50 protein-coding genes (1 of these 50 running past the window's edge) are annotated in these 57,671 nt (G+C 67.2%); 23 read left to right on the top strand and 27 right to left on the bottom strand.

Annotated elements, in window-relative coordinates; all coding sequences use genetic code 11:
- Positions 1-201, top strand: the final stretch of a protein-coding gene (locus NS4_RS25510) for a sugar O-acetyltransferase (protein WP_063062032.1). Its footprint begins 357 nt before the window's first position; the window shows 201 of its 558 coding nt (coding positions 358-558); the start codon falls outside the window, past its left edge; the stop codon is at positions 199-201.
- A 138-nt stretch (positions 202-339) separates the two neighbouring features.
- Here NS4_RS25510 and NS4_RS25505 read toward each other — a convergent pair whose 3' ends face one another.
- The 4 genes from NS4_RS25505 to NS4_RS25490 all read right to left on the bottom strand — a co-directional run bounded on the left by NS4_RS25505 (position 340) and on the right by NS4_RS25490 (position 3,948).
- Positions 340-1,308: a helix-turn-helix domain-containing protein gene (locus NS4_RS25505; RefSeq protein ID WP_063062031.1), complete on the bottom strand. Its 969-nt coding sequence runs from the start codon at positions 1,306-1,308 to the stop codon at positions 340-342.
- Positions 1,309-1,406: 98 nt separating this feature from the next.
- On the bottom strand, positions 1,407-2,612 hold the full coding sequence (locus NS4_RS25500) for a cytochrome P450 family protein (protein ID WP_063062030.1): 1,206 nt from the start codon (positions 2,610-2,612) through the stop codon (positions 1,407-1,409).
- Positions 2,613-2,888: 276 nt separating this feature from the next.
- On the bottom strand, positions 2,889-3,212 hold the full coding sequence (locus tag NS4_RS25495) for a branched-chain amino acid transporter permease (RefSeq protein ID WP_063062029.1): 324 nt from the start codon (positions 3,210-3,212) through the stop codon (positions 2,889-2,891).
- Positions 3,205-3,948: an AzlC family ABC transporter permease gene (locus NS4_RS25490; RefSeq protein ID WP_218020406.1), complete on the bottom strand. Its 744-nt coding sequence runs from the start codon at positions 3,946-3,948 to the stop codon at positions 3,205-3,207. Before NS4_RS25490 ends, NS4_RS25495 begins: the two co-directional genes overlap by 8 nt.
- 79 nt (positions 3,949-4,027) lie before the next feature.
- Here NS4_RS25490 and NS4_RS25485 point away from each other — a divergent pair, with 79 nt between their 5' ends.
- Positions 4,028-4,468: an Lrp/AsnC family transcriptional regulator gene (locus NS4_RS25485; protein WP_218020407.1), complete on the top strand. Its 441-nt coding sequence runs from the start codon at positions 4,028-4,030 to the stop codon at positions 4,466-4,468.
- Positions 4,469-4,888: 420 nt separating this feature from the next.
- Here the strand turns inward: NS4_RS25485 and NS4_RS25475 are convergent, their stop codons facing one another.
- From NS4_RS25475 to NS4_RS25465, 3 genes are all read right to left on the bottom strand, one after another.
- Positions 4,889-5,569, bottom strand: a complete 681-nt coding sequence (locus NS4_RS25475; protein ID WP_245665710.1) for a class I SAM-dependent methyltransferase — start codon at positions 5,567-5,569, stop codon at positions 4,889-4,891.
- 232 nt (positions 5,570-5,801) lie between these two features.
- Positions 5,802-8,051 (bottom strand): heavy metal translocating P-type ATPase, encoded by a 2,250-nt coding sequence (locus NS4_RS25470; RefSeq protein WP_063062025.1) that lies wholly within the window; start codon positions 8,049-8,051, stop codon positions 5,802-5,804.
- A 228-nt stretch (positions 8,052-8,279) separates the two neighbouring features.
- Positions 8,280-8,501, bottom strand: a complete 222-nt coding sequence (locus NS4_RS25465) for a heavy-metal-associated domain-containing protein (protein WP_063062024.1) — start codon at positions 8,499-8,501, stop codon at positions 8,280-8,282.
- A gap of 258 nt (positions 8,502-8,759) precedes the next feature.
- On the opposite strand from NS4_RS25465, the gene NS4_RS25460 reads away from it, so the two are divergent.
- The 7 genes from NS4_RS25460 (at position 8,760) to NS4_RS25430 (ending at position 15,986) form a co-directional block, all read left to right on the top strand.
- Complete coding sequence (locus tag NS4_RS25460) at positions 8,760-8,966, top strand: heavy-metal-associated domain-containing protein (protein WP_063062023.1); 207 nt, start codon at positions 8,760-8,762, stop codon at positions 8,964-8,966.
- A 166-nt stretch (positions 8,967-9,132) separates the two neighbouring features.
- A complete protein-coding gene (gene lpqS, locus NS4_RS25455; RefSeq protein ID WP_157106234.1) occupies positions 9,133-9,735 on the top strand; it encodes a putative copper homeostasis (lipo)protein LpqS in 603 nt (200 codons plus the stop codon).
- A gap of 101 nt (positions 9,736-9,836) precedes the next feature.
- Positions 9,837-10,961 (top strand): PLP-dependent cysteine synthase family protein, encoded by a 1,125-nt coding sequence (locus NS4_RS25450; protein WP_084487705.1) that lies wholly within the window; start codon positions 9,837-9,839, stop codon positions 10,959-10,961.
- Positions 10,958-12,334 (top strand): MDR family MFS transporter, encoded by a 1,377-nt coding sequence (locus tag NS4_RS25445; protein ID WP_245665708.1) that lies wholly within the window; start codon positions 10,958-10,960, stop codon positions 12,332-12,334. The genes NS4_RS25450 and NS4_RS25445 overlap by 4 nt, the downstream gene beginning before the upstream one ends.
- A 278-nt stretch (positions 12,335-12,612) precedes the next feature.
- Entirely contained in the window at positions 12,613-14,748 is a 2,136-nt protein-coding gene (locus tag NS4_RS25440) for an MMPL family transporter (RefSeq protein ID WP_084487704.1), read from the top strand.
- Positions 14,749-14,812: 64 nt separating this feature from the next.
- Positions 14,813-15,082 (top strand): metal-sensitive transcriptional regulator, encoded by a 270-nt coding sequence (locus NS4_RS25435; RefSeq protein ID WP_063062049.1) that lies wholly within the window; start codon positions 14,813-14,815, stop codon positions 15,080-15,082.
- Between the two features lie 238 nt (positions 15,083-15,320).
- On the top strand, positions 15,321-15,986 hold the full coding sequence (locus NS4_RS25430; protein WP_063062048.1) for a DUF6461 domain-containing protein: 666 nt from the start codon (positions 15,321-15,323) through the stop codon (positions 15,984-15,986).
- A 112-nt stretch (positions 15,987-16,098) separates the two neighbouring features.
- Here the strand turns inward: NS4_RS25430 and dnaB are convergent, their stop codons facing one another.
- From dnaB to rpsF, 5 genes are all read right to left on the bottom strand, one after another.
- Positions 16,099-17,481 (bottom strand): replicative DNA helicase, encoded by a 1,383-nt coding sequence (dnaB, locus tag NS4_RS25425; protein ID WP_039827429.1) that lies wholly within the window; start codon positions 17,479-17,481, stop codon positions 16,099-16,101.
- A 678-nt stretch (positions 17,482-18,159) separates the two neighbouring features.
- The gene (gene rplI, locus NS4_RS25420; RefSeq protein WP_039827428.1) at positions 18,160-18,615 is read right to left on the bottom strand and encodes a 50S ribosomal protein L9; all 456 of its coding nucleotides are present in this window, start codon (positions 18,613-18,615) and stop codon (positions 18,160-18,162) included.
- A gap of 18 nt (positions 18,616-18,633) precedes the next feature.
- On the bottom strand, positions 18,634-18,885 hold the full coding sequence (gene rpsR, locus NS4_RS25415) for a 30S ribosomal protein S18 (RefSeq protein WP_063062020.1): 252 nt from the start codon (positions 18,883-18,885) through the stop codon (positions 18,634-18,636).
- A gap of 55 nt (positions 18,886-18,940) precedes the next feature.
- Positions 18,941-19,480 carry a single-stranded DNA-binding protein gene (locus NS4_RS25410; protein WP_063062019.1) on the bottom strand — a complete coding sequence of 180 codons (540 nt, stop codon included), beginning with the start codon at positions 19,478-19,480 and terminating at the stop codon, positions 18,941-18,943.
- 95 nt (positions 19,481-19,575) lie between these two features.
- On the bottom strand, positions 19,576-19,863 hold the full coding sequence (rpsF, locus tag NS4_RS25405; protein WP_063042545.1) for a 30S ribosomal protein S6: 288 nt from the start codon (positions 19,861-19,863) through the stop codon (positions 19,576-19,578).
- Between the two features lie 292 nt (positions 19,864-20,155).
- Between rpsF and NS4_RS25400 the strand changes: the two genes are divergently transcribed.
- On the top strand, positions 20,156-21,556 hold the full coding sequence (locus tag NS4_RS25400; protein ID WP_245665706.1) for a glycosyltransferase family protein: 1,401 nt from the start codon (positions 20,156-20,158) through the stop codon (positions 21,554-21,556).
- Positions 21,557-21,737: 181 nt separating this feature from the next.
- Entirely contained in the window at positions 21,738-22,865 is a 1,128-nt protein-coding gene (locus NS4_RS25395; protein ID WP_063062018.1) for an NAD(P)H-dependent flavin oxidoreductase, read from the top strand.
- Between the two features lie 346 nt (positions 22,866-23,211).
- Here NS4_RS25395 and NS4_RS25390 read toward each other — a convergent pair whose 3' ends face one another.
- The gene (locus tag NS4_RS25390) at positions 23,212-24,003 is read right to left on the bottom strand and encodes a winged helix-turn-helix domain-containing protein (protein ID WP_063062017.1); all 792 of its coding nucleotides are present in this window, start codon (positions 24,001-24,003) and stop codon (positions 23,212-23,214) included.
- A gap of 100 nt (positions 24,004-24,103) precedes the next feature.
- On the opposite strand from NS4_RS25390, the gene NS4_RS25385 reads away from it, so the two are divergent.
- Positions 24,104-25,471: an ABC1 kinase family protein gene (locus NS4_RS25385; protein ID WP_245665704.1), complete on the top strand. Its 1,368-nt coding sequence runs from the start codon at positions 24,104-24,106 to the stop codon at positions 25,469-25,471.
- Positions 25,472-25,569: 98 nt separating this feature from the next.
- On the opposite strand, the gene NS4_RS25380 is transcribed toward NS4_RS25385, so the two are convergent.
- Positions 25,570-26,169 carry a GDSL-type esterase/lipase family protein gene (locus tag NS4_RS25380; RefSeq protein ID WP_063062015.1) on the bottom strand — a complete coding sequence of 200 codons (600 nt, stop codon included), beginning with the start codon at positions 26,167-26,169 and terminating at the stop codon, positions 25,570-25,572.
- A gap of 118 nt (positions 26,170-26,287) precedes the next feature.
- On the opposite strand from NS4_RS25380, the gene NS4_RS25375 reads away from it, so the two are divergent.
- Complete coding sequence (locus NS4_RS25375; protein WP_063062014.1) at positions 26,288-28,675, top strand: lysylphosphatidylglycerol synthase transmembrane domain-containing protein; 2,388 nt, start codon at positions 26,288-26,290, stop codon at positions 28,673-28,675.
- Between the two features lie 36 nt (positions 28,676-28,711).
- On the opposite strand, the gene NS4_RS25370 is transcribed toward NS4_RS25375, so the two are convergent.
- Both NS4_RS25370 and fadD5 read right to left on the bottom strand, forming a co-directional pair.
- Positions 28,712-29,305, bottom strand: coding sequence for a cysteine hydrolase family protein (locus NS4_RS25370; protein WP_063062013.1), 594 nt, complete (start codon positions 29,303-29,305; stop codon positions 28,712-28,714).
- Between the two features lie 142 nt (positions 29,306-29,447).
- Positions 29,448-31,016, bottom strand: a complete 1,569-nt coding sequence (fadD5, locus tag NS4_RS25365) for a fatty-acid--CoA ligase FadD5 (RefSeq protein ID WP_063062012.1) — start codon at positions 31,014-31,016, stop codon at positions 29,448-29,450.
- Positions 31,017-31,348: 332 nt separating this feature from the next.
- Between fadD5 and NS4_RS25360 the strand changes: the two genes are divergently transcribed.
- Positions 31,349-32,326: an NAD(P)H-dependent flavin oxidoreductase gene (locus NS4_RS25360; protein ID WP_030524523.1), complete on the top strand. Its 978-nt coding sequence runs from the start codon at positions 31,349-31,351 to the stop codon at positions 32,324-32,326.
- A gap of 134 nt (positions 32,327-32,460) precedes the next feature.
- On the opposite strand, the gene NS4_RS25355 is transcribed toward NS4_RS25360, so the two are convergent.
- Positions 32,461-33,414 (bottom strand): MBL fold metallo-hydrolase, encoded by a 954-nt coding sequence (locus NS4_RS25355; protein ID WP_174552133.1) that lies wholly within the window; start codon positions 33,412-33,414, stop codon positions 32,461-32,463.
- 241 nt (positions 33,415-33,655) lie between these two features.
- On the opposite strand from NS4_RS25355, the gene NS4_RS25350 reads away from it, so the two are divergent.
- On the top strand, positions 33,656-35,644 hold the full coding sequence (locus tag NS4_RS25350) for an acyltransferase domain-containing protein (RefSeq protein ID WP_084487702.1): 1,989 nt from the start codon (positions 33,656-33,658) through the stop codon (positions 35,642-35,644).
- 101 nt (positions 35,645-35,745) lie between these two features.
- On the opposite strand, the gene NS4_RS25345 is transcribed toward NS4_RS25350, so the two are convergent.
- Together NS4_RS25345 and NS4_RS25340 are read right to left on the bottom strand one after the other, a co-directional pair.
- Positions 35,746-36,150: an RNA-binding S4 domain-containing protein gene (locus NS4_RS25345; RefSeq protein ID WP_063062010.1), complete on the bottom strand. Its 405-nt coding sequence runs from the start codon at positions 36,148-36,150 to the stop codon at positions 35,746-35,748.
- 3 nt (positions 36,151-36,153) lie between these two features.
- Positions 36,154-36,732, bottom strand: a complete 579-nt coding sequence (locus tag NS4_RS25340; protein WP_063062009.1) for a C40 family peptidase — start codon at positions 36,730-36,732, stop codon at positions 36,154-36,156.
- 451 nt (positions 36,733-37,183) lie between these two features.
- Here NS4_RS25340 and NS4_RS25335 point away from each other — a divergent pair, with 451 nt between their 5' ends.
- From NS4_RS25335 to NS4_RS25315, 5 genes are all read left to right on the top strand, one after another.
- Positions 37,184-38,371 (top strand): ATP-binding protein, encoded by a 1,188-nt coding sequence (locus NS4_RS25335; protein WP_063062008.1) that lies wholly within the window; start codon positions 37,184-37,186, stop codon positions 38,369-38,371.
- Positions 38,372-38,770: 399 nt separating this feature from the next.
- A complete protein-coding gene (locus NS4_RS25330; protein ID WP_063062007.1) occupies positions 38,771-39,061 on the top strand; it encodes an Rv0250c family protein in 291 nt (96 codons plus the stop codon).
- Between the two features lie 286 nt (positions 39,062-39,347).
- Entirely contained in the window at positions 39,348-40,181 is an 834-nt protein-coding gene (gene sdhC, locus NS4_RS25325) for a succinate dehydrogenase subunit SdhC (RefSeq protein ID WP_063062006.1), read from the top strand.
- Positions 40,182-40,196: 15 nt separating this feature from the next.
- Positions 40,197-42,167 (top strand): fumarate reductase/succinate dehydrogenase flavoprotein subunit, encoded by a 1,971-nt coding sequence (locus tag NS4_RS25320; protein WP_063062005.1) that lies wholly within the window; start codon positions 40,197-40,199, stop codon positions 42,165-42,167.
- 4 nt (positions 42,168-42,171) lie between these two features.
- On the top strand, positions 42,172-42,918 hold the full coding sequence (locus NS4_RS25315) for a succinate dehydrogenase/fumarate reductase iron-sulfur subunit (protein ID WP_063062004.1): 747 nt from the start codon (positions 42,172-42,174) through the stop codon (positions 42,916-42,918).
- Between the two features lie 18 nt (positions 42,919-42,936).
- Here the strand turns inward: NS4_RS25315 and NS4_RS25310 are convergent, their stop codons facing one another.
- Complete coding sequence (locus NS4_RS25310) at positions 42,937-43,134, bottom strand: hypothetical protein (protein WP_063062003.1); 198 nt, start codon at positions 43,132-43,134, stop codon at positions 42,937-42,939.
- Between the two features lie 75 nt (positions 43,135-43,209).
- Positions 43,210-43,446 (bottom strand): DUF397 domain-containing protein, encoded by a 237-nt coding sequence (locus NS4_RS25305; RefSeq protein ID WP_063062002.1) that lies wholly within the window; start codon positions 43,444-43,446, stop codon positions 43,210-43,212.
- A gap of 279 nt (positions 43,447-43,725) precedes the next feature.
- Here NS4_RS25305 and NS4_RS25300 point away from each other — a divergent pair, with 279 nt between their 5' ends.
- Entirely contained in the window at positions 43,726-43,926 is a 201-nt protein-coding gene (locus NS4_RS25300; protein WP_039827478.1) for a hypothetical protein, read from the top strand.
- 100 nt (positions 43,927-44,026) lie between these two features.
- Here the strand turns inward: NS4_RS25300 and NS4_RS25295 are convergent, their stop codons facing one another.
- On the bottom strand, positions 44,027-44,974 hold the full coding sequence (locus NS4_RS25295) for a DNA-3-methyladenine glycosylase family protein (protein ID WP_063062001.1): 948 nt from the start codon (positions 44,972-44,974) through the stop codon (positions 44,027-44,029).
- A 276-nt stretch (positions 44,975-45,250) separates the two neighbouring features.
- Positions 45,251-48,058 carry an FAD-binding and (Fe-S)-binding domain-containing protein gene (locus tag NS4_RS25290; protein ID WP_063062000.1) on the bottom strand — a complete coding sequence of 936 codons (2,808 nt, stop codon included), beginning with the start codon at positions 48,056-48,058 and terminating at the stop codon, positions 45,251-45,253.
- A gap of 254 nt (positions 48,059-48,312) precedes the next feature.
- Here NS4_RS25290 and NS4_RS25285 point away from each other — a divergent pair, with 254 nt between their 5' ends.
- Complete coding sequence (locus NS4_RS25285) at positions 48,313-49,425, top strand: DNA polymerase IV (RefSeq protein ID WP_063061999.1); 1,113 nt, start codon at positions 48,313-48,315, stop codon at positions 49,423-49,425.
- A gap of 74 nt (positions 49,426-49,499) precedes the next feature.
- Positions 49,500-51,380, top strand: a complete 1,881-nt coding sequence (locus NS4_RS25280) for an ABC transporter ATP-binding protein (RefSeq protein ID WP_063061998.1) — start codon at positions 49,500-49,502, stop codon at positions 51,378-51,380.
- A gap of 20 nt (positions 51,381-51,400) precedes the next feature.
- On the opposite strand, the gene NS4_RS25275 is transcribed toward NS4_RS25280, so the two are convergent.
- The 4 genes from NS4_RS25275 to NS4_RS25260 form a co-directional block, all read right to left on the bottom strand.
- Entirely contained in the window at positions 51,401-53,005 is a 1,605-nt protein-coding gene (locus NS4_RS25275) for a molybdopterin-dependent oxidoreductase (protein WP_084487700.1), read from the bottom strand.
- Positions 53,006-53,167: 162 nt separating this feature from the next.
- Complete coding sequence (lon, locus tag NS4_RS25270; protein WP_157106233.1) at positions 53,168-55,573, bottom strand: endopeptidase La; 2,406 nt, start codon at positions 55,571-55,573, stop codon at positions 53,168-53,170.
- 177 nt (positions 55,574-55,750) lie between these two features.
- Positions 55,751-56,563: a toxin glutamine deamidase domain-containing protein gene (locus NS4_RS25265; RefSeq protein ID WP_084487699.1), complete on the bottom strand. Its 813-nt coding sequence runs from the start codon at positions 56,561-56,563 to the stop codon at positions 55,751-55,753.
- A 72-nt stretch (positions 56,564-56,635) separates the two neighbouring features.
- A partial coding sequence (locus NS4_RS25260; protein ID WP_169811813.1) for a thiamine pyrophosphate-binding protein occupies positions 56,636-57,671 on the bottom strand: 1,036 nt, incomplete at its 5' end.

Genomic DNA, 57,671 nt, shown 5'->3' with positions numbered 1-57,671 from the left:
GAACTCCGGCGGGCCGGCTGGGAATCCGCCGCACCCATCACCATCGGCGACAACACCTGGCTGGGCGGCGGCGTCATCGTCTGTCCTGGAGTCACCATCGGCGAGAACTCGGTGATCGGCGCGGGCAGCGTGGTAACCCGCGATATCCCGCCCCGCGTCTTCGCCGCCGGCAACCCCTGCCGCGTCATCCGGGATCTGTAGCAGGCGTCGACCGGACGCTCGGTCCTCCATGGCCACGTTCTCCGGAACCTGCTGTAGCTCCCACTCGGCACCGGTGCCGTTACCCGGTGCTGCGATCGGCCGGTTCGACACCACCGGTACCCGGTCGCGACCGGGTCATTACCTCGGCCGGTCGTCCTCGGATCCATCCTCCAGGGTCCGTTGCGCCACGGCGAACCCACCGGCGCGGCGGCGCTGCCGGAAATCTCTCGGCGTCTCCCCGTATTCGGATTTGAAAGCCGTCGAGAACCCGGTGTTGGTGAACCCGCACCGCGCGGCGATCTCCGCGATGGACTGTTCTCCCGGATGCGCCAGCAGATCGCGTGCGATACGCAACGCTTCGCTGCGCCGCAACTCCCGGTAGGTGATACCGGTCCGGTGCAGTACCGAACCCAACTGACGCGGTGACCAGCCCAACGCACGTGCGACAGCGGGCAACCGTACATCGCCGGACCCGATGTTCTCTCGGACGAATGCCCTGATGGCATCCACGGTCTCGGTCAGGTGGGCCTGCTGTGGCCCCAGGTCACCGGCGAGCATCAGGCACAGCAGTTCGGTGACCCGGTCACAGACGGCGTCGAACTCCGGTGTCGACAGTTCCGACTGTGCGGCAAGGGTGGCGCCGAGCATGCTCTGCACGACGCGGCCGAGACCCGTCGACATATCCAGCGACGTCCGCACTTCGGGGGCGGGCAGCCGGCGCTCCAGCCGCGCACGGGGCAGGAGCAGCGCGTAGGCCGTCGAACCGGGCAACAGCACCCGGCAGACTCGGTCCAGTTCGAGAACGAATCCGCGATGGGCCGCCACCCTGGTGAGCCGGTCCTGCTGCTGGATGAGCCATTCGCCGCGTCTCGGCAACACCATCCAGCAGTAGTCGCTCGGACCGTGCCGGATATGCGAACGGTTGCGGTGCATCAGGTGGTCACCGCGCTGCTGGGAGCGCAGCAAGGTGTAACTCGGGGATTCTTGAACCGTGATCCGAGCCCACCAGTCGGCCGGATCACGGTAGAGGTGGTCCGCCTTCAGGAAATGGTCGGTCACCTCGGTCCATTCCGCCGCGCTCGCGACGGTCAGCTGGGAATACCGCATAGCGGTGGCTCTGCCGGTCTGATACTCATCTCCGCCTATCCGCTCGGGGACGGTCCGACAGAATTCTGACAGCTTCCCGCTGCCGGCTCGACGCTCGCTCAGTCGCGGGATCCGAGCTGCACCGGCACGCGGAGCGGACCATTGGTCATGAACTGCGGCGCGTAGCGGACCTCCGCCGGATCACAGGCGAGGCGCATCCGCGGGAACCGACCGAACAGGGTGGCCAGCGCGATCCGGGACTCCAGCCGGGCCAGGTGTGCGCCGAGGCAGAAGTGCGGACCGCGGCCGAAGCCCAGCTGATCGATATCGTCGCGATCGATATCGAAGACATCGGCATTCGAGTATTTCCGCGGGTCGCGTCCGACTCCCGCGTACCAGCCGACGATCGCCCCCCGGGGGATGTCCACACCGGCGATCCGAACATCCCGCAGGGCATACCGGTTGAACATGGCGCAGGCCGCGTTCCGGTAGCGCAATGTCTCCTCCACGACGTCGGCCCAGCGACCCCCGTCCATGGCCGCCGCGAGCTGATCGGGAAAGGTGTAGAGGGCCACGACCGCGTTTCCGAGCAGGTGCATCGTGGTCTCGTGTCCGGCCACGATGATGATCCACAGCATTTCGACCAGTTCGGCATCGGCGATTCCGTGGTCGGGCTGGGCCTGCACCAGATCCGAGGTGAGGTCGTCCCCCGGGTCGTTGTGCTTGTCCGCGACCAACCCGGTCAGATAGCCGACCATTTCCTGCATGGCGGTCCGGGTCTGCTCACCGGTGCTGGCGTGCGAAATCAGGGTAGACGTCCAGTCCCGGAACTTTCCTCGGTCGCCAACCGGTACGCCGAACAGCTCGCAGATCACCGCGACGGGCAGCGGCATGGTGAAGTGCTCGACGAGATCGACTTCCGGCCGGTCGGCGAATTTGTCGATCAGGTCGTCGGCCAGCTGCTGGATACGCGGTTCGAGTTGGGCGACCCGGGCGGGAGTGAAGGCACGCGCGATGGCCCGGCGCATCCGCATATGATCGGCGCCGTCCTTGTTGAGCAGGTGATCGGCGTCGGTCAGGACCCGTAACGGCCAGTCGGCCGGAACAGTGCCGTCGTGCATCGCGGGACAGTTCTTCGCGCTGTGACTGAACAGAGTGCCGTCACCGGCGAGGATCTCACCGACCGCCTGGTGGCTGACCGCCATCCAGGCCCGGACTCCACCGGGCAGTTCGTAGGGCACGATGGGCCCGGTCCGGATCATCCGGTCGAAAGTGTCGACAACTGGTTCTCCAGCGGTGGGCAGCTGGATGAGTGACTCGGTCATGCAGGACTCCGTGCTGTGATCGGCCTCTGTACGCGCGCGATCGACGCGTGCTCGAAGAGTGTGATCCAGTTGGAAGCAGCCGATCGACTCGAGCGGCAATCTCTGCCGCGCAGCGAAATTCGGCGGTGTGGGATCGAAAGACCCAAAGGTACGGCGAGTCGTTCGGCCGGCCACCGTCTCACCGTGCTCACCGAAGAGCAGCGATTGTTCCTGGAGCGAATACTTTCGGCAGCTCGTGCAGCTGCCGGCGCCTGGGCGTGCCCGCGCCGGACGATCTCAGGTGTGGGCGAGCAGAGTCGTCAGTGCCACATGCAGGGCAGTGCCGGTCAGGACGCTGAGCACGGCATTGCGGCGCCAGAGGTGGAGGGCAAGAGTGGCGACGAGGGCCGGCCCGGTGACGGCGAGTTGGGCGGTGGTGATGTCGCGCAGGGTGTACCCGGCGAGGATCACCATGACACCGACCGGCATGTGCCGGCTCAGGTACTCGACGGTGGTACTGGTCCGCAGTGGGGCCAGCACTGCGAAGGGTAGGGCGCGCAGCGACCAGGTGATCACGGTGCACACCGTGACGGCAGCGATCAGGTATCCGATATCAGGCACGAGTCAGCTCTCTACTGGTGAAGGATCGACGGATCAGCAGGGCGGCGGTGAAAAGCCCCAGCGCGACGGGCAGCATCTGCCCCGGTAGCAGGATCCGGGCGACCAGTGCACAGACCAGCGCGATGACCGGGGCCGGGATATCGCGCTCGGCGCGGTGGGCGTCGACCGCGAGTACGACGAACAGCGCGGTCAGGGCGAAGTCGAGGCCGTCGAGCTGCACCGGCAGCAGCGCCGCGCCGGCAGCGCCCATGGTGGCGCCCGCGACCCAGTAGCCCTGACACAGCACCTGCAGCCAGAGAATGCGGCGGCCGCTCCACTCCCGCGCCGACGCGCCGGTGGTCAGCGCGTAGGCCTCGTCGGTCAGCGCGAAGGTCGCGTACCCCTTGGCCCACCGGCCGCGGACCCGGTGCAGCGGAAAGGACAGCGCATAGAAAACGTGGCGGAAGTTGACCAGGAACGCGGTCAGCGCCACCTGTGCCAAGGGCGTAGCAGCGGTGACCAGCCCGATGAGCAGGAATTCCAGCGAACCGGCATAGACCACTCCGGCGAATACCGGTGCCCACCACCAGGCCAGCTGGGAATGCACCACCAACACCCCGAGAGCCAGGCCGAGCGGGAACAGGGCCAGGCCCACCGAACCGGAGTCGGCCAGCGCTGCCCGGAGATCCGACGGCGTAGCTTCGCGGCCCGGCAGACCCGGAATATCGGAAACTGCGGTCTGCGTCGAACTCTTCACCGGGACATTTTATGTGTTTAACCACGTAATATGGTTTCCGAAGATACCTCCGATCAACGATTGGGAGACATGAATGCAGCTGGATTCTGTTGATCGAGATATTTTGTTCCATCTACGCCGCGACGGTCGCCTGACCAATGTCGAACTGGCCAAACGCGTGGGCCTGACCCCGCCACCCTGCCTGCGCCGGGTGAAGCGGCTGGAGGATGCCGGGATCATCAGCGGCTACCGGGCCCGGATCGATCCGGCCGCGACCGGCCGCGGGTTCGAAGTCGTCGTCGCGGTCGAGATCAGCATCAACGACCTGCAAACCGTCGAGGAATTCGAGAAGGCCATCGCCTCCTACGACGAGGTCGTCGAATTCCACCGTCTCTTCGGCCGCCCCGATTACTTCGTCCGTGTCGCGGTAGCCGACCGCGAGATCTTCGAAACCTTTTTGACCGGCAAGCTCATGGGTCTGCGAGCAGTCGCCCGGGTGGATTCCCACCTGATCATGAAGAAAATCAAGACCGACGACTGAACCGGGCCCGCGGTCGCCGGGCGAGCCGGCTCGCCACCGACTGCCCGGAAGCCAACGCGCTCGTGACCGAGACATGAGGATTGCTCTACGGCAGTGACCGGCCCTTCGCCCCCGACCCCGCGGTGCTGTATTTCAATGGCGGACTCGACGAGTACCCCCTCTCCGACGCCGACCGCCGTGCCATCGAGCGAACCAACGCCACGACCTTGTTCCCGCGTTTCGGGTCCGCGACGGCACTTCCGGCGATGCCGATGCGAGGCAGGGTGCGCAGGAGCATTCGGCAATGGGCTTTCCGAGGCGTCGCTCGAGCGATCAATAGCCGCTGATCCCATGGTGTTCATTGCTGCTCTTCCTGGTAGCCATCGGGCGAGACTGCGCAGTGGTGCAGCCTTTCGCGCACGTCGTGACAGCGCCCGTCGCCTAGGCCCCGGGTGCGGCAGAGGGCGGATACGACTCCTTCTTTTTGCAGGTCAGTACATGAAATTCGACTGCACCTTCGTCGGTGAGTCGTTCCTCGCCGACGACGGTCAAGCCCGCCGCGGCGAGGTGGCCGGTGACTTCCGCGATCGGGCGGAGCCGGAAGCGGTTTTCGGTGAAGGGCATCCGCGCCATCGCCGTCGGGTCGCCGACACCCAGTACCAGGCGCCCCGAGGGACGCAGGACACGGGCCACTTCGGTGAATGCTGTGGTGAGGTCCTCGATGAAGTACACGGTGTTGGTGCTGATCACTGCGTCCACCGTTGCCGAGGTGAGGGGCAGGTCGTGCATGGCGGCGTTGTGCAGTTGCAGCCGGTTGTTGGCGATCTCGTTGCGGTAGTGGCGGCGTGCCTGGTCGATCATGGTGGGTGAGACCTCCACGCCGTGCACGGTGCCGGTGGCGCCGACTCGGTCCAACAGCAGGCCGAGACCGACTCCGCCTCCGAAGCCGATATCGACGACCGTGGCGCCGTGGGCCGGGTCTGCGGCGGCGACGGCCGCCGCCACGGTGGCGCGGTTGCCGCGGTTGAGTATGCGGCCGACGAGCCGTCCGATCATGCCGTCCGGTCGTCCGAGCTGGGTGCCTATCACATCCCACAGGCGTCCTGCTATCGGCGTTTTCACAACACATTCACCTCATTCGACGGGGACCGGACAGGGCCAACATAGCTCGCCTCCGGAGCACATCTCCGGTTCGGCGTTCTTTTCCGGTAGGTCCGTCCGGCACCCGGAGTTGCCGCGGATCCCGGTGCTGCCACTGGGCGTTCGAGTCCTTCATCCAGGGCCGGCGGTCACATTGCCCGGCTACCCCGAGCGTGTGGCTCGGGGTAGCCGAACGGGACCGTCGGGTGGGTTGCTACTGCGCGGTGGAGCGGAATCGACGCAGTCGCAGACTGTTGCTGACCACGAACACCGAGGAGAACGCCATGGCCGCGCCGGCGAGCATCGGGTTGAGCAGGCCGGCCATGGCCAGCGGGATGGCGGCCACGTTGTAGGCGAATGCCCAGAACAGGTTGCCCTTGATGGTTCCGAGGGTGCGGCGGGCGAGGCGGATGGCGTCGGCGGCGGCGCGCAGGTCGCCGCGGACCAGGGTCAGGTCGGCGGCCTCGATGGCGACATCGGTGCCGGTGCCCATGGCCAGGCCGAGGTCGGCTTGGGCCAGTGCGGCGGCGTCGTTGACGCCGTCGCCGACCATCGCCACGATCTTGCCTTCGTTCTGCAGCCTGGTCACGACGGCCACTTTGTCCTGCGGCATGACCTCGGCGATCACTTCGTCGATTCCGACCTGGGCGGCGATCGAGCGGGCGGCGGCTTGGTTGTCGCCGGTCAGCATGATCGGGGTCAAGCCGAGCGCCCGTAGTTGCGAGACCGCTTCGGCGGAGGTGGGTTTCACCGCGTCGGCCACGACCAGCACACCGCGTGCTGCGCCGTCCCAGCCGACCGCGACCGCGGTCCTGCCTTCGGCCTCCGCCGCCCGCATCGCCTGCTCGAGCTCGGTGTCCAGGTGCAGTGACCAGTCCCGCAGCAGCCGGGTCCGGCCGACGACCACCGCATGCCCGTCGACGACACCCTGCACGCCGAGCCCGGCCACGTTGGCGAAGTCTTCGACCGGTGGCAGCTCACCTCCTCGGTCGCGTGCGCCTTTGGCGATGGCCGCGGCGATCGGGTGCTCCGAGGAGTCCTCCAGCGCGCCGGCCAGCTCCAGAACCCGGTCGGCGGATTCGCCGTCGGCGACGACGACATCGAGCAGGGTCATCTTGCCGGTGGTGACAGTGCCGGTCTTGTCCAGCACCACGGTATCGATGCGCCGGGTCGATTCCAGCACCTCCGGTCCCTTGATCAGGACTCCGAGCTGGGCGCCACGGCCGGTGCCGACCATCAGCGCGGTCGGGGTCGCCAGCCCCAGGGCGCACGGGCAGGCGATGATCAGTACCGCCACCGCCGCGGTGAACGCCGCCGCGACCGAACCGCCGGTGCCGAGCCAGAATCCGAGCGTGGCCACTGCGAGGGCGATGACGATCGGTACGAAGATCCCGGAGATCTTGTCGGCCAGCCGCTGCGCCTGCGCTTTTCCGGTTTGGGCGTCTTCTACCAGCTTCGCCATCTGCGCGAGTTGGGTATCCGCACCGATTTTGGCGGCACGCACCACGATCCGGCCACCGACGTTGACGGTGGCACCGACGACCGTGTCGTCGACGCCGACCTCGACCGGCACGGATTCCCCGGTCAGCATGGAGGCGTCCACGGCCGAGGACCCCTCGACCACTACGCCGTCGGTGGCGACCTTCTCCCCGGGGCGCACCACGAATCGGTCGCCGACGGTCAGCGCGTCGACCGGGATGCGCTCCTCGCTGCCGCCGCGCAGCACCGAGACTTCCTTGGCGCCGAGTTCGAGCAGGGCGCGCAGCGCCGCGCCGGCCCGGCGCTTGGAGCGGGCTTCGAAGTAGCGGCCGGCGAGGATGAAGGTGGTGACTCCGGCCGCGGCTTCGAGGTAGATGCTGCCGGTGCCGTCCATTCTGGCGATGGTGAATTCGAACGGGTGGGTCATTCCCGGGGTGCCCGCCGTGCCCCAGAACAGGGCATATACCGACCACCCGAACGCGGCCAGTGTGCCGATGGATACCAGGGTGTCCATGGTGGCGGTGCCGTGGCGCAGGTTGGTCCAGGCCGCCCGGTGGAAGGGCAACGCACCCCACACCACCACCGGCGCGGCCAAGGTGAGCGACAGCCACTGCCAGTTGGCCAACTGCAAGGCCGGGATCATCGCCATGGCGATCACCGGCACGGTCAGTGCCAGCGAGATCAGCAGTCTGCTCCGCAGCGATGCGGTCGGGTCCGCTTCGGTGACCTCCACGGTCTCGGCGGCCGGGGGTTGCGGTAGGGCGGCGGTGTAGCCGGCCTGCTCGACGACACTGATCAGGTCCTGGGGCGCGATATCGCCGGTGTAGTCCACGCGCGCCTTCTCGGTCGCGTAGTTCACCGTGGCGGTGACGCCGTCGAGTTTGTTGAGTTTCTTTTCGATGCGGTTGGCGCAGGATGCGCAGGTCATGCCACCGATCACCAGTTCGACCCGCCCGGGAGGCGATGATTGTGTCACGGTGGTCATGGGGTGCTCCGTTCTGTGATGCTCGAACTCGGTGGTCAGTGACCGTGGCCGGTCTGTTCACCGGGTAGCCGGCCGGTGAGGGGCCCGTCGGGGGTGGCGCGTTCAGCGGGGCGGGCGTCGTGCGGGTCGAGGGTCGGGCCGAATGCCGCGCCGAGGACGACGGCCGTCCCGAAACCGCCGCGAGGCCGAGTGCGAACCCGGCGAACTTGCTGGAGGTACTCATCGGGATCAGTCGGCCAGCTGATAGCCGGCTTCGTCGACAGCTGCCGCGATCGCCTCGCGCTCGACAGGAGCTGTGCTGGCGATCGTGACCAGTCCGCTGGCGAGTTCGACATCGACCGAGGTGACACCGTCGATCCTGCCGACTTCCTCGCGTACCGAGGAGACGCAGTGCCCGCAGGTCATGCCGGTAACCGTGACGGTGGTGGTGGTGGTGGTTGCGGTGCTCATCTGTTTCTCCTTGCTGTTGTAACGGTTTCCCGCCGTCGAACTGAACCGATAATACCCCCCAGGGGTATGAAGTCAAGCCGCTGGATTCGGCGCACCCAGAACTGCGCCCGCCGGTGCAATCCCCTGTCCAGCAAGAAAAATGCCACACCGCTTGTGTACCCAAGGGGGGTACGGTATAGATGGAAGTGCTCCTCCCGCGGCCGGTGACCACGAATCCGGATGGACCCGCGGGCCCTTACTCGATCGACAGGAACTGATATGAGCACCTCGATCATCACCGTCGCGGGAATGACCTGCGGCGGTTGCGCTTCCAAGGTCCGCGCCGAAGTCGGCGCCCTCGACGGTGTCACCGGCGTCGAGGCCGATCCGGCCACCGGCCGTGTCACCGTCGAATCCGGTGACACCGTCGACCCCGATGCCATCAGTAATGCTGTGGAGGCCGCCGGCTATCGAGTCGTCACCTGAAGTACCGGACCCTGGACACAGTCGTAACCCCAGGGCCCGGTCCTCGGCGCACCGCCCGGTCCTCCCCGCCTTATCGGCGCGCCGATAAGGCGCCCTGCGCCCGTTCGTGTCTTCCGTGGTCGGCGCCACCGGCGGACCGGTCACAGGATCGTGAGGGAGAACCGCGATGACAACTACGTTGTGTCGCGACCGTAGCGGTGTCGCGTCGCCGTTCCGGCGCCGCGGCGAGAACAATGAAGACAAGGAGGTGGTGCAGGTGAGCGGGATGTTCGCACATGCCGCTGTAGCGCGCGGACGCGCAGACGGTGTCCGACGCGGCGACGCCGGTGCGCCACCTGGGATGAACGCATCCTCCCGTCTACGACGCACCTCGGTGGCACTGCTGCTGATGGCGGTGCTGCTGGTCGTCCCGATCATGCACTGCACCGTGGACCGGGTCGACGAGCACGCGCACGCCCACAGCTCTGACACGGTGGCCGCGCTGTCGGTCGGTAGCGCGCAGGCCGAGCATCTGCAGACCATGAGTGGTCCCGTCGGTCACGACGGTGATCAGCACATGATTTTCTGTGTCGAGAAGGCGCTGATGCCCTCTGGTGGCGCGACCGTGGCGCCGTTGCTGTGGATGGTGCTGATCGGTGTGGTCGCCGCGGCTACGGTGACGGTGATGTTCGCCGGCGGCGCCCAGGGGATCCGCGGGCCGCCGGGTACCGGTGTACCCGCGTTGACCGGGCAAGCCATTCTCACGAATTTCTGTATCTCCCGACGCTGACAGGTCAGCGCCAGGCCGTCGTGTGCCGTCGGCCGGTGTTCGCTGCCTGCTCACCGTCTCAACCGCCCTGGGTGGCGGTTCGGATACAGAAAGCGACGATCATGAACAACGTCGTGTCCGGCAAGTCCGCTGCGTCTGCGGCTGTGCTCACCCCGCCTGCTCCGGTGCGGGAGTCGAGTTCGCTGGTCGGCAATACCCCGGTTCTGTGGGTGGGTGCGCCGCTGGCGCCCACCGGCCGCGGATTCTGGGCGAAATTGGAGGGGTTCAACCCCGGCGGGATCAAGGATCGACCCGCCCTGCACATGGTCCGGCGCGCGAAACAGCGCGGTGATCTGGCACCGGGGGCCCGCATCATCGAATCCACCAGCGGCACGCTGGGCCTGGGGTTGGCGCTGGCGGGCGCGGTGTTCCATCATCCGGTCACCGTGGTCACCGATCCGGGGCTGGAACCGATCGTGGAGCGCATGCTCGCCTCCTACGGCGCACGCGTCGAGGTGGTGGCCGAGCCGCACCCCACCGGGGGCTGGCAGCAGGCCCGCCGCGACCGTGTCACCGAACTCCTGGCCGCCGAGCCCGGCGCGTGGTGCCCCGACCAGTACAACAACCCCGATAATGTCGACAGCTACGAATTCCTGGGCCTGGAGTTGACGCAACAGCTGGGCGAAGTCGATGTGCTGGTGTGCGCGGTCGGCACCGGCGGTCACTCGGCCGGCGTGGCGCGAGTACTGCGCCGATTCAATCCCGACCTGAAGCTGATCGGCGTGGACACGGTCGCCTCCACGATCTTCGGCCAGCCCGCCGGCCCGCGCGTCATGCGCGGCCTCGGCTCCAGCATCTTCCCCCGCAACGTCGACTACCCCGCCTTCCACGAAGTGCACTGGGTGGCACCGGCAGAAGCGGTCTGGGCCTGCCGCGCACTGGCCGGTACCCATTACGCGACCGGCGGCTGGAGCGTGGGGGCCGTCGCGCTGGTCGCCGGGTGGGCCGCGCGCACCCTCCCTGCCGGCACCCGGATCGCGGCAGTGTTCCCGGATGGTCCAGAACGCTATTTCGACACCGTCTACAACGACGACTATTGCCGCGAGCACGGACTGCTCGATGCCGCCCCGCCGATCGAACCCGAGGTGATCGCGCACCCGGGCCAGCGGGTGGTGGACTCGTGGACGCGCTGCACCACCGTCATCGACCCGCACGCCATGAACCGGGCAGGAGAGGGCGCATCGTGACCGTACCGAGGAGCTTCCGCAGCTTCGATCCGGCCGCGCGGCTGCTGATGATCAACCAGTTCGGCATCAACCTCGGCTTCTACATGCTGATGCCATACCTGGCCGGCTATCTCGCCGGGCCGCTGGGGCTGGCCGCGTGGGCGGTCGGGCTGGTACTCGGTGTCCGTAATTTCTCTCAGCAGGGCATGTTCCTCATCGGCGGCACGCTGGCCGACCGGCTCGGCTACAAACCGTTGATCGTCGCGGGCTGTCTGCTGCGTACCGGTGGCTTCGCGTTGCTGGTGTTCGCGACTTCCCTGCCGTGGCTGCTGGTCGCCTCCGTCGCAACCGGGTTCGCCAGCGCATTGTTCAACCCGGCCGTGCGCGCCTATCTGGCGGCCGATACCGGCGAACGTCGCGTCGAAGCGTTCGCGGTGTTCAACATCTTCTACCAGGCCGGCATACTGGCCGGGCCGCTGGTGGGCCTGACACTGATGTTCCTCGACTTCCGCGTCACCGCCGCGGCCGCAGCGGTGGTGTTCGCGGGCCTGACCGTGGCACAACTGTTCGCCCTCCCGGCCCGCCGCGACCGCAACGCCGCGGAACAGACTTCGGTGCTACAGGATTGGCGCGTGGTCGCGGCCAACCGCCGCTTCCTATGGTTCTCGCTGACGATGATCGGCTCATATGTGCTGTCGTTCCAGGTGTATCTGGCCCTGCCGCTACAGGCCGAGTACCTGGCAGGTATCCACTCCCAGGTGCTGGTCTCGGCGCTGTTCGTGGTCTCCGGAGTCGTCACCGTAGCCGGACAGCTGCGGATCACCGAATGGTTGCGAGCACGCTGGGGAACCGGACGCAGTCTCGCTGTGGGAATGACGCTCCTCGCCGCAGCGTTCCTGCCGCTACTCGCAGTGCCCGGACCCGGGCGATTCGGCGTCGCGGCCGCCGTTGCCGCGCTACTGCTGTCCACGGCAGTGCTCGCGGTCGGCACCGCCGCGGTGTTCCCCTTCGAAATGGACACCGTCGTCTCATTCGCCGGCGGGAAACTGGTCGCCACCCACTACGGCTTCTACAACACGATCGTCGGCATCGGCATCCTGGCCGGCAACCTCGCCACCGGCGCCGTCGTCGGCGCCACCCGAGCCGCCGGCGCGGACTGGGCGGTATGGGCCGGACTCGGCCTCATCGGCGCACTGTCGGCCTTCGCACTACACCGACTCGACCGATCACACCCGCAGGTACAGGCTGACGGCGAGCAGGACATACACCCCACCACCACCCAAGCCCGCCCTTCCGGCCTGGAAGCCACCCAGCCGGACAGGACAGCCACCCAGCACCTGCCCGCCGGCGTCGATCATCAGGAAGGCGAACCGGCGCGGACAACGCGACGCTGAACCTAGCGGACCCGCCACACCTCACCCCGACCGGCTTCGCGTACGCGGCCGATCCGAAGGTGAATGCCGTACGTGAACAGCAGCGCACGAGGGGCTCCAGCGGTGGCGAGATGCGCCCGGCCACCGATAGAGCCGACGCCCACCGGCCAGCGCATCGACATCTTGACGTATATACCCCAGGGGGTATTGTCAATCGAGGAAGATACCCCCGGGGGTATAAACCTTGTGCCGACTCAGCGAACGGCCCGTGAAGGCGGAGGCAAGCAGTGACAGAGACGATGACCGACCGGAGAGCCCGCGGCCGAACAGCGGGTGGGCCGCTGTCGCGCCTGGGTGCGACCATGGCCGGGCACACGCGCTGGGTGTTCGGCGTGTGGTTGATCGTGCTGGTCGCGCTGGGCTCGGCGGCGCCGAGTGTGTTCACCTCCCTTGCCGGCGCCGGATGGCAGGCCAACGGGTCGGAGTCGGTGCAGGTGCGAGAGTTGGCCCAGCGGCACTTCGGCGGAAACTCCTCAGCGGCCGTGCAGGTGGTGGTGCATTCCGACACCGAGACCGTCGACAGTCCGGCGGTACAGCGCGTACTCGACGGGGTGACCGCCGAATTCGCCGGTGACAGCCGCTTCGGCAAAGTGGTGCCCCCACAGCCCGGGATGACGATCAGTCCGGACGGACACACGGGCATCCTCATAGCGGGCGCGAACGCCTCCACCGACGATATGGTCCGCGCGGTCGACGAGCGCGAGCAGGCACTGACGGCACTGTCGGGCGAGGGGGTCGAGGTCTATCCGACCGGGGCATCCGCGCTGTGGAGCGATTTCAACCAGGCCAACCACGACGCGATGATCAAGGCCGAATTGTTCTCCTGGCCGGTGACGCTGGGGATCATGGTGTTGGCATTCGGGTCCCTGGTCGCGGCGGGCCTGCCGCTGCTGCTGACCGTCGCCGGCCTGGTGGCATCCGCGGGTGGGCTGGTGCTGTTGAACCAGATCACACCCATCTCGGTGTGGGCGATGAATTTCGCGATGATGTTCGCCCTCGCCCTGGGTATCGACTACGCCCTGTTCATCGTCGCCCGTTTCCGCGACGCGCTGATCAGAGCCGGCAGTGTTCGTGCCGCCGTGGCCGAGACCATGGACACCGCCGGCAAGGCTGTCCTACTGTCCGGGCTGACCGTGCTGGTGAGTCTGTCGGCTGTCCTACTCGTTCCGGCGCCCGCGGTACGCACCATGGCGGTGGGCATCATGCTGGCGGTGGTCTTCGTCCTCGCGGCCACGCTCACCCTGCTGCCCGCAGCTCTCGGTTCGCTCGGGGGCAGGATCAACGCCGCGGCACTGCCGTATGCCAAACGGCAGGAGCATCGCTCGCCGCGGTTCGCGCGGTGGGGCGAACTACTGCACGCGCACCCGTGGCCGTTCGCGATCGGCGCACTCACAGTCCTGATCGGGCTGGCGCTTCCGGTGCTGGGACTGAAGGTCGCGATGCCCTCGATCCAGGTCGTGCCCGCCGACGCGCCGGTGCGGCAGGGCTACGAACTGGTGCAGCGACAGCTGGGCCCCGGCGCGCCCGGAGCGTTGCAGATCATCGCCCCGGCCGGCGACGCCGCCGAGACCGCGCGTATCGCCGCCGCCGGCGACGGTATCGCGATGGTCACACCCGACCGGCCCGCCGGTGACGGTTCCGGTCTGGTGATGATGCAGGCATTGCCCACGGTCGACCCCTCCGACGGGCAGATGGGCACGATCCTCGACGGACTGCGCGATCGTCTTCCGGAGCAGGCGCTGGTCGGTGGCGCGCCCGCGGAGAATCTCGATCTACAGGGTGCCCTGGACCACTATCTGCCGATCATCGTCGGAGTCATTCTCGCGCTGGGCTTCGTACTCCTGCTGGTCGCCTTGCGAGCCCCACTGATCGCCGCACTGGGCACCCTGGTCAGTCTGCTGTCCACCGCGGCGGCCTTCGGTGTGGCGAAGCTGATCTTCCAGGACGGTCACGGTGCGGGCCTGCTCGGATTCACCCCGCAAGGGTTCCTCGACGGATGGGGGCCGGTGTTCTTCTTCGCGATGATCTTCGCGATCGCCATGGACTACACCGTGTTCCTCCTGGCCACCGCGAAGGAGCACTACGAGCACTCCAAGGATCCCAAAACCGCCCATGTCGACGGGCTGGCCCACTCCGGGCGAGTGATCTTCGCGGCGGCCGCCGTCATGGTCGCGGTCTTCTTCACCTTCGCCCTGGCCCAACCCCTGCCACCGAAGGAGATGGGCATCATCCTCGGTGTCGCCGTACTGCTCGACGCCATCGTGGTCCGGCTCGTCCTGCTACCGGTGCTGCTGCGGCTGACCGGCCACGCCGCCTGGTGGTCGCCCCGATGGGTCCGCACAGTGCTCCCGACCATCAACTTCTCCCATCAGTGATGGCGAACCAAAGGCCTGATACCCCGGGGGGTATATTCGGAAGGTGACCGAGAAGGAGAACACGATGATCGGCGACGAGAACAGCATCGCACCAGTACTCAACCGGTTGCGCCGCGCCCACGGCCAGCTTGCCGGCGTGATCGCGATGATCGAGGCGGGACGCGACTGCAAGGACGTCGTCACCCAGCTGGCGGCGGTGTCACGCGCCCTCGACCGGGCCGGCTTCAAGATCGTCGCCACCGGCCTGCGCGAATGCCTCGAGCGACAAGACGACGGCGACACCGACCCGATGACCGTCGACGAATTGGAAAAACTGTTCCTCACCTTGGCCTGATCCCGCGAGCAGTGCGGGGCGGCGGCCGGCTCGAGAAAAGGTTTGCGACCCTCCCCCGCGGCTGTAGGGTCTCAAAATTCATGGCATGTGCTGGTTGGCCGACCTCGACAGAACGGGAACGGGCCGTCAGCCTCTACGCCAAGGCAAAGCCGTAATGAGCGCGGGGGCCCGAATTGACCTCTGGCGAAGGAAGAAACGAGGCCGCCGATTGTCGGTAACCCCCACCATCATGCACGGTATGGCGACTTCCTACCCGTTGGCCCCATTCCAGTGGCTCATCGATCACAACGGCGATGACCGCTGGCTGGGCGAGATCTTCACCGTAGCCTTCTTCCGCGGGCTCGACCCGTCGGAGGTGGTGTGCCGCTTCAGCCGCGGCGAGGACCACGGCCAGGAATCGAGCTTCGATGGGCTTATAAAGCAGGCCAGCGAGTTCTCCTTCAGAACCGACGGAGGATCCGGGGGAGGCAACGTGGGTGTCGTGCAGGCCGGTGAGTGGAGCGTGGCCATCGAGCCGTTCGGGTGGATGGCCACGCTCCCCGATGTTCTGGCCGAATTGTCGCGTGATTGTGAGGTACTGGCCATCACTCGGCACGCCTACGCCGAAGACAGCTTCGCGTACGCGATCGACGGCACGCTTGTCACGGGCTACAAACCCTTGGAGTGCCCCCACATTCGATACGGCTCCGAGCCCGACCGGCTCAATGGGTTGATGCGGGAACTCGGCATGACGCTGGACATACGGGACGACGCGCATGACTGGGATGACGGGGATGACGGCTACGACGACTACTTCGCTGCCTTGCCGAGAGCTTTCGCCTTGGCCGCGAAGCTCACCCAGGTGCGGTTCATACCGGAAGTGCTCGATCGTGCGATGCTCATCGGACCCGTCGCGTACAGGTGATCGTCCAGTAGTCGCAGGGACGAGTACGGTTCTCAGAGCCATGGCGGATCCGCCACGTCACCGCCACTCATTCTGAGATTCCGTCACGAGTTTCGAGACCCTACAGCGGCGCTCAGCCGCGGGCCATATCGACGAAGCGCGACAGATGTAGCTGGTGGGCGACGGTGATCGTCGCCGTGGGCCCGTTACGGTGCTTGCCGACGATGAGGTCCGCTTCACCACCGCGCGGGTCGTCGCGTTCGAACGCATCCGGCCGGTGCAGCAGGATAACCATGTCCGCGTCCTGTTCCAGCGAACCCGATTCGCGCAGGTCAGAGACTTGCGGACGCTTGTCGGTGCGCTGTTCCGGACCACGGTTGAGCTGACTGATGGCGACAACGGGAACTTCCAGTTCCTTGGCCAGCAGCTTCAGATTCCGCGAGAAATCCGATACCTCCTGCTGACGTGATTCGACCTTCTTACCGGAGGTCATCAGCTGGAGATAGTCCACCACAACCAATTTCAGATCGTGACGCTGTTTCAGCCGCCGCGCCTTGGCGCGGATCTCCATCATGGTGAGGTTCGGCGAATCGTCCACGAACAGCGGCGCTTCGCTGATCTCGCTCATCCGCCGGGCGAGCTTCGTCCAGTCGTCGTCGCTCATCCGCCCGGACCGCATATCCCCGAGCTTGATCTTCGCCTCGGCCGACAGCAGGCGCATCACGATCTCGGTCCGGCTCATCTCCAGCGAGAAGATAACGCTCGCCAGCCCGTGCCGAATCGAGGCACTGCGCATGAAATCCATTCCCAAAGTCGATTTGCCCACCCCAGGTCTCGCCGCGACGATGATCATCTGACCGGGGTGCAGGCCGTTGGTGAGTTCGTCGAGTTCGGAGAATCCGGTCGGCACGCCGAGGGAGATACCGCCGCGGGAGGCGATGGAGTCGATCTCGTCCATGGTGGGCTGGAGGAGTTCTTCCAGTGGGAGGAAATCCTCGGAAGTCCGGCGTTCGGTGACCTCGTAGACCTCCGCCTGGGCGCGGTCGACCACCTCGGCGACATCTTGCCCGTCGGCGCCCGCGTAGCCGTACTGCACGATGCGGGTGCCGGCTTCCACCAGTCGGCGCAGGATCGCCTTCTCGGCCACGATCTCGGCGTAGAAACCGGCGTTCGCCGCGGTGGGAACGGTCTGGGTCAGGGTGACCAGGTAGGGGGCACCGCCGATTCGCTTCAGTTCACCGCTGCGATCGAGTCCGGCGGCGACGGTGACCGGGTCGGCGGGTTCGCCACGTCCGTAGAGATCGAGGATGGCGTCGTATACGGCTTGATGGGCGGGCCGGTAGAAATCACCGGAACGCAGAACCTCGACCACGTCCGCAATGGCGTCCTTGCTGAGCAGCATGCCGCCGAGTACCGACTGTTCGGCCGCCATATCGTGTGGCGGCTGGCGCCCGAAATCCTCGCCGGGGGGCTCCGGCGGGAAGTCCGTGTGCCCGCGGTCATCGACGACTGCCATCCGACTCGACCGTCCTCTCATTCTGACCGGACGCACCCTTCGACGACCGGTTCTACCCCACGGGTCCGACAAGTTCGCCGAGAGGCCGGGGCGCCGGTGACCAGTGGTCAGACGTACCAGCTATCACCCAGATAGGTCCGAACCACCGCATCGTGGCGGGGTGCCGCACATGGTGCTGCGATGAACCTAGGCGAGGTTCTATCCACATGCCAACCACGCCTGTGCACAGACCTGTGGATAACCTGGGGATAGTTCACCTCAAGTTGTGCACAACTTGTGGACAACTTGGGGAAAACGCAGGTCAGCCCCGGAAAATACCCAGCTAGATCCGGATTTTCACCAACCGCGCAATGTGGATAAACAAAGCGTCGGCGTGTCGGCGATGTTGAACATCCGGGCGTGTTGAGTTAACGGACGAGCGAACAGCTATGAGCTGCGTCACATTACGTCCGGTTGGTTTTGTGAATGATCCACAGGACTCACATCTTGTGGATAAGACATCCCCCGCTCGAAGAGGCACCGCCCGCAAAGATGCAGGCAGCCGCCATCACAAAAACTTGAGCAAACACCAGGCTAACCCGAGGTCGCCATAGTACCGCCGTAACCGACCGGAGATCACGTCGGCTCTGGAAAGAACGGACGTGATCCCCGGTTCGGGGTAGGTATGCGTGGACCGGCTCAGCCGGCGGCCACGACCTCCAGCGCGAACTTCGCGGCGACGTCCGGGTGCAGATGGACGGTCACCTGGTGCTTGCCGGTGGCCTTGATATGCGACTTCGGCAGCTCGATGCTGCGCTTGTCCAACACCGGGCCTCCGGCCGACTTGATGGCGGCGGCGACATCGGACTGGGTGACCGAACCGAAGAGTTTGCCGGTGCCGGCGGTCTTGACCGACAGCGAGACACCTTCGAGGCCCTCGATGGCCTGCTTCAGTTCGTTGGCATGACCGAGGTCGCGCACCCGACGGGCCTCCTGGGCCCGGCGGATTCCCTCGACCTGCTTCTGCGCACCGCGGCTGGCGACGATGGCCAGCCCACGGGGCAGCAGGTAGTTACGGCCGTAGCCGTCCTTGACCTCGACGGTGTCGCCGGGAGCGCCGAGGTTGTCCACATCGGCAGTCAGAATGAGCTTCATATGCTTGACCGACCTTTCTCAGCGAGCCGTCGAGACGTAGGGCAGCAGCGCCATCTCACGCGAGTTCTTCACCGCGATGGCGATATCGCGCTGATGCTGTACGCAGTTGCCGGTGACCCGGCGAGCGCGGATCTTGCCACGCTCACTGACGTACTTGCGCAGCAGCGGCACATCTTTGTAGTCGATGTCGACGATTCCGGACTTGCTCTCCTTGCAGAAAGTGCAAGCCTTCTTCTTGAGCACCTTTTCGCGCGCCGGTGCCTTGGCCATTTTCGTTCACTCCGTATTCTTGGTGGCCCGCTGTCGCGGGCCGATGCGGGCCGTCTCAGAACGGCGGTTCATCGTCCATCCGCCCGCCCCCGAAGGAGCCGGCCGCGGGCGCGCTACCCCACGGGTCGTCCGCAGCGCCCTGCTCGGACCGTCCACCGCCACCGTTTCCGGCGTTGTAGTTACCACCACCACCGCTGTTGGAACCGAATCCACCGCCGCCACCACCGCGACTGGTCTTGTTGACCTTGGCCGTGGCGTATCGCAGCGAGGGGCCGACCTCGTCGACCTCGAGCTCGACGACAGTGCGCTTCTCGCCCTCACGGGTTTCGAAGGAGCGCTGCTTGAGCCGGCCGCTGACGATGACGCGGGATCCCCTGGTCAGGCTTTCGGCGACGTTCTCCGCGGCCTCGCGCCAGATATTGCAGCGCAGGAACAGCGCTTCGCCGTCTTTCCACTCGTTGGTATTACGGTCGAAAATACGGGGGGTGGAGGCCACGGTGAAATTGGCCACCGCCGCGCCCGCGGGCGTGAATCGAAGCTCGGGATCGGCCGTCAGATTTCCGATGACCGTGATTACCGTATCGCCAGCTGCCATGGGGGTTCCTCCTGCTCGGTGTGCAGTCCGGGTGCACTCGCCTGTTGCGTTAGAGCCTAGAGACAGACTCCGACGAAACGGCGATGGCGCCGGAACTACTTGTCGTTGCGCAGAACCTTGGTGCGCAGCACCTGCTCGTTGAGGCCCAGCTGGCGGTCGAGTTCGTTCACCGTGGCGGGCTCGGCGGTCAGATCGATCACCGCGTAGATGCCTTCGGCCTGTTTACGAATCTCGTAGGCGAGGCGCTTACGGCCCCAGATATCGACCTTGTCGATTTTGCCGCCCTCGGTGCGAACAACACCGAGCATATTTTCCAGGGACGGTCCGACGGTGCGCTCGTCCATGCTCGGATCGAGGATGACCATCACTTCGTAATGACGCACGAACCAATCACCTCCTGTGGTCTGGGTTCGGCCACGGACGGTCCGTGGCAGGAGGGTCGTCGCGTCAGCAACCGGGCAAGAGTACCCGAGCCGACCGTCCGAAACGAAATCGATCTCCGGCATTGTGACGACCTCACCGCCGCAGGCCCGATATGGAATTTCCCGCTCGGCCCGCGGTCGATTCCGGCTGATTCTCTTATCCCTTCCGACCTGGCCGGACGCGGGCCCGACCGGCGGCCGTCGCCGATACGATCGCGCGGCGGCCCGTGGCGGAGCCCACTAGGGTGTCGGTATGTCGATCGGACCGGCCGTACGTGTGCCCGGAGCCGATCACGTCGGTCGCCACACCACCGTTCTCACGGCTGTGCTGTTGTGCGGCGCGACCCTCGTGGTGGCATTCCTCAACAAGGCGCGCTGCGCCGGCGCCCCCTTCCGCGCCGACGGTCGCAGTGCCGCTTTCGATTACGTCAAGGACGCCTGGGTCTGTTATTCCGATATCCAGTTCCTCTGGCTGGGCCGCGATATCGATCAGCATATTTTTCCCTATGTGCACGGCGGGATCACCGCCGACGGCACCCTCACCGGCGGCGCCGTGGAATATCCGGTACTGAGCGGTCTGCTGATGTGGCTCGGCGCGCTGGGAGCCCACAACGACGCGGCCTTCCTGCTCCGCTCGGCGCTGCTACTGGCACCGTTCGCCCTGGTCACCGCATGGCTGCTGGCTCGGCTGGCCGGGCGGGCCGCGCTGCTGTGGGCCGCGGGACCGCCGCTTGTGCTGTACGCGTTCCACAACTGGGAACTACCGGTGGTGTGCACGACCGTGGCGGCCGCCGCGGTGATGGCGGCGACCCGCTACCCGTTGCGTCTGCGCGGGGTGGTGGCGGCGACGCTGCTGGGCCTGGGCTTCTGCTTCAAGATCTACCCGGCGATCTTCGTGATCCCGCTGCTGCTGTACGTGCTGACCGGCGGGGAACTGGAGCGCGCCGGTCCGGGAGCACGTCCGCGGCCGGACGTGGCCGGCGCGCTGGGCACCGCGGCCGCCGCGTGCGGCACGGTGGTGGCGGTCAATCTGCCGTTCGCGCTGGCCGGTTTCGACGGCTGGCGGGCCTCGATCGAGTTCCAGCAACAGCGCGAGGCCGATATCACCACCAACTCGATCTGGTACTGGGGTCTGCGGCCGCTGTTCGGTTCCGATCCGCTGAGCAGTGCCGCGTTCGCCGAAACCGTGTCGATCGCCTCGCCGGCGCTGATCATCGCGTCCTTCGCCGTGGCGGTGGGAGCCGGATGGCTGCGCTACACCCGATCCGGTGTCTACCCGTGGCTCGGTGTCAGCGGGGCGATGCTGTGCGGGTTCCTGCTGTTCCACAAGGTGCACTCGCCGCAGTACACCCTGTGGTTGATCCCGTTCCTGGTGCTACTGGCGGTGCCGTGGCCGGTGGTGTGGAGCTATCTGGTCGCCGATATAGCGATCGGCGTGGGGGTCTTCCGCTATTTCTACACGATGGGGACCGGGCATTCGGTCGAGTTGATGGAGGCGGTGGTCCGGTTCGGCGTCTGGGGCCGGGCCAGCCTGCTGGTGCTGCTGTTCTGGGTGTTCCTGAAAGTTCCGGCGCGAATCCCGTGGATACACACCGCCGAAGTATCGGCGGACGCGACGCCGGTGCGGGGAACCGGACAGAAGGCGCGCGACTGAACCGGTTCCAAGGAAACTAGAACGTGTTACATTCAAGGTATGACACCCGTCGCGTCCCATTGCGCCGACCGCCGTTATCGGAGGTGTTCGCCGTATTCGGGCCACCCGGGTGACAGCGGCCGGATGAGCCGCCGCGCGGCAATTATGTAACTTGTTCCAGGCATAGGGAGACAGCACCGCCATGCGTACCGATATCTGCGACCGGCTGGGGATCGAGTTCCCCATCTTCGCCTTCACCCACTGCCGCGATGTGGCGGCCGCGGTCAGCAACGCCGGCGGTCTCGGCGTACTCGGCGCGGTCGGCTTCACCGCCGAACAGCTCGAGGTCGAACTGGCCTGGCTGGACGAGCACGTCGGCGACAATCCCTACGGCGTCGACCTCGTCATCCCCTCCAAGTACGAGGGCAAGGGCATCGACGGCCTGTCCCCCGAACAGCTCGAGGCCGAGCTCGCCAAACACGTCCCCCAGGGGCATCGCGACTTCGCCGAGAAGATCCTCGCCGACCACGGCGTGCCGAAGCTCCCCGAGGAAGAGGTCCACCCGCAGCTGCTCGGCTGGACCGCCACCACCGCCGCGCCGCAGGTCGAGGTGATCCTGCGGCATCCGAAGGCGAAGCTGGTCGCCAACGCGCTCGGCACCCCGCCGCCGGAATTCGTCTCCCAGATCCAGGAATCCGGCCGGCTGATCGGCGCGCTGTGCGGTTCGGTGAAACACGCGCTGAACCACAAGGACGCGGGCCTGGACTTCGTGGTCTGCCAGGGCACCGAGGGCGGCGGCCACTGCGGTGAGGTCTCCTCGCTGGTGCTGTGGCCGCAGGTCATCGATGCCGTGGGCGATCTGCCGGTCCTCGCGGCCGGCGGAATCGGCGACGGCCGCCAGGTCGCCGCGGCGATGGCGATGGGCGCCGCGGGAGCGTGGACCGGGTCCATCTGGCTGACCGTGGAAGAGGCCAATGTGCCGCCGGCCCAGATGAAGACCTACATCGACGCCACCAGCCACGACACCATCCGCTCCCGGGCCTGGACCGGTAAACCGGCCCGCATGCTGCGCAACGACTGGACCGACGCCTGGGAGTCCGCCGACACCCCCGATCCGCTGCCCATGCCGCTGCAGATGATGGTGGCTCTCGATGGCGTGAAACGCGGCCACCGCTACCCGGAAGCCGCCAAGGATGTGAACTTCAACCCGGTCGGCCAGGTGGTCGGCATGATGAACAAGACGGAACGCTCGGCCGATGTCATGAACCGGCTGGTCGAGGAGTACGTCACGGCCTGCGAACGGTTGAACAAACTGAACGGCGATATCTGATCGCACCGAAGAGTCGGCTTTCCGGAAGCCGAAAGCAGAACGCCGCCAGAAATACTTCTGTGTTTTTGGCGCCGCCTGCGGCGTCGCGGGGTTGAGACCCCCTCGGTCTCGCCGTTGCGGCCTCGAGACTTGAGCCTTCGGCTCATGCGACGTGCGGTCGGCCTTCCACGGAAGGCCGACCGTTGAGCACCTTCGGTCAAGGGGCGAGACGGGCCTCAACCCTTCGAGGTGTCTCGCAACACTCGACTCATGGGGTTGCGCGGGCAGAAAATGGCCGGAGGCGCATGTGGACTTGCGCGCACCGTGAGGTCGCTGCCGGACTTCTCCTGTGGTCGCCCGACCTCGCTCAGGCGGTGGCCGCGTGGACCTCTTCGGCTTCGCCCTCGGCGCCGAGGAGTTCCTCGAAGCGGGCGACGACCTTGTTGTGGTACATCCCGAAGAGGTCCTCGAACAATGCCAGCTGCGCCGGGGTGGGGCCGGATTCCGATTCCCAGACCGCGATCAGCGCCCGCCACACCAGGACGTGCAGATCGGCGGCACCGGCGAAGTAGGCGTCGACGGCCTCGGGAACTTCGAGCACCATTTCGCCGATGGAGTTCAGGATCGCGCGCTGCATACTCGATTCGAGGGCTACCAGCAGCTTGCGGACCACCCCGATCTCGATGGCGAGTATGCGCCGGTAGTCGGGGACGTCCAGTCGCGCCAGCGTTTCCAAGGTGTCGATCTCGGCTTTCAATTCGGCGAGATCCACTCCGGCCGCGGCCGCGGCGCCGTGGGCGAGCCCGGTGTAGGAAAGCAGTGCGTCCATCACGATGCCGCGCTCGACCTCGACGATATCGCGGAACATCTCGATCGCCACGTCGGGCATCGGGATGGAGAACCGGAAGAGGTGCCGGTAGACGTCCAGGCCGCCGGCCGCGCGAACCTCGCGGATGGTGAAACCCTTACCGCGCCGGGCCTCGACGAATCCGTAGGATTCCAGCCTGCCGAGAGTGAGCTGGGCGGTGGCCCTGTTCATCTCGAATTCCTCGGCGACCTGACGGACCGAGGGCATCAGCCCGCCCGGCTGATATTCCCCTGCGGCGACCCGCCGTGCCAGTTCATCGGCGACATCGGCGACCACCGTGCGGGATCCCATGGATGCAACCTTTCTCGGCAGCTGATACGTCCCAGACAGTCTATGCGTAAATATGCCAAACTGCACAGGAGAACTGGCGAATCGCTTCTGGGGATGAGGTATGAGCAGTCGACGTGATCCTGGTGCGCCGCCGGTGCGGCAGGCGCTGCGCAACGCCAAGCTCGTCGCGCTTCCGGTCGCCTTCGCGGGCCGGCAGGCGGCGGGCGCGGGCCGCCGGGTGCTCGGCCGTTCGGCGCAGGAGGTGAACCGGGATATCCAGACCCGGACCGCCGAGCACATGTTCGAAGTGCTGGGTGAACTGAAGGGCTGCGCGGCCAAACTCGGCCAGCTGCTGGCGATCTATCAGCTGGCCCTGCCCCGCGATATCGCTGCCCCGTACCAGGTCGCGCTGGCCCGGTTACAGGATTCGGCGCCGGTGATGCTGCCCGCCACTGTGCACGCGGTGCTGGCCGAGCATCTGGGGCCGGATTGGCGGGAACTGTTCCGCGAATTCGACGATCGGCGGGCGGCCGCCGCGTCGATCGGCCAGGTGCATCGCGGAGTCTGGCACGACGGACGCGCGGTCGCGGTGAAGGTCATGTATCCAGGCGCTCGGGCAGCTGTGGAATCGGACCTGGTGCAGTTGCGGCGGATCTCGACACTGGCCTCGGTGTTCCTGCCGGGCGCGGATGTGAAATCGGTGACCGAGGCGCTCTGCGAAAGTGTGCGGGCGGAGCTGGATTACGCGGCCGAGGCCGATAACCAGCGTGCGTTCGCGCGGGCGTATACCGCCAGTACCGAATTTCGGGTGCCCGAGGTGCTGGAGCAGCGCGGCGATGTGCTGGTCTCCGAATGGCTCGACGGGATCGCGGCCACCCGGCTCATCGAGTCCGGGAGCCGGCCGCAGCGGGACCGGGTCGGCGGGCTGATGATGCGGTTCGTGCTGACCGGATGGGAGCGGCACGGGCTGCTGTACTGCGACCCGCATCCCGGCAATCTGCGGCTGCTCCCCGACGGGCGGCTGGGGGTAATGGATTTCGGTGCGTGCGCACCGTGGCCGCATCCGGGTTTCACCCGGCTGGTGGTCGAGATGTGCGACGCGATCTTCAACGGTGGTCCGGCGGCTGTGGAGACCGCGGTGCGGACCCACGGGTTCGCGCTGCCCGGCCGGGCCTTCGACGCGGTGGCGCTCGACGCGGCCCTGTCGGCCTGCGCGGAGCCGGTGCGGCACCCGCGGTTCCGTATCACCACCCCGTGGTTGCGCAAGCAGGTGCTGCGTACCACCGCGCTGCGGCTGACGAATGTGATGCGGGAGCTGACACTGCCGCCGGAGTGCACTCCGTTCGCGCGGGCAGCGCTCACCATGGTCGGCACCTTGAGCCAGCTGGAATGCGAATGCGATTTCGGCGACGAACTGGAGCGGTCGGTGCCCGAACTCGGGGAGGTCTTCGCGGTCATGCGGCGCGCGCCGCGTGTATCGGCGAATTGATGCCCGGCGGTCGGATACGGACAGCTCACCGTCTGGGACATTTTCCGGTGAGGATACCGAATTTGCGGAAATTCTATCCTATTTATCCCCAGAATCCTTCAGTAACCCAGCCATCGACGCCACGGGGGCAGCAGCCGCTCGGCGAACAGGGCATATCCCTGCGCGCCGGGATGTGCCCCGTCCCCGGCCCGTACCTGTTCTCGCCAGACCGGATCTTCGGCCAGCAGCCCGAACGACGCCGCATACGGCACGCCGAACTGGGCACACGTCTGCTCGAAGCGCCGGTCCAGCTCCTCGATCCGCCGATTGTGCCCGGACTCCTCGACCGGCGGCGGCCCCACCACCAGCACCGGCCACTCCTGCGCCTGCGCGGTGGTGAGCAGCACGGACAGATTCGTCACCGAATTCTGCGCGTCGACCCGCGGCCGGCCTTCGGCGACCACAGTGTCGTTCACCCCGAAGGAGAACACCACCCGTCCGTCCGACCCCGCGGGCAGCCGCACCAGGCATTCCGCGAAGCACCGCGCGACAATATCGGCAGAGGTGTGCCCACGCACCCCGAGGTTGTACGTGGTCCATGCCGCTCCGGCGGCCCGGGCGTGCGCGGTCAGTCGGCCGGTCCAGCCGAGAGCCTGCGGGTCGCCTACGCCGGCCACAAAAGAATCTCCTATGAAACAGATGCGTTGATCACCACTCACCCCTGGATTCTGACAGCGTGTTGGTGTGTATCGTCCGGCTCGGGCTCCTGCATACTCACCCGCTGGTGGGCGTGACCGGCCCGTCAGCGTCACCTCGATCCGAAAGTACCGATACGACATGCGAGTCGATGGGCGGGAGATCCCGGTTACGGGCAGTCTCCTCCAACCGCTCACGCGGCGGACCAGCGATATTCTCCGTGTCGTCTTCGCGGCCGCGGGCGTGGCCGTTGTCATCGCCGGGTCCCTGATCACCCGGCCCGAATGGCTGGCGCTGGAGCGTTCGGTCTCCAATATCGTCGGATTCCTCAACCCCGACCAGTCGAATCTGGTCTATCTCCTGTACGGGATAGCCATCCTCATCCTGCCGTTCGCGATCCTGGTGGAACTGGCATTCGGACGGCAGTGGAAATTGCTCGCCGGTTACGCCACCGCCGGGCTCACCGCGGTACTGCTGCTGTCCATCACACCCAGCGGGTTGTCGGCCCCGCAGTGGCATCTGCAGGTCCCGGAGAATCTGGACGACAAGACGTTCCTGCAGCAGTTCCTGGACGACCCCCGCTGGATCGCCCTGCTGGCCGCGGTGCTCACCGTCTCCAGCCCCTGGCTGCCGGTGCGGCCGCGGCGCTGGCTGTGGGTGCTGCTGCTGGCCTTCGCGCCGATCCATCTGGTGGTCAGCACGGTGGTCCCGGCTCGCGCCATGTTCGGCCTGGCGGTCGGCTGGCTGGTCGGAGCGGTGATCGTGCTGCTGGTGGGGACTCCGGCGCTGGAGGTACCGCTGGACGCCGCGGTGCGCCGGCTGGCCGGCCGCGGCTACACGGTCACCCGGTTCACCGTCGTGCGGCCGGCCGGTCCCGGCGCGCTGCTGCTGTCGGCGACGGTGGAGGAGCGCGAGCGGGCGCTGGTGGTCGAACTGTACGGCAAGAATCAGCGTTCGCTGAGTGCGCTGCGCCAGTTGTGGCGCTGGCTGACCTTCCGTTCCAGCGAGACCGCGCCGCTGCACGGTTCCATGCATCGCGCGGTCGAGCATCGGGCACTGATGTCGATCGCGCTGACCGAACTCGGCGTGGCCGCGCATCGGCCGGTCACGGTGGCCGGGCTGCCGCGCGGCTGGATGCTGTACGCGCATACGCTGCCGGCCGGGCGCTCGATAGAACAGGACCCCGCCGATACCGCGGCACTGGATTCGGTGTGGCAGACACTGACGGTACTGCGCGAACACGGGATCGCGCACGGTGAACTGCGGCCCGCCGAGATCCGGGTGGGACCCGGCGGCGGTGCGCTGTTCGGCGGTTTCACCGCGGCGGAATTGTGTGCCTCCGATGCCCAGCTGCAATCCGATATCGCCCAGCTGCTGGTGTCGATGACGGCGGTTTTCGGCGCCGAGGCGGCGGTGCGGTCGGCGATCGGCGCGCTCGGCGAGCAGACCGTGCTCACCGCATCGCGCCGGCTCACCAAATTCGCCATGCCGGGCGGGATCCGCAAAGCCATCCCGGACTGGAAAGCGGTGGTGTCGGCCGCACGGGAAGAGGTCCGCACCCAGACCGGCGAGGACCGGATCGAAGCAGAGCAGATCACCCGGTTCAACCGGAAGAGTTTCATCCAGCTGGTCCTGCTGGTCGGCCTGGTCTACGTGGCCTACCCGTTCATCAGCGCGGTGCCGACCTTCTTCACCCAGCTCAAAGAGGCCAGCTGGTGGTGGGCCCTGGGCGGCCTGGCATTGTCGTCGCTGACCTACCTCGGTACGGCCGCCGCACTGTGGGCTTGCGCGGCCGGTGTGGTGAAGTACTGGCCGCTGGTCCTGATGCAGATCGCGAACACTTTCGCCGCCACCACCACCCCCGCGCGCGTGGGCGGGCTGGCCCTGAGCGTGCGCTTCCTGCAGAAGGGCGGAGTCGGCGCGGTGCGAGCCACGGCCGCGGTGGCCCTACAGCAGGCGGTGCAGGTCTGCACGCATATCGGACTGCTGGTGTTGTTCAGTGTGGCCGCCGGGACCTCGGCGGACCTCTCGCATTTCGTCCCCTCGCCGACGATCCTCTATCTGATCGCGGGGGTCGGAGTGGGAATCGTCGGCACCTTCATGTTCGTGCCGAAACTGCGGCGCTGGCTGAACAACTCGGTGCTCCCGCAGGTGCAGGAGGTGGTCGGCGAGCTGGCGCTGTTGGCCCGCGACCCGAAACGCTGCGTGATCATCGTGCTCGGCTGCGCGGCACTGACCCTCGGGCAGGCACTCGCGTTGTTCGCCAGTGTCCAGGCGTTCGGCGGGGGCACGACTTTCGTCACCGTCACCATCGTGACGATGATCGGCGGCACCCTGGCCTCGGCCGCGCCGACACCGGGTGGTGTCGGCGCGGTCGAGGCCGCGCTGATCGGCGGTCTGGCCGCGTTCGGCCTGCCCGCCGCGGTGGCGGTGCCGTCGGTGCTCCTCTACCGGGTACTCACCTGCTGGATACCGGTGTTCTGCGGCTGGCAGGTGATGCGCTGGATGACCGAGAAGAACATGATCTGAGCTGGGTCCATATGCGCGTCTCTGGCGCGCGGAAGGTCAGTCGAGTACGTCGAAGGCATCCGCGGTGGTGCGGAGGCCGGCGCTGACGAGCGCGATATTGGCCAGGGAGGCGGTGTGCACCTGGGGGTCGGCTGCGGCCACGCAGTCGGCGACCGTGTAGACGGTGAAGCCGAGGTCGGTGCCATGGCGTGCGGTCTGCTCGACGGTGAGGTTGGTGGCGACACCGGTCAGGAACAGGGTGTCGATATCGTTCTCGGCCAGCCAGCGCGGTAGATCGCTGCCGGCCAGCCCCGACAGTTTCTGGTTGTCGACGATCCGGTCGGCCTGCCCGGCGATCTCGTCGATGAGCCGGCTTCCCGGTGCGTCCGGACGGAACTCGTGCTGGGCCGCCCCGACCGACTGCATGAACCCGGTATTGCGCACCAGCCGCCCTTCCCCTTCCGGGACGGTGAACCGCGTGCAAACGATCGGCAGTCCCAGCTCCGCCGCCTGTTTGTGGAAGTCCGCAGCCCGCTGCACCACTCCGCTGGCGGCCACCGGTTCGGCCAGCATCGGGCCGAAGAAACCTTCCGGCCGAATAACGTTGACCTGCCAGTGCAGGGCGAGGACTGCAGCATGTTGATCCGACATGGCGTAGATAATCGACCATGCGCGCCCGGGGCGCACCACTGGCTGGGAAAAGCCCTGGCCACCGGGCGCGCCGGAGCTCTACGCGCAGGTGTGCGCCGGATCGGCGGGACCGATCCGGCGCATGCTTCACGTGAAACGTTACCTACGAATCGAACTTGCGCAGTTCGACTTTCACGACCTTGCCGCTGGCGTTGCGCGGCAGTTCCGCCACGAGCACCAGCTCTTTCGGATGCTTGTAGCGGGCCAGGTTCTCGTTGAGGAACGATTCCAGTTCCGCGAGGGTGAGATCGTCGGCCGGATCGTTGAGCGCGACCACCGCGACCGGCACCTCGCCCCACTTCTCGTGCGCTTTGCCGATCACCGCGGCCTCGCGGATCTTCGGATGCGCGAACAGGACATTCTCCACCTCGGCGCAGTAGATGTTCTCACCGCCGGAGATGATCATGTCCTTCTTGCGGTCCACGACGTAGATGAAGCCCTCGTCGTCCTGGCGGACCAGGTCACCGGAGTGGAACCATCCGCCGGCGAACGCATCCGCGGTCGCCTCCGGCTTGTTCCAGTAGCCCGACATCATGGTGGGGCCGCGGTAGACGATCTCACCGACCTCGCCAGGCGCCACATCGTTCATCTCGTCGTCGACGATGCGGGCCTGGATGGTGGGGATGACCTTGCCGACCGAACCGAGTTTGCGGATGGCGTCTTTGCCCTCGAGCACACAGGTGATCGGCGACATCTCGGTCTGCCCGAACACCGCGACATTGAAGGCGTCGGGGAACGCGTCGGCCATCGCCTTCAGCACGGTGTCCGAGGCGGGAGCGGCTCCCCAGCTCAGCGCACGCAGCGCGAGTTTGCGCTCCTTGACGGTCGGCTCGTCGCAGATCAGCTGCCACTGCGCGGGCACGCAGAACGCGGAGGTGGCCTGCTCGGCCTCCACGGCGTCGAGGAACTCGGTGGCACTGAAGGCGCCCAGCGGATGCAGCACCGTCTTCGCGCCGAGCAGGAAAGCCGGTGCCAGGCTGCCGAGACCGGCGATATGGAAAAGCGGTGAGGTGCAGAAGCCGATCGACTCCTGCTCGAGCTGCAGCGCCCGGATACAGGTGAGGGCCTGGGCGTTCATATTGCCGTAGGAGAGGACCGCGCCCTTGGGGCTGCCGGTGGTGCCCGAGGTGTACATGATGAGGCACGGCGTGTCCTCGGCGATATCGAGCGGGGTGTGCGCATCCCCGGTCTCGGCGATCGCGTCCTCGAAGCCGACGACCCCGTCACCACTGCTGCCGCCGATGACGAAGCAGTGCTCGAGGCTCGGCGCCTGGCTCTGCACCGCGGTGGCCAGCGGCTGAAGCACGGTATCGGTGACCACGGCCTTGGCGCCGCTGTCGCCGACGATATAGGCGACCTCGGGCGGGGTGAGCCGGAAGTTCACCGGGACCGCGATGGCGCCCAGGGCATTGATCCCGAATACGGCCTCCAGGTATTCGGGGTAGTTGAGAGCCAGGATGAGTACCCGGTCGCCGAAGCCGACGCCGCGGCGCGCGAGGGCGTCGGCGAACTTCTGCGACCGTTCGTGCAGTTGGCGCCACGTGGTGTCGGCACCGCGGAAACGCAACGCCACCTCGTCCGGCCGCATCACCGCATGCGTGGCGATCTGGTTGTTCCAGTGGTTGCGACGCGATCTGATCGGCTCGGCGAGGGCCTGCGCACCGGTGGACATCCCACGTACTCCTCTCGGTACCGCGTGCGCCGCACGGAGTGTCCGGCGCCACACGCAGTGTGAACATGTCGGCAGAATAACAATTCACATCAGCACCGGCAAGGAAATCGGGCACGAATAGCGGTTAATTCCGAGGAACTCGACGGGGGAAAGAGTTCGCGCTCGTTGAAGCGCGTATTTGGGGTGATACCCGATGCTCTGCACGTCATCCAGCTACACGAGATCCCATCACATATGCGAATCACGACTCACTTCCAGGGTTGATCGGGCGCTGACACCCGTGGCACCATGCAGCAGACGCGGACTATCCGCGAAAGTAGAGGAGAGCACCGATGCTGCGGACCAGGTTCACCGAGACCTTCGGTATCGAACATCCGATCGTGCAGGGCGGGATGATGTGGGTCGGCCGGGCCGAGCTCGTCGCAGCCGTGGCCAACGCCGGTGGGCTCGGTTTCATCACCGCACTGACCCAGCCCACGCCCGATGACCTGCGGCGCGAGATCGAGCGCACGCGCGAACTCACCGACAAGCCGTTCGGCGTGAACCTGACCATCCTGCCCTCGATCAACCCGCCGCCGTACGAGGAATACGCGCGGGCGATCGTGGACAGCGGGATCAAGATCGTGGAGACCGCCGGCAGCAATCCCGAGCCCTTCCTGCCCACCTACCGCGAAGCCGGGATCAAGGTGGTGCACAAGTGCACCAGCGTCCGGCACGCCCTCAAGGCCCAGAAGATCGGTGTGGACGCGGTCAGCATCGACGGCTTCGAATGTGCCGGGCATCCCGGCGAAGACGATGTGCCGGGCCTGGTGCTGATCCCCGCCGCGGCGCGCGCGCTGACCATCCCGATCATCGCCTCCGGCGGTATCGCCGACGCCCGCGGCCTGGTCGCGGCGCTGGCGCTGGGCGCCGACGGCGTGAACATGGGGACCCGGTTCCTGTGCACCGAGGAGTCCTCCATCGACCGGAAGGTCAAGGAGCAGATCGTCGCCAACTCCGAGCGCGACACCAAGCTGATCTTCCGCACCATGCACAACACCGCCCGGGTCGCCGACAACGAGGTGAGCCGCAAGGTGGTCGAGATCGAGAAGGCCGGCGGCAAGTTCGAGGATGTCCGCGAGCTGGTGTCCGGCGCCCGTGGCCGGCGGGTCTTCGAGGAGGGCGACCTCGACGCCGGTATCTGGTCGGTCGGCCTGTGCCAGGGTCTGATCGAAGACATCCCGACCTGCGCCGAACTCATCGGCCGCATGGTCGGCGAGGCCGAGGAACTGATCAGCGCGCGGCTGGCCGGTTTCGTCGCTTCGGCCTGATCGGGCCGGTTCCACCGCACCGGAACCCCTGCGCCTCGTCGGAGCAATGGCGATTCGATCCGACGCAGGAAAGCGGGAAGCCATCCGGGAAAGGTTGGCTTCCCGCACTCTCCGGCCGCGGCCGGACCCCGGGTTCAGTGTGCCGCGAGCGCGGCCACAGCGTCGTAGTCGTGCGCGGCGACCACCTCGATTCCGTCGGGCAGCGCGTGCAACCGATGGATGGTCTCGAAGGCGATATCGCGGTCGGCGTCGAACAATTGCCCGGGCATGGGCGCCTTCTCCCGGATCAGTTCGATCTGCAGCCGGTTCCACACCGAGTCACCGGCGAGCAGCACCCGGCGCCCGTCACTCGTGGCCAGCAGTACGCCGATACTGCCCGGGGTGTGCCCGGCCAGGTCCACGAGCAGTACCGAACCGTCCCCGAACAGATCCAGGCTGTGCGCGAAGGTGAGTATCGGCGGGCCGTCGAGCTCCAAGGGCTCCAGCGGCCGACCCTGTAGCGGCCCCCGCACCACCCCGGCCGGAGCGTGTGGACCCCGCAGCGCCCAGCCCAGTTCCGCCGAAGGCAACCGCACCGGAACCGAATCCGGCAATTCGAGCACTCCGGAAATATGATCCCAGTGCAGGTGGGTGGGCAGGACGAAATCGACGGTGGCAGGATCGAGATCGCGCGCGGCCAGTGCGTCCGCCAGCCCGAGTACCGGTTCGTCCGGGGCCACCAGCGACGGAATCGGGAAGGGTAGCCCCGGCAGCACCCGCCGGTGCACATGCGCGCACAGGGCGGGGTCCACGATGAATCGCGCAGAAGGATGCTCGACGATATAGGCACCCATCGCCATGGGCAGATGTCCGAGACTGCGCACCCCCTCGGCGACGATGGTCGTCGGTGCCGACATCCGCCCCTGCACGAGCACGGTCAGCTCCACACTCGCGCGGGCCGCCGGCAACGGGGCGGACTCCAACCGCGCCAGGAAATCGGTATCGGCTCGCCGCGGACGCAGCAGTCGCGCCGGGGTGGCGGCCAGTGCCGCACAGCAGCGCAGCAGAGTCGGGAGGGTGGGGGTTCGTCCGTCGGCGGAATCGGCCACACGGCAACGGTACCGGCCGGGCCCGCGAACCAGTAGCGACAGCCGGGGTGAGTTCCGCGGTGATCGTAGCCGCTACGCAGACATCCACCGGCCGATCGGTCCAGACCGTCGATCATGGAAGCCGCACGGCGCCAACCTGTTCGGGAAACCGAATACCCGGATTTCTCCGGCATAATCGAGTCGTGAGGCCATCCGCTCGCCACGGCCGCCAGGCAGTCCGGCTTTCCACAGTGTCACTACGATGATCGGTCCTCCCCAGGGAGTGCTCTTCCTGTTCCCGGGCGAAGGCGGGGAACACGAGCGAATGGGCAGGACGCTGGCCGGCCGCTATCCGGTCTTCGCGGACGCGGTCACCGCCGCCGGTGACGCGATCATCGCCGCCGGCGGCCCCCGCGTCTGGACTCCCCGATACGGCTTCCGCCTGCCCGGTGGATACCTCCCCGGCCCGGATGCCGCCGAGCCGCTGACACATCCGGAATTCGCCCAACCCGCCCTGTTCGTCTACCAGGTGGCACTCGCCGAACTGCTGACCGCGTGGGGCGCCCGGCCGGACGCCGCCGTCGGTCACGGTACGGGTGAGATCGCCGCGGCGGTAACCGCCGGTGTGCTGCCCCTGGCCGAAGCCGCGAAAGTGGCAGTGGCGCGCGGGCGCGCGACGGCCCGGCCGGCGGGTTCCAGCGCGACGGCCGAACTGCTGGCCTCGGAGGCCGAGGTGATCCGCCTGGTACGACCGCTGGAGGGGAAGGTCGCCGTCACCGCGGTCAACGGCCCGCGGTCGGTGCTGGTCACCGGTACTTCTCGCTATGTGGACGTGGTGGTGCGCCGCGCCGAGCGCCGCGGTATCGTCGCCGCCCGCACCCTGCGGGATCATCCCGCGCACAGCTCGGCCATGACCGAGGTGATACCGCGGTTGCTCGACGACCTCGGCCCGATCCGGTCGACGGCCCCGCTCCTACCGCTCTACTCCAGCACATATCCGGGCACCGTCGTCGACGCGGCCGTTATGTCCGCCGGGTACTGGGCCGACAACCTCACCGGCCGAGTCGAACTCGACGCGGCGCTGCGGCGGGCAGCCGGCGACGGGATGGCGATAATTCTGGAGGTCGGGCCCGAACCACAACTCGCCGCGGCCGTCCGGGCGATACCGCAATTCGCGCACACCACCTACGGCGCCGCGGACAGCACGGACGAAGGCACCGCCTTCCTCACCTGCCTGGCCCAACTCCACGCGGCACGAGCGCTGGGCGCGACAGCGAGCGGGGGGTGGGAGAACGGCCGCAACGGTATCGAGCGCCGGCCGGCTACTGGAACAGACACCCGGACCATGGCACCGGCCGAGGGATGGACGGAGCCGTCGGGAAGCGGAACAGGCTCCCCGACAGGGTGTTTCGATGGTCGCGCTACGGCTGCGGCAAAACCGCGACCGGCCGGGCCCACTGTCACGGCCGAGCCCGACGGCCGATCGAAGGGAGAGGATTTGCGGGCGGAGGTCACGGGTGCCGCAACGCTGGCATCGATACGGCTCGCCGATGACCCCCCACCCACAGATATCATCGCATGGACGCGGGTGGTCGATGCCAATAGGGCTATCCGCTTCATGGCCGGGCGAGTCGCCCTCGATCCACCGATGGTGATCGATCGGGCCGGAACCTATGTCGTCAGTGGAGGTCTGGGTGCCCTCGGCTCGGTGATGGTGCGCCGTCTGCTCGCCGCGGGGGCTCGCGATGTGGTGGTGCCGACACGTTCGCCACGTCCGGTTCCGCCACTGCTCGAGGGGTTCGAAGAGCGAATCGTAGTGGTGCACTGCGATACCGCCGACCGTCACGATCTGGACAACGCGCTGCGCGATATCCGGGAAACCGGGTGCACCATTCGCGGAGTAGTCCATGCGGCACAGGTTTTCGAGGACACGGTGGTCGGTACCGCCGTATCCGGCTATATCGCAACCGGTTCGGCACACACAGTATCGGAGGCCGCGGGCGAGCACCGAGATGCGCAACATGGCCCGGCACTCGACGCGAGCCGGCTGGCGCGCCGATTCGCCCGGATCTCGGCATCGGCTGCCCATCTCATCGAACTCACCGCGGCCGACCCGGTCGCTTTCATCGCGGTGTTCTCCACCCCGGTCATCGGAGCGCCCCGGCCGGCCGTTGCGACAGCCGACGGATCCTGGGCGTATACGGAGGAGGTCGATTTCTCCGAACCCGCCGCAGGTGCCCGCGAGCGCTGACGAATCCGGCGCGGCCCGAGCACGTGGGCCTCACGGATTCGTCAGAGACCGAGGTCTACCGTTGCGCGAGCAGATGGACGATGGATTCGGGAAACGGCGATTCAGTGCTCGGTCCGGCCGAGCAGCCGGTCGGTTTCACGGCGTTGCCGCTTCGTCGGACGCCCGGACCCGCGGTCTCGTTGCGGCAGGGCGGCCAGAACTTCCTTGGGCGGAGGCGGTGGACTGCGGTCGATCAGGCATTGGGCGGCGATCGGAGCACCTACCCGTTTCGTGATCACCCGTTCCACGATGACGATCCGCTCGACACCGTTGTTGCGGATGCGGATCTCGTCACCCGGACGTACCGGCTGTGCGGGTTTGGCCGTTGCACCGTTCACACGCACATGGCCGCCTCGACAGGCGGCCGCCGCAGCCGATCTGGTCTTGAACAGGCGGACAGCCCAGACCCAGGAGTCGACCCGGGCCTGGATATTGCCGCCGTTCGGCTCGGTAGCGGCTCGGTTCACCCCTTATACGATACGACGCGCGGTGACCACATCGTCGGCGGAGAGGTGGGTGTAGGAGACCGGCTCACCGGACTGCACCGCGTTCAGCAGCAGGCCGTCACCCGCGTACATACCGACGTGGCCGCCGCCGTTGGTAATGACGATATCGCCGGGCTTCAGGTTGGAGAAGGCCACCGGCGCGCCCACATGGGACTGTTCGAAGCTGGTACGAGGCAGCTTGATACCCGCCTGCTTGTAGGCCCACTGGACCAGGCCGGAGCAGTCGAAGTTGGCCGGACCGGCCGCGCCCCAGGAGTACATGGCGCCGACCTTGGTCTTGGCGGCGTCGAGCGCGATATCGCCGAGAGTCTGCTGCTGGACCGGGGCGGGCGGCGCGAAGTTGGGCAGAGCGGGAGCGGCGGGCATGGCGTGCGGAGCCTGCTCGAGGGCCTGGTTCAGCTGCTGGTTGAGCTGGTCGGCCTGGGCGGCGAACTGGTCCGGTACCTCGACGTCGAATTTGCCGATACCGGGAACGTCGATCGTGGTCGTCGCGGCCGAGGCGATCGCGGGCATCGTGCCCGTAGTCGCGGCCAGCGTGCCCATGACCAGTGCGCCCTTGACAGAATTAGGCAGCTTGGATTCTCGCTGCAAGCTGTGCTTACCCACCGAGCTACGTCTCCGATCTTCGTGCTCTCCCGCCGCTCCGGTCGCGCGTCCTACTCGATTCGCGGCGGCCGACTGCGGCGGTGACCAGTGGCGCCGCCTCACTTACGAAACGACTCGACTCCACTAAGTCACAAGAAGGTTACGATGCCTCCCCGGTGTTGTCCAGCCGAACGGGCGTCCTTTTCGCGCCATCAGGGAGTACACCTGTAAAACGTCGGCGCGAGAGCGTTTTTCGGTTCGGCGGCAGATCACGCGCAGGTCTCGTCCGGGCGTGTCCGCCGAATTCGCGACGCGGCGACCCGTGGGACGCCGGATACCCGCCGGGCATCTCTAGGACCCGGTATAGATACCGCCAGATTTCCCTATCGGTTCGCTACGGTGTCAGGGTATGGACCCTGTGCGGAACCCGTATGCGCCCGGCGCCGGTCAGCGTCCACCGGAACTCGCCGGACGCGACAAACAGCTCGACGCGTTCGATATCGTCCTCGAACGGATTGCCCGGGGTCGTCCGGAGCGCAGTGTCGTGCTCACCGGACTGCGCGGCGTCGGGAAGACTGTGCTTCTCAACCAGCTGCGCTCGGCCGCGGTTTCCCGGGGCTGGGGTACCGGCAAGATAGAGGCCCGCCCGGACCAGGGCCTGCGCCGGCCACTGTCCTCGGCTCTGCACACGGCCGCGCGGGCCATCGCCAAAAACCATCACAACCAGGAACGGATCGACGATTTCCTGGGCATTCTCAAAGCGTTCGCGCTGCGCGCGACCGCGGACAAGGGCATGCGGGAGCGGTGGCAACCGGGAATCGACGTACCGGCCGTGACCGGTCGCGCCGATTCCGGCGATATCGAAATCGACCTGGTGGAACTGCTGACGGAGGCCGCGGCGCTGGCCCAGGACGTCGGCGCGGGTATCGCTGTCTTCATCGACGAAATGCAGGATCTGGGTCCGGCCGATATCTCGGCCATCTGCGGCGCGTGCCACGAACTCGGTCAGGACACCGCGCCGCTGATCGTGGTCGGAGCGGGACTGCCACATCTGCCGGCAGTCCTGTCCGCGTCCAAGAGCTATTCCGAACGACTCTTCAGCTATCACCGCATCGACCGACTGGACCGCGAGTCGGCCGACCGCGCGCTGATCGCGCCGGCCGAGCGCGAGGACGTGAAATTCGCCGACGAGGCGCTCACCGCGCTCTATCGCAAAGCCGACGGGTATCCGTATTTCGTGCAGGCCTACGGCAAGGCGACCTGGGACCAGGCGCCGGGCAGCCCGATCACCGCCGAGGATGTCGAGGTGGCGGCGCCGGCCGCCGAGGAAGAGCTCGCAGTCGGGTTCTTCGGCTCCCGGTACGAACGGGCGACACCCGCCGAACGCGAGTACATGCGCGCGATGGCGGACCTGTCCGGTGACGACGGCCCGGTCGCCACCTCGGCGGTGGCCGCCGAACTGGGCCGCAAGCCCGCATCGCTGTCCCCGGCCCGCGACGGACTGATCAAAAAGGGACTCATCTACTCCGCGGAGCGCGGCACCATCGGGTTCACCGTCCCGCATTTCGGGCGCTACCTGCGCAGCGTCACCATCTGACCGGCCATGTCGGCGATCTATCGGATTCACTACGAGACTTCCTGGAAGCCATGCTCCGAGCCCGACCGGGGTCACCTCTTTGTCTTTATGCCAGCATCTAGCGATTCGACTAGAGACGCATATACTTCGCTCGACTCAGGTCGAGCGTTTTATACGCACTTCTTCCCTTGGAGCTAGACATACGCATACGTTCCTACGGCGCGACACCGGCCACCGGTCGAGTCGTGCACACCGGCTCCCAAACCGAAACCCGATCTTGATCATCGGACGAGCCGGAATCAGGATTTTGCCGTACTGTGTTGTAGATCACCTTGTGTGGTCGGTCACAAGTACGCCGGACGGCCGGCGCAGTCCGGGCGGCGTTCACACCGCGACCGGTTAGCAACTCAGGAGGTATCCATGACCCGTAGCGACATCGCGGAACTCCGATACGCCGTAAATCAGCTTCGCCACTCCATCGGGGCGCTGCGCACCCATTATGGAGACGCCGGCTCCGTGCGCCGGCTGGAGAACGATCTGGAACGGCTCTGCATCGATGCAGACGAACTGGAGAAGAGCCCACCACCGCAGGTGGCGGCCCGCCGCGGCCAGGAACCCATCTATGTCCCGGACAGCAAATCCGACGAATCGGCGTGGATGGGCGCGCAGGACGAGGGCCTCGGCTTCCACTCGCGGCCCCGCACCCAGTAGCCGGGCAGGTTCACCACCGGATAACTGAGCACCGGACATCGGGCCGCAACCCGATGATCTTCGGACGGCCGGTCGCCGCACAGGCGACCGGCCGTCCTCGTTTGCGATGGGTTCACCCGAGCAAGATCGGCAGTAAATGTGGCGCAAATCACCCACCCTCGAAGCGACCGAGATTGCGCGGACCCTGCTCGTTCGATAGCAGGGCGGGCGTATGGTGCTCAGCATCACATTCGATCGCGGAGGTACCCATGACCACCCGCACCGCCGATCAGCGAGGCATCGACCAGTGAGTGCCGCAACGACCACAACCGCTCCCGAAGCGGGTACAGGCGTATTCAGCAGGACCCGGGCCCGGATCACCACCCGGACCCTACGCACGGATCGATGGTGGCTACCGCCCCTGATCACGGTGATCGGGCTGGCCGCGTTCGTCGTCTACGCGACCATCAGATCCTTTGTGCGCACGGCCTATTGGGTACCCGACTACCACTACCTGACGCCGTTCTACTCGCCCTGCCTGAGCACCTCCTGCGTCGAGGGCGCGAGTCACTTCGGCACTCCGTTCGGCGATCTGCCGATGTTCCTGCCACTCGGGTTCCTGGTGCTGCCGTTCCTGCTCGGGTTCCGGCTCACCTGCTACTACTACCGCAAGGCCTACTACCGGTCGGTGTGGTTCTCACCGCCGGCCTGCGCGGTGGCCGAACCCCATGCGAAGTACACCGGGGAGACCCGGCTGCCACTGATCATCCAGAACGCCCACCGCTATTTCTTCTATGTGGCGGTGATCATCTCGCTGGTCAACACCTACGACGCGATCATCGCCTACCACGGCAAGACCGGCGGGTTCGGGATGGGTCTGGGCAGTCTGATCATCACCGGCAATGTGATCCTGCTGTGGGCCTACACCCTGTCCTGCCATTCCTGCCGGCATATCGCGGGCGGACGGCTCAAACATTTCTCCGCGCATCCGGTGCGGTACTGGTTCTGGACGCAGGTCTCCAAACTCAACACCAGGCATATGCAGCTCGCCTGGACCACGCTGGGCACTCTCGTACTCACCGACTTCTACGTGATGTTGGTGGCCGGCGGCACGATATCCGATCTTCGCATCATCGACTGAGGAGTTTGCACGGCTATGCCCGAAGTGGAGCGGCACACCTACGACGTCGTGGTGATCGGTGCCGGCGGCGCCGGATTACGCGCGGTGATCGAAGCCCGGGAACACGGCCTCTCGGTGGCGGTGGTGTGCAAATCGTTGTTCGGCAAGGCCCATACCGTGATGGCCGAGGGTGGCTGCGCGGCGGCGATGGGCAACGCCAACGAGAAGGACACCTGGCAGACCCATTTCCGCGACACCATGCGCGGCGGCAAATTCCTGAACAACTGGCGCATGGCCGAACTACACGCCCGGGAGGCCCCCGACCGCGTCTGGGAGCTGGAAACCTACGGCGCCCTGTTCGACCGGACCGCCGACGGCCGGATCAGCCAGCGCAACTTCGGTGGACACACCTATCCGCGGCTGGCGCATGTGGGTGACCGTACGGGGCTCGAACTGATCCGCACCATGCAGCAGAAGATCGTCTCGCTGCAGCAGGAGGACTACGCGCAGACCGGTGACTACGAGTCACGGATCAAGGTTTTCGCCGAATGCACCATCACGGATCTGCTCAAAGACGGTGACCGGATCAGCGGCGCCTTCGGCTACTGGCGCGAATCCGGCCGCTTCATCCTGTTCGAGACCCCCGCGGTCGTTCTGGCCACGGGCGGAATCGGAAAGTCCTACAAGGTGACCTCGAACTCCTGGGAGTACACCGGCGACGGCCACGCCCTGGCGCTGCGGGCCGGCGCCCGGCTGATCAATATGGAGTTCCTGCAGTTCCATCCCACCGGGATGGTGTGGCCGCCGAGTGTGAAGGGCATCCTCGTCACCGAGGGCGTCCGCGGTGACGGCGGCGTGCTGAAGAACACCGACGGCAAACGGTTCATGTTCGATTACATTCCGGCGGTCTTCAAAGGGCAGTACGCCGAGAGCGAGGAAGAGGCCGATCAATGGCTGCGCGACAACGATTCGGCGCGCCGCACCCCTGATCTGCTGCCCCGCGACGAAGTGGCCCGCGCCATCAACGAAGAGGTCAAGGCCGGCCGGGGTACCGAACACGGCGGGGTCTACCTGGATATCGCCTCGCGACTCGGCCCGGACGAGATCATCCGCCGGTTGCCGTCGATGCACCACCAGTTCAAGGAACTGGCCGATGTGGACATCACAAAGGAACCGATGGAGGTCGGGCCCACCTGTCACTATGTGATGGGCGGTATCGAGGTGGATCCGGATACCGGCGCGGCACACGTACCGGGCCTCTTCGCCGCCGGTGAATGCTCGGGCGGTATGCACGGGTCCAACCGGCTCGGCGGCAACTCCCTGTCGGACCTGCTGGTCTTCGGCCGGCGGGCGGGGCTGGGCGCGGCCGAGTACGTCGCAGGGCTCGTCGAGCGGCCGCGGGTGGCCGACACCGATGTCGCGGCGGCGGCCCAGTCCGCGCTCGCCCCGTTCGATCCGCCGGAAGGTGCCTCCGGGGAGAACCCGTACACCCTGCACACCGATTTGCAGCAGACCATGAACGATCTTGTCGGCATCATCCGCAAGGAACACGAGGTCCGCGAGGCGATCTCGCGGCTCGATGCGCTGCGCGACCGGTTCGCGCACGTCACCATCGAGGGGCACCGGCAGTTCAACCCGGGCTGGCATCTCGCCCTCGATATGCGGAACATGCTGCTGGTCAGCCAGTGCGTGGCGCAAGCCGCGCTGCTACGCACCGAGAGCCGCGGCGGGCACACCCGCGACGACCACCCGGGTATGGACCCGCAGTGGCGCAACAAACTACTCGTCTGCGCCACCGACGGCGCCGGAGTCGCAGCCGTCCCCGATATTTCGGTGACCGTGCAGGATCAGCCGCCGATGCGGGGCGAACTACTCGCTCTCTTCGATTTCGGCGAGCTGGAGAAGTACTACACCCCAGCCGAACTCGCGGGCCATCCGGCCGCGGTGAACGGCGCCGCGGCCGGGTCCACGCCCGCGGGCGGCGAATCGGACAGCAAGGAGGCGTGAGCGGATGAGTTACGACGCCCAGTTCCGCATATGGCGCGGCGATACCGAAGGCGGGGAACTACAGGACTACACGGTGGCGGTGAACGAGGGCGAAGTGGTCCTCGACATCATCCACCGCCTGCAGGCGACTCAGGCGCCCGATCTCGCGGTCCGCTGGAATTGCAAGGCGGGCAAATGCGGTTCGTGTTCGGCCGAGGTGAACGGAAAGCCACGACTGCTCTGCATGACCCGTATGTCTACCTTCACTCCGGAAGATGTCGTCACTGTGACACCACTGCGCACATTCCCGGTGGTCCGCGACCTGGTGACCGATGTCTCCTACAACTACAAGAAGGCACGCGAAATCCCGTCGTTCACACCGCCGCCGGATCTGGAGCCGGGACAGTACCGGATGCAGCAGGTGGATGTGCAGCGCTCGCAGGAGTTCCGCAAGTGCATCGAATGCTTCCTGTGCCAGAACACCTGCCATGTGGTGCGCGACCACGACGAGAACAAAGAAGCCTTCGCCGGTCCGCGGTACCTCATGCGGATCGCGGAGCTGGAGATGCATCCGCTGGATGTGGCCGATCGCAGGGACGCCGCACAGGAGCAGCACGGGCTCGGCTACTGCAATATCACCAAATGCTGCACCGAGGTGTGCCCGGAGAATATCAAGATCACAGACAATGCGTTGATTCCGATGAAGGAGCGAGTCGCCGATCGGAAATACGATCCGATCGTATGGCTCGGCAACAAGCTCTTCCGGCGCTGACCGATTCGACCGGCCGGCTCACAGCATCGCGACCACACCGGTCGCGACCAGCCCCACGAGCACACCGACGAACAACGCCGAGAACACCGAGCCGGTGAGTACGAAGACGCCCACCGCAGATGCCGCAAACAGCAGGCCGACGATCAACCGTGCGGCGGCGTCGCCGGGCCCGAATTTGCGGAGCCGGGGACGGGAATTTCTGATCCCTGGGTCCACATATTGTTGTCTACCCGTTACCGGATGGAGCCAAACGCCGTGCTCACGGGCGGGTCGACCGGGGTGGAGGAGGACTCACGGCCGATCGAACTCGCCGTCTCGTACGCCGGCGATGAACGCCGCCCACTCCCCCGGGGTGAAGACGAGTACCGGACCGTCGGGGTTCTTTCCGTCGCGCATCCCGACATGACCGTCGGCGAGCATCGCGATCTCGACGCTGTGGGCCCCCGGCGTGGCGGCGTCTTCCCCGGTCCCGCCGCTCACCCAATGGGCGCCGGACAGGTCCACCTTCGTACCGTTGTCGATGCTCATACAGGTTCTCCTTCACCGCCGCGGAAATCGCCGTATTTCGAGTCGAGGGCCCCGGGGCCGGGCGCCACAAGCATGTAGCGCGATGCTACGCGCAGCCCCGGCCGAGTCGGGTTTACACCCGTCTACAGGAAATTTCGCGAATCGGTACCGCTAAATTCGCCGAATCTCCCCCGATATAGGTTCTTCTCGGCCTATGGTGAGCTGTTGGTCGTATGTACACACCCGGAAAACCACCGCGGACAACAGGAGTCGACCGCGGGTTCAGAAGGAGGTCGTGTGATGCGGTTGAATCTGGACGCCCCGATCCCCACCCTGCTCGCCTGCGGTGCCGATCCCGGCGTGATGACCCCCGAACAAGCTCATTCGGCAATGCAGTTGCACCTGGACTGCACCGTCGACGAGTGCCGGGTCCGCCGGCGGGCACGCGCCACCCTGGTGGAAGCGGGTCGCTGCGTACTGGACAACCGCGCCCTCCAGTAGCGACCGGATTTCGCCGTCGTTCCGGCCGCTCAACGGCCGGATCCGGGCGGCTCCGGCGAAACAGGAACCCGAGAACTCTCGGGAAGCGACGCCTTACCGGTCAGTGCCAGCGATGATCGGTTACCGGAGCGCGCGGACCGAACCGCGGCTTACGAGCTTGCCCACTGATCTCCAGCAGACGGATGGTGCGATAGCGATGTGGACGTACCGGTTCGAGGTAGTCGACCATCTCGGCATCGTCCATATCGCGACCGAGCAGGGTCCAGCCGACGATCGACGCCAGATGGAAATCACCCACCGACAGCGCATCGGCGTCGCCGAAAGCGCGCTGCGCCGTCTCCGCGGCCGTCCATTCCCCGATACCGGCGATCGTGCGGAGCCGGCGTGCGGCCTCGGCCGGGTGCAGCGCGGTCATCCGCTCCAGCGAGTCCGCTATGCGAGCCACCCGGACGATGGTCCTGCTGCGCTGCGGCCCGACATTGGCACCGTGGAAACTCCATGAGGGGATGCGGCTCCAGGTCGCCGCGTCCGGCGGTACCCGCATACCCGCCGGGGCCGGGCCGGGCGGCGGACTACCGAAGAGGTGCACCAGGCGGCGCCACGCGGCATGCGCGGAGACGATGGTCACCTTCTGCTCCAGGATCGCCGGTATCAGCGCTTCGAGCACCCGGCCGGTGCGCAGCATCCGCAGCCCGGGATACCGCTGGTGCGCGGCCGCCACCGTGGGATGGATGGGCACGAAATCGTCGACCCTCTCGTCCAGGCACAGCATGCGATCGAGCCCGTCGAGGAACTCCGCGGCGCCCGCACCCCACGCGTCCGCGGTGACGGCCGACAGATCGTCCTGGACCAGCCGGTAGGTCACCGGCCCGGTCGGCATTCGCGAGGTGTGCCAGTGCGCCCCGTCCGGGGTGATCTGGTGACAGGGGTCGCCGGGCCCGCGGCGCAGCGGCGCGAGGGTATGGGCGAGGTGGACCGGGGCTTCGGCGGACAGGGTCCGCCTCGCCCGCGCATCGTCGGTGGATCCCGGGGTTCGGACAGGCACCATGTCATTGTGCGCTGCCCGGAGTAACGCCCTCCGAGTGCCCGGCGATGAAGACGCCGTTGAGCAAATATGTGGTTTATGCCGTGACTGGAGGTTTTTATGATCACCGAAGCGCTCAATTGGATACTCGATCTCTGGGGTTCGGTTTTCGCCGGTAGTTCCGGCTACGAGATACCACCCGGGACCCTCCCGTTCGGGAGCTGAGCCTTCACGAAGAGCGGCCGGCCTTTCGCGGTCGGCCGCTCTTCGGTATCGCGAAATCCCTGGGTTCGCCCGGAATCAATTGTCTCCCAGCAGGACTTGCGCCAGATGCCGGCCGCGCCGGGCGGTGAGCTGAGCGACCTGGGTGCGGCAGGAGAATCCGTCGGCGACCACGAGGGCATCCGGTTCGGCACTCTCCATCGCCGGCAGTATTCCGTTGCCCGCCACCGCCGTCGAAATCTCGTAATGCCCTTTCTGCATACCGAAATTACCCGCGAGACCGCAGCATCCTGCGATCTCGGTCATACTTACCCCCATCTGGGCAAATATTCGGCGATCGGCATCGAAGCCCAGCACCGAGTGATGATGGCAATGCGGCTGGACAACCATCGACCGGCCGGGGTAGCGCGGCGGACGCCAGTCCGGTTGCGCGGTGAGGAACTCGGCGAGCGTGCGGACCGCGGCGGCGACCGGCCGGGAACGCGGATCCCCGGGCAGCAATTCCGGCAGGTCGGCGCGCAACGCGGCGGTGCAGGAGGGTTCCAGACCGATCACCTGCCCACCGGCCCGCACATGATCTTCGAGGGCATCGAGCGTGGCACGCAGCCGTGCTCGGGCGCCGTCCAGCTGCCCGGTGCTGATCCAGGTCAAACCGCAGCACACCTGCCGGCGCGGCACGACCACGCGGTAACCGAGTGAATTGAGCAGGCGCACCGCCGCCACGGCGATATCCGGATCGAAGGCATTGGTGAAAGTGTCCACCCACAGCATCACAGTCGGCGGATCCGGCTTATCCACCTGCTGCTTTTCCGCTTCTCGGCGCCAGATCCGCCGGAAGGAACGCGGCGCGAGCTCCGGCACCTCCCGGCGTGGGTCCAGCCCCGCGGCCCGCATCCCGAGCCGGCGCATCGGTCCGGCGCCGGCCAGCGCGTTGACCAGCCGCGGCACCCGGGTGGCGCCGGCCAGCCAGCGCGGGAGCATACCCAGTGTGTAGTGGTCGCGGGGACGCGGCCGGCCGCGATAGCGGCGGTAGAGCGTCTCGGCTTTGTAGGTCGCCATATCGACACCCGCCGGGCAGTCCGTACCGCAGGCCCGGCAGGACAGGCACAGATCCAGCGATTCGGCCACCGCGGGCGCGGCCCAGTCGAGCTCTCCCCGGACCACCTCCTGCAGTACCCGGGCGCGGCCCCGAGTGGTGTCCTTCTCATCGGCCGTCACCAGATAGGAGGGGCACATGAAACCGCCGGTGTCACGCGTATCGGCCCGGCATTTGCCCACTCCGACGCAGCGGTGCACCGCGGTGGTCAGATCCCCGGCGTCACCGGCGAAGGCGAAACCACCCGCGCGCGGCAGCGGTGGTAGACCCGCCAGTCGCAGATCGGCGTCGAGCGGACGCGGATGCACCAGCACGCCCGGGTTGAGGAGGTTGGCGGGATCGAACAGCGCCTTGTAACCGGCGAAGACCGCACGAACCTCAGGGGAGTACATGATCTCCAGCAGTTCCGAACGGGCCCGGCCGTCGCCGTGCTCCCCGCTGAGCGAACCGCCGTGGCCCACCACCAGATGTGCCGCGTCGGTCAGGAAGGCGCGGAACCGTTCCGGTGCGGTGGCGATGGGCAGGTCCAGGCGCACATGGATACAGCCGTCGCCGATATGCCCGTAGAGCATTCCGTCGACCTTGTGCTCGCGGGTCAGCTCATCGAAATCGCGCAGATAGGCGCCGAGCCGGGCGGGCGGAACCGCCGCGTCCTCCCAGCCCGGCCAGGCGGGCTCACCGTCGCGGGTGCGGCCGGCCAGACCGGCGCCGTCGGCCCGGATCCGCCACAGCGCGGCCGCGGCGCCGGGATCTTCGATGATCCGGCTGTCCAGCGCACCCGTCGCCGCACACAATCGGCGGGCGGCGGCGTGGGTGGCGGCCGCGTTCTCCCCCGCCAGCTCCACGAAAAGCCAGCCGCTGCCGCGCGGCAGCTCGGGGACCCGCCGGCCGTGCGCGCGCACCATTTCGATCAGCCGGGCATCGATACCCTCGACCGCCACCGGCGCGACCGAGACCACCGCGGCGATATCGTCGGCGGCGGTCGCCAGATCGGGGTAACCGAGTACGACCAGCAGGGTCGCCGCCGGAATCGGCACCAGTTCCACCTCGGCTTCGAGCAGCACACCGCAGGTGCCCTCGGCGCCGACGAATGAACCGGCCACCGAGCCGCCACGTTCCGGAAGCAGGTATTCGAGCCCGTAGCCCGATGCCTGCCGGTCGAACCGGCCCAGGTCGGTGCGCAGCACGGCGAGTGATCTGGTGGTGAACTCCGGTAGGCCGGGGACCTCGTCCAGCGAATCGGCGAGGCGGCGGAACGCGCCGGTACCGTCGATGATCCGCAGCTCCCGGACCCGGTCGGAGGTGCGACCCCACGCGATGGCGTGCGGACCGCAGGCGTTGTTGCCGATCATTCCGCCGAGGGTGCAGCGATTCTGAGTGGAGGGGTCCGGGCCGAAACGCAGCCCGTGTTCCCGGGCCCGGCGCTGCAGCTCCGACAGCACCACGCCCGGTTGCACCCGGGCGGTCCGCCGATCCGGATCTATCTCGGTGATACCGGTCATATGCCTGCTGAAATCGAGGACGATGCCGGGACCTACCGCATTGCCGGCGACCGAGGTGCCGCCGCCCCGCGGGGTCACGGCCGTACCCTCGCTCCGCGCGACCTCCAGTACGGCCGCCACATCGTCGTCGGACCGGGGAAAGATCACCGCTTCGGGCAGCACCCGGTAGTTCGAGGCGTCCGAGGAGTACTCCACCCGCCGTCGGTGCGAGATATCCACCGTCTCGTTACCGATCCGCGCACGCAGCTGCCGTGCGAGTGTGTCCCGTCGTGCGTCGTGGTCGGTCACGAGATCCAGCCTAGGCGGGCAGTCCGGATTTCCTTCCCGACTCGGCGGATCCGGATGGGTCGGCGGTCGGTCCTGCGCCGCGTGGTGACTCCGCTGTGGCGGAGCCCGCCCCGCCACCGGCTGCTCCGGTTCGGGGAGCCCGGCGTCCCATGGCTCACGTCGCGGGCCGCGCATCCTCGGTTCGCGGGCGGACCGCTCGTCCCGCGCTGCCCGATATCCCCCTTCTTGTCACTCGGTAGGAGTAAGACGGTGTCGTGGCCAGATGGCTGTTGCACGTCGACCTCGACCAGTTCCAGGCCGCGGTGGAGTACCGGCGCCATCCCGAACTACGGGGGCAGCCGGTGATCGTGGGCGGAAACGGCGACCCGGACGAGCCCCGCAAGGTGGTGACCTGCGCGTCGTACCCGGCGCGCGGCTACGGGGTGCGGGCGGGTATGGCGTTGCGGTCGGCGGCGCGAAAATGTCCGGAGGCGGTCTTCCTGCCCTTGGACGTCCCCTGCTACGAGGAAGCGTCCGAGGAGGTCATGGCGCGGTTGCGCGTGTTCACCGATCAGGTGGAGGTCTGGGGGTGGGACGAGGCGTTCGTGGCGGTCGATACCGATGAGCCCGAGGATTTCGCTCGGTCGATCCGCGCGGCGGTGGAAGAACTGGATCTCACCTGCGCGATCGGCATCGGCGACAACAAGCTCACCGCGAAACTGGCCACCGGTTTCGCGAAATCGGTCGGGAAGCCCGGGGGCGTCGCAGCCGACCATCCGGGAGCGCACGACGGGATGTTCCGGCTCACTGCCGCCAACTGGTCGGCGGTGATGGCCCATCGTCCGACGAACGCGCTCTGGGGGATCGGTAACCGGATCGCGGCCCGGCTGGCCGAACTCGATATCCATACCGTCGGGGATCTGATGACCGCCGACCGGGCCCGGCTAGCGGCCGAGTTCGGTCCGGCCAACGGTCCCGCGCTGTGGGTGATGAGTCGCGGCGCCGGTGATACGGAGGTAGTGACGAAACCACCCCCGGCGGTGGGGCGCAGCAGATCGCAGACCTTCCCGCGGGATCTCGTCGATCCGGCCGAGATCGGCGCGCAGGTGGCCCGTTTGGCGGCGGAGGTCGCGGCGGAGGTCGTCGAGGCGGGCCGGACGGCCATCCGGGTCTCGGTCACCGTGCGCACCAGCACCTTCTACACCCGCAGCAAGCAGTCGAAACTGCCCGAGCCGACCACCGATATCCCGACGATCGTCGATACCGCGCTGCGGGTGCTGGATCGCTTTCCGCTGGACCGTCCGATCCGCCTGCTCGGTGTCCGTCTCGAACTCGCCCCGGTCGCGCAGGCTCCCGGGACCGGTGGTTCGGGGACACCCGGCGCTTGACCTGAACATTGGTTCAGCTTTTAGTGTCGGTGCACCGGAGTTCAATCGTGCTCCGGAGCGGAAGGACATGTCAGATGAGCATGGAATCGGTGGCCTGGGACCAGATGTACCGGCGCATGCACGCACCCGAGGAGACACGGTCGTTCAGTCTCGCCACGGCACGGCGCATCCTGCGCTTCGCCCGGCCACATCGGCAGCGGCTGATCGCTTTTCTCGCACTCAGCGTGGCCGCGGCGGTACTCGTGGTCGCCACGCCGTTGCTGGCGGGCCGGGTGGTCGACGATATCTTCGCGGGGTCGCCCCCACGGACGGTGATACTGCTGGCGCTTGCCATCGCGGCGCTGGCGATCCTGGACGCGGGCCTCGGCCTGGCCATCCGCTGGCTGTCGGCGCGCATCGGTGAGGGCTTGATCCTCGACCTGCGGACCGCGGTCTTCGACCACGTACAGCGGATGCCGATCGCCTTCTTCACCCGCACCCGCACCGGCGCGCTGGTCAGCCGGCTGAACAATGATGTGATCGGAGCGCAGCGCGCCTTCAGCGACACCCTCTCGGGCGTGGTCGCCAATATCGTCACCGTGGCGCTCACCCTGGTGGTGATGCTCCAATTGTCCTGGCAGATCACCTTACTCGCCCTGCTGCTGCTGCCGGTATTCGTGATCCCCGCCCGCCGGATGGGCGACCGGCTGGCCGATATCCAGCGCGAGGCAGCGGGATTGAACGCGGCGATGAGCACGCAGATGACCGAACGTTTCTCCGCACCGGGCGCGACCCTGGTGAAACTCTTCGGCCGCCCGGCCCAGGAATCGGCCGAGTTCGCGCTGCGGGCGCGGCGGGTCCGCGATATCGGCGTGCGCACCGCCATGCTGCAGACCGTTTTCGTCACGGCGTTGACACTTGTCTCGGCGCTGGCCGTCGCGCTGGTCTACGGCCTCGGCGGCTGGTACGCGCTGCGCGGGCAACTGGACGCCGGTGCCGTGGTGGCCCTGTCACTCCTGCTCACCAGGCTGTACTCACCGCTCACCGCGCTGGCCAGCGCTCGGATGGAGGTCATGTCCGCGCTGGTCAGTTTCGAGCGGGTCTTCGAGGTCCTCGATTTGAAACCGCTGATCGAGGACGCGCCCGGGGCGCGGCCGGTGCCCGCCGGTCCCGTCGCGGTGGAACTCGACGACGTGCGGTTCGGATATCCTGCCGCCGACAAGGTCTCGCTGGCCTCGCTGGAAGAGGTGGCGACCTTGGACACCCGCGGCGGCGAGGAAGTGCTGCACGGGGTGACACTGCGCGCCGAACCCGGCCAGTTGATCGCCCTGGTCGGCTCCTCCGGCGCCGGCAAGTCGACCATCGCGCAACTGGTCTCCCGTCTCTACGACGTGGACGCGGGCGCGGTCCGGCTGGGCGGCGTCGATACTCGCGAACTCACCATGCAGTCGATCCAGGAAACGGTCGGCCTGGTCACCCAGGACGGCCATCTCTTCCACGACACCATCCGGGCCAATCTGCTGCTGGCCGCTCCGGAGGCCGGCGAGGACCAGCTGTGGGACGCGCTGGAGCGGGCCCGCCTGAGCGATCTGATCGCGAGCCTGCCCGACGGGCTGGACACGGTGGTCGGGGAACGCGGCTATCGGCTCTCCGGCGGTGAGCGCCAGCGTCTCACCATTGCCCGGTTGCTGCTCAAACAGCCGCGAGTGGTGATTCTGGACGAGGCGACCGCCTCCCTGGACTCGACTTCCGAGGCCGCTGTGCAGGCGGCGCTCACCGAAGCGCTACAGGGGCGTACCGCCCTCGTGATCGCCCACCGGCTGTCCACCGTGCGCGCGGCCGATCAGATTCTGGTGGTCGAGTCCGGTCGTATCGTGGAACGTGGATCGCATGCCGAACTGCTCGCCGCGAGCGGGCGTTATGCCGAGCTGTATCGGACCCAGTTCGCTCAGGAACCGGCGCCGGCGGCGGCGTAGCAGGCCCCGGACGGTCATCGTCACTCGACGGTGACCGTCCGGCTGTGCCAACCCGTCGCGCCATCCGGGACCGGGTCGGCGCGCTCCTCGGTCTGCACCCCGCCCGCACCGTCGGTGGCTCGTACCCGCAGGGTGTGCCGACCTTGTGGCGCGTCCCAGCGCCAGGTCCACTGACGCCAGGTGTCCAGCGAGTACTCCGGCGCCAGGTCGGCCGGCTCCCAGGGACCCTCGTCGACCTGCACCTCCACCGCAGCGATCCCGCGATGCTGAGCCCAGGCGACCCCGGCCACCACCACCGGCCCCGCAGCGATACGGCCGAAGGCCGCCGGGACATCGATGCGGGAGGCGGTTTTGATCGGGCCGAACGCCGACCAGCCGCGCCGGGTCCAGTAGGCCTGGGCGCGATCGAACCGGGTGATCTCCAGATCGACCACCCATTTCGTGGCGCTGACGTATCCGTAGAGACCGGGCACCACCATCCGGGCCGGGTAACCGTGCTCGACCGGCAGCGGTTCGCCGTTCATACCCACCGCGAGCAGGGCGTCGCGACCGTCGGTGAGGGCCGCCACGGGCGTACCGGCGGTGAAACCGTCGGCACTGGTGGACAGCACCATATCCGCGTCCGGCCGGACCCCGGCCTCGGCGAGGAGATCGGCGAGTGGGTATCCGATCCAGGTGGCGTTGCCGACCAGATCACCACCGACCTCATTGGACACACAGGTCAAGGTGATCATCTTCTCCACGGCGGGCCGCCGCAGCAGATCGTCCATCGTGAACCGGATTTCGCGCTCCACCATGCCGTGGATCCGCAGCTGCCAGTCGTCGCTGGTCAACGCGGGTACCCGCAGTGCGGTGTCGATCCGGTAGAAGGTGTCGTTCGGGGTGCGGAACGCGGTGAGTCCGGGGACGGGCGGATCGGTCCCCGGTGGTATGGGCGCGGCCGGCACCTGGGGGCGCGGGACCACGAACCGCCGCAGATCCGCGGTCACCGCGCGCGCACGTTCGCCGGCCCACCGCCCGGCCGCGGCGGATCCGGCAGCGAGCACAGCGGCCCCGGCGGCCAACCCCAGGAACCGCCGCCGCGAGGCGTCGGTACCGTTCCCGCCCGCGGCCTCTGCCGCGGAACCACCCGCCGGCGCTGCGCGGCGCGGTGCCCGGCCGATCAGGATCCGCAGGGTGAAGATCCCGGCCACGGCACCGAGCAGGATCGGCACGGCGAACGCCGCGGTCGCGTTCGGCCGCCGCAGCACGGCGAGACAGACGGCCACCGCGAGCCCGGCCAGCAGCACGCTGCCATAGGGCCGGCGCCGTTCCAGCAAGCCCGCCGCCACAGCCAGTAAGACCATCGCCGCGCCCATGGTCAGGAACAGCACGAGTTTGTCCCGGGTACCGAACTGTTCGATCGCGAACTCGCGCAGCGCCTGCGGGGTGTGGTCGACCACGGTCGCCCCGGTGGCCAGGAAGGGCGACGCGTCCGGCGCGATCAGGGCCGCGACGAGTTCACCGACCCCGAGCACGACCGCGGCGGCCAGCAGCCCGCACAGTCCGGCCGCGAAGCGGCAGATGGTGCGCCGATCCTGCTGATCCGGCCCCGGGAAACCGGTCGAACTCGTCGTGTCCTGCATCAGCGTCCTCGTTCATCCCCCGGCGCGGGCGCCCCGGTGGTCGGGAATTCCTCACGTGGCCCTCTGCGGATGGTGTCACTCCTGGCCGCGGGAGGGAAGACGCCGCTGCATACGAAAGGGCCGCGGTAACCCCTTCGGGTTGCCGCGGCCCTAGATCGTGGATCAGGCGCTGGCCGCCAAGGCCCGGCCGTCCAGGGCCGGTTCCCGCACCGGTTCGATGGCGTAGGCCAGGATCTCGGCGACATCGCCCACCGGACGGACGTCGAGCTCGGCCAGCACATCGGCGGGGACATCGTCCAGATCCGGCTCGTTGCGGGCCGGGATGAACACCGTCTTCAGTCCGGCACGCTGCGCGGCGAGCAGTTTCTGCTTGACCCCGCCGATCGGCAGCACCCGGCCGTTCAGCGTGACCTCGCCCGTCATTCCGACATCGGAGCGCACCGGGCGCCCCAGTGCCAGCGATACCAGCGCGGTGACCATGGTGACACCGGCCGACGGTCCGTCCTTGGGCACCGCGCCGGCGGGCACGTGGACGTGCAGGTTGCCGTCCAGCACCGTCGATTCGATGCCGATTTCGCTCAGGTGCGACCGCACGTAGGTCAGCGCGATCTGCGCCGATTCCTTCATGACGTCGCCCAGTTGGCCGGTCAGCGTGAGGCCCCGGTCGCCCTCGGCGGTGTTGGCCTCGATGTAGAGGACGTCACCGCCCAGCCCGGTGACCGCCAGACCGGTCGACACACCCGGTACCGCGGTGCGTTCCGCCGAATCCGGAGTGAAACGCGGCCGCCCGAGGTAGTCCTTCAGATCCGCGATATCGATGGTCAGCGGTGGTGCCGTGGCATCGGTGTGCCCGGACGTCGTATCCGTCTCGGCGCCCACGTCGGTGACCGATGCGACACCGGTCTCGGACAAGCGCGTCGCCGCCTTGCGCAACGCCTTGGCGATCAGCCGCTCGAGCTGCCGGACCCCGGCCTCCCTGGTGTAGTTCGCCGCGACCTCGCGCAGCGCCGCGTCGGTGACCCGGACCTCCTCGGCGGTCAGCGCGTTGCGTTCCAGCTGCCGGGGCAGCAGGAAGTCGCGGGCGATGGCCACCTTGTCGTCCTCGGTGTACCCGTCGACCGTGATCACTTCCATCCGGTCCAGCAGGGGGCCGGGGATGGTGTCCATGACATTGGCCGTGGCCAGGAACAGCACATCGGACAGGTCCAGGTCCATATCCAGGTAGTGGTCGCGGAAGGTGTGGTTCTGCGCGGGGTCGAGTACCTCGAGCAGGGCCGCCGCGGGATCGCCCCGGAAATCCGAGCCGATCTTGTCGACCTCGTCCAGCAGGACGACCGGGTTCATCGAACCGGCCTCCTTGATCGCCCGCACGATCCGGCCGGGCATAGCGCCCACATAGGTGCGCCGGTGCCCGCGGATCTCCGCCTCGTCCCGCACCCCGCCCAGTGCGACCCGGACGAATTTACGGCCCAGGGCACGGGCGACGGATTCACCGAGCGAAGTCTTACCGACCCCGGGCGGACCGGCAAGCACCAGTACTGCGCCGGATCCACGTCCGCCCACGACCTCCAGGCCGCGTTGCGCGCGCCGCGCGCGCACCGCCAGGTACTCGACCATCCGGTCTTTCACCTCGTCCAGGCCGTGGTGGTCGGCGTCGAGCACGGCGCGAGCCGCCGCCACATCGGTGGAGTCCTCGGTTTTCACCTGCCACGGCAGTTCCAGGACGGTGTCCAGCCAGGTGCGGATCCACCCGGATTCCGGGCTCTGATCGCTGGACCGCTCCAACCTGCCGACCTCGCGCAGCGCCGCTTCCCGCACACTTCCGGGCAGATCGGCCTGTTCCACACGGGTGCGGTAGTCGTCGGCGCCGTCGGGTTCGTCCTCGCCGAGTTCCTTGCGGATGGCGTTGAGCTGCTGGCGCAGCAGGAATTCGCGCTGGCTCTTCTCCATGTTCTCGCGAACTTCGTCACCGATCTTCTCGGTGACCTCGGCCTCGGCGATATGCGCCCGCGTCCATTCGATCAACCGGTTCAGCCGTTGCGCGACATCCGGAGTCTCGAGCAGTTCGCGTTTCTGTTCATCGGTGAGGTAGGCGGCATAGCCCGCGGTATCGGCGATGGCGGACGGTTCGGTGAGCTGGTTGAAGGCGTCGATCATCTGCCACGCCTCACGCTTCTGCAGCACCGAGACGACCAGCTTCTTGTACTCGGCGGCCAGTTCCCGGGTGCGTCCGTCGGCGGCGGGGATTTCGACCGGTTCGGCCTCGACCCACAGTGCGGCGCCGGGGCCGGTGACCCCGTGACCGATCTTCGCGCGCCGTTCCGCCTTCAGCACCGCGGCGGGCGTGCCACCGCGCATCCGGCCGATCTGCTCGATGGTGGCGATCACGCCGTAGGCGGCGTAACCCTCGGACAGGCGCGGAGCCAGCAGCACGGTCCCGGTCTGCGCCGCCTGGGCGGCGTCGATGGCCGCCTGCGCGGATTCATCCAGTTCGATCGGTACGACCATCCCGGGCAGCACGATGGGATCGGTCAGGAACAGCACCGGAAGATTCAGTGGTGTAGTCACGAACACAACCTCCAATAGTTGAGCTACACCCACTCAACTTGGTCGGGTTCGCCTTTGTTCCACCGCTGTGCCGCTGTTCACTCAGGGCGAAGAGCGCAGCGCCCGGCCCTCGTTCTCACACTGCGCGAGTCGCCTGCGACACCGGCGGACGTGCGCGGCGACCTGCGGATGGGCGGGCTATCGACGCGCGGCCCGTATTCCGAGGTAGTCCACGATGGTCGGCGCGGGATCGGCCAGATCGTCCACTCGCAGATAGCGCAATGCCGCCGCTCGGCGGATATGTTCTGTGGCGTCGGTCAGCGCCGGGTCGGGCTGGCCGTCGACGACCCGTATCCCCCCGCCGGGTATGTGTTCGATATTGAACACATGGGAATCGCCGAGGTCGACGCGCCGTCCCGGTGGCCAGTCCGCGACGACGATCCCGCGTGAACCGGGCTCCCGGAACGCCTCGTACAGCTCGCTGCGCCGGCTCACTGCCGTGAACCTGCGGGTCCAGGCGATCTCGGTAAAACTGTGCGGGAAACCGGTCTCGAACGGGAACGGCACCTGCCCTGCCTCGACATCGCGTCCGCGCCGGCGCAACTCGTACGCGGTCGCCACGGCCACGCAATTATTGCTTCGCCGTGGATCAGCCGGGTCGTAATGCGGATTCACCCGGGTCAGGCAGTCGTCGATCTCTCGGTTGATGCGCTCGGACCGCGAGGGCCTCGGCTGAAACCATGCGGAGCCGTCCGTTTCCGGACGGGACGGGTTGCCCCTCGATGCGCTGGGTGCTGCGTAGGTCAGCTGCGTGCCCAGACAGTGGTCCACGCCACCGAGATCGTGCATCGTCTTGTGCAACCGCCTACCCGTCTGCCCCATCACTTGCGCGAGAGCCGGTGCCTCACAGTCGACGAGCGCACGAGCGACCTCGGCGGACGCGCGTCGGATAGCCGCGATCAGCTCGTTGTTCACCTGCACAGTTGCCGGACCCGTTCGTATCGAAACCATTTGGTCTCTTTTCGAAGAAAGCGGTCCAGGTGTTACCAGCGATGCCGCTGTGCCCAGTACTCCAGCCCGGACTCAGTGACCGGCGAACGCCTCCGCGAGCCACCACGCGCCGCCGTCGCTGGTGATCTTCGCATCGATCACCAGCGGCCGGGCCCGGCCGGTCCGGCGGTACCGGTCGACCCACTCGCCTACCGGGGCGAGATCGGCGACCGAGCGCACCGTGACACCAGCAGCCCCGAACCCCTGCGCCACGGCGGCGATATCGGTGTCGGGGAAGGTCACCGTGCTGTGGTCGGCAGCGGTGAAATGGTGCACCTCGGCGCCGTAGGCGGAGTCGTTGTACACGATGACCACCAGCGGCAGCGCACAGCGCACCGCCGTCTCGAGTTCGGCGATCGCCATGAGGAATCCGCCGTCCCCGGTGCCGAGCACCGGGAGCCGGTCCGGTCGCGCGAAGGCCGCGCCGATCGCGGTGCCCAGGCCCAGGCCGATCGACTGGAACGCCTGGGTGAAGCAGAATCCGTTCTCATCGGGCACCGAGAGATGCGTGGCGGGGTAGCCCATGAAGTTCCCCGAGTCGATCGAGACGATCCGCTGCGTCGGCAGGATCTCGTCGAGCGCGATAGTGAGAGCGCGAGGATCGACCCGCTCGCCGGTGGAGGAGTCGTCCACCGCAATGTCGCGCCAGCGACCCGTGCGGGCGATGCGGGCCGCCACCTCGGCGGTGCGGTAACCGGTTACCTCGCCCGCGCCGGACCGTTGTAATTCGACCAGCACATCGCGGGCGGTGGGCTCACAGTCGCCGAGCACCCCGAGATCGACCGGGCGGTGCGCGCCGATGGCGTCGATATCGTCGTCGACCTGCACTACCCGGGCGTCCGGTCCGATCAGGCGGCCGTGCCGCATCGTCCACATATTCAGCGCACAACCCCAGCCGACCACGAGGTCGGCGCCGGCGATGAGATCGGCGGTGGTCGGTGAGGAGAAACCCCCCGAAATGCCCAGGGCGAACTCGTCTTCGACGAAGAGTCCGTTCGCGACGGCCGAGGTGGCCACCAAGGCGCCGCAGGTCCGCGCCAGGGCGGCGATCGCGGGTCCGGCGTGGCGG

The organism is Nocardia sienata NBRC 100364 (genome assembly GCF_001613205.1).
Classification (GTDB): Bacteria; Actinomycetota; Actinomycetes; order Mycobacteriales; family Mycobacteriaceae; genus Nocardia; species Nocardia sienata.
Note: the sequence above shows the minus strand (reverse complement) of the source record. Positions and strands in the feature narration are given on the sequence as shown.

Coding starts and splice junctions, on each gene's coding strand:
- NS4_RS25375 (WP_063062014.1), top strand. CDS start 26,288: ATGCGAGTCGATGGGCGGGAGATCCCGGTTACGGGCAGTCTCCTCCAA.
- NS4_RS25280 (WP_063061998.1), top strand. CDS start 49,500: ATGAGCATGGAATCGGTGGCCTGGGACCAGATGTACCGGCGCATGCAC.
- NS4_RS25385 (WP_245665704.1), top strand. CDS start 24,104: ATGAGCAGTCGACGTGATCCTGGTGCGCCGCCGGTGCGGCAGGCGCTG.
- NS4_RS25465 (WP_063062024.1), bottom strand. CDS start 8,501: ATGAGCACCGCAACCACCACCACCACCACCGTCACGGTTACCGGCATG.
- NS4_RS25395 (WP_063062018.1), top strand. CDS start 21,738: ATGCGTACCGATATCTGCGACCGGCTGGGGATCGAGTTCCCCATCTTC.
- NS4_RS25400 (WP_245665706.1), top strand. CDS start 20,156: ATGTCGATCGGACCGGCCGTACGTGTGCCCGGAGCCGATCACGTCGGT.
- NS4_RS25300 (WP_039827478.1), top strand. CDS start 43,726: ATGCGGTTGAATCTGGACGCCCCGATCCCCACCCTGCTCGCCTGCGGT.
- NS4_RS25295 (WP_063062001.1), bottom strand. CDS start 44,974: ATGGTGCCTGTCCGAACCCCGGGATCCACCGACGATGCGCGGGCGAGG.
- NS4_RS25460 (WP_063062023.1), top strand. CDS start 8,760: ATGAGCACCTCGATCATCACCGTCGCGGGAATGACCTGCGGCGGTTGC.
- NS4_RS25320 (WP_063062005.1), top strand. CDS start 40,197: ATGCCCGAAGTGGAGCGGCACACCTACGACGTCGTGGTGATCGGTGCC.
- NS4_RS25370 (WP_063062013.1), bottom strand. CDS start 29,305: ATGTCGGATCAACATGCTGCAGTCCTCGCCCTGCACTGGCAGGTCAAC.
- NS4_RS25450 (WP_084487705.1), top strand. CDS start 9,837: ATGAACAACGTCGTGTCCGGCAAGTCCGCTGCGTCTGCGGCTGTGCTC.
- NS4_RS25360 (WP_030524523.1), top strand. CDS start 31,349: ATGCTGCGGACCAGGTTCACCGAGACCTTCGGTATCGAACATCCGATC.
- NS4_RS25505 (WP_063062031.1), bottom strand. CDS start 1,308: ATGCGGTATTCCCAGCTGACCGTCGCGAGCGCGGCGGAATGGACCGAG.
- NS4_RS25305 (WP_063062002.1), bottom strand. CDS start 43,446: ATGAGCATCGACAACGGTACGAAGGTGGACCTGTCCGGCGCCCATTGG.
- NS4_RS25340 (WP_063062009.1), bottom strand. CDS start 36,732: ATGGGCACGCTGGCCGCGACTACGGGCACGATGCCCGCGATCGCCTCG.
- NS4_RS25435 (WP_063062049.1), top strand. CDS start 14,813: ATGATCGGCGACGAGAACAGCATCGCACCAGTACTCAACCGGTTGCGC.
- NS4_RS25390 (WP_063062017.1), bottom strand. CDS start 24,003: ATGGGATCCCGCACGGTGGTCGCCGATGTCGCCGATGAACTGGCACGG.
- NS4_RS25275 (WP_084487700.1), bottom strand. CDS start 53,005: ATGCAGGACACGACGAGTTCGACCGGTTTCCCGGGGCCGGATCAGCAG.
- NS4_RS25350 (WP_084487702.1), top strand. CDS start 33,656: ATGATCGGTCCTCCCCAGGGAGTGCTCTTCCTGTTCCCGGGCGAAGGC.
- NS4_RS25470 (WP_063062025.1), bottom strand. CDS start 8,051: ATGACCACCGTGACACAATCATCGCCTCCCGGGCGGGTCGAACTGGTG.
- NS4_RS25265 (WP_084487699.1), bottom strand. CDS start 56,563: ATGGTTTCGATACGAACGGGTCCGGCAACTGTGCAGGTGAACAACGAG.
- lpqS (WP_157106234.1), top strand. CDS start 9,133: ATGACAACTACGTTGTGTCGCGACCGTAGCGGTGTCGCGTCGCCGTTC.
- fadD5 (WP_063062012.1), bottom strand. CDS start 31,016: ATGTCCACCGGTGCGCAGGCCCTCGCCGAGCCGATCAGATCGCGTCGC.
- NS4_RS25440 (WP_084487704.1), top strand. CDS start 12,613: ATGACCGACCGGAGAGCCCGCGGCCGAACAGCGGGTGGGCCGCTGTCG.
- NS4_RS25315 (WP_063062004.1), top strand. CDS start 42,172: ATGAGTTACGACGCCCAGTTCCGCATATGGCGCGGCGATACCGAAGGC.
- dnaB (WP_039827429.1), bottom strand. CDS start 17,481: ATGGCAGTCGTCGATGACCGCGGGCACACGGACTTCCCGCCGGAGCCC.
- NS4_RS25430 (WP_063062048.1), top strand. CDS start 15,321: ATGGCGACTTCCTACCCGTTGGCCCCATTCCAGTGGCTCATCGATCAC.
- NS4_RS25410 (WP_063062019.1), bottom strand. CDS start 19,480: ATGGCAGCTGGCGATACGGTAATCACGGTCATCGGAAATCTGACGGCC.
- NS4_RS25500 (WP_063062030.1), bottom strand. CDS start 2,612: ATGACCGAGTCACTCATCCAGCTGCCCACCGCTGGAGAACCAGTTGTC.
- rpsR (WP_063062020.1), bottom strand. CDS start 18,885: ATGGCCAAGGCACCGGCGCGCGAAAAGGTGCTCAAGAAGAAGGCTTGC.
- NS4_RS25335 (WP_063062008.1), top strand. CDS start 37,184: ATGGACCCTGTGCGGAACCCGTATGCGCCCGGCGCCGGTCAGCGTCCA.
- rplI (WP_039827428.1), bottom strand. CDS start 18,615: ATGAAGCTCATTCTGACTGCCGATGTGGACAACCTCGGCGCTCCCGGC.
- NS4_RS25330 (WP_063062007.1), top strand. CDS start 38,771: ATGACCCGTAGCGACATCGCGGAACTCCGATACGCCGTAAATCAGCTT.